At 43.5% G+C, this 50761-nt stretch carries 45 protein-coding genes (1 of these 45 running past the window's edge); 24 read left to right on the top strand and 21 right to left on the bottom strand.

The window, feature by feature from the left end; all coding sequences use genetic code 11:
* Positions 1 to 58: 58 nt before the first annotated feature.
* The 8 genes from ACVBDY_RS07200 to ACVBDY_RS07165 form a co-directional block, all read right to left on the bottom strand.
* Positions 59 to 946, bottom strand: coding sequence for an IS3 family transposase (locus ACVBDY_RS07200; RefSeq protein ID WP_447173799.1), 888 nt, complete (start codon positions 944 to 946; stop codon positions 59 to 61).
* Between the two features lie 5 nt (positions 947 to 951).
* Positions 952 to 1350, bottom strand: coding sequence for a hypothetical protein (locus tag ACVBDY_RS07195; RefSeq protein WP_447173800.1), 399 nt, complete (start codon positions 1348 to 1350; stop codon positions 952 to 954).
* 389 nt (positions 1351 to 1739) lie between these two features.
* Positions 1740 to 2477: a tyrosine-protein phosphatase gene (locus tag ACVBDY_RS07190; protein ID WP_447174787.1), complete on the bottom strand. Its 738-nt coding sequence runs from the start codon at positions 2475 to 2477 to the stop codon at positions 1740 to 1742.
* A gap of 242 nt (positions 2478 to 2719) precedes the next feature.
* Complete coding sequence (locus ACVBDY_RS07185; protein WP_447174786.1) at positions 2720 to 3520, bottom strand: TPM domain-containing protein; 801 nt, start codon at positions 3518 to 3520, stop codon at positions 2720 to 2722.
* 38 nt (positions 3521 to 3558) lie between these two features.
* Positions 3559 to 3999, bottom strand: coding sequence for a TPM domain-containing protein (locus ACVBDY_RS07180; RefSeq protein WP_447174785.1), 441 nt, complete (start codon positions 3997 to 3999; stop codon positions 3559 to 3561).
* Between the two features lie 25 nt (positions 4000 to 4024).
* Positions 4025 to 4621: a LemA family protein gene (locus ACVBDY_RS07175; protein ID WP_447174784.1), complete on the bottom strand. Its 597-nt coding sequence runs from the start codon at positions 4619 to 4621 to the stop codon at positions 4025 to 4027.
* A gap of 25 nt (positions 4622 to 4646) precedes the next feature.
* Entirely contained in the window at positions 4647 to 4976 is a 330-nt protein-coding gene (locus ACVBDY_RS07170; protein ID WP_123217897.1) for a MerR family transcriptional regulator, read from the bottom strand.
* A gap of 72 nt (positions 4977 to 5048) precedes the next feature.
* Positions 5049 to 6026 carry a M23 family metallopeptidase gene (locus ACVBDY_RS07165; RefSeq protein ID WP_447174783.1) on the bottom strand — a complete coding sequence of 326 codons (978 nt, stop codon included), beginning with the start codon at positions 6024 to 6026 and terminating at the stop codon, positions 5049 to 5051.
* A 253-nt stretch (positions 6027 to 6279) separates the two neighbouring features.
* Here ACVBDY_RS07165 and alaS point away from each other — a divergent pair, with 253 nt between their 5' ends.
* Positions 6280 to 8892 (top strand): alanine--tRNA ligase, encoded by a 2613-nt coding sequence (gene alaS, locus ACVBDY_RS07160; RefSeq protein ID WP_447174790.1) that lies wholly within the window; start codon positions 6280 to 6282, stop codon positions 8890 to 8892.
* Between the two features lie 49 nt (positions 8893 to 8941).
* Positions 8942 to 9880, top strand: coding sequence for a GSCFA domain-containing protein (locus ACVBDY_RS07155; protein WP_447174782.1), 939 nt, complete (start codon positions 8942 to 8944; stop codon positions 9878 to 9880).
* Between the two features lie 63 nt (positions 9881 to 9943).
* Here the strand turns inward: ACVBDY_RS07155 and ACVBDY_RS07150 are convergent, their stop codons facing one another.
* A complete protein-coding gene (locus tag ACVBDY_RS07150; RefSeq protein ID WP_447174781.1) occupies positions 9944 to 10492 on the bottom strand; it encodes a hypothetical protein in 549 nt (182 codons plus the stop codon).
* A 310-nt stretch (positions 10493 to 10802) separates the two neighbouring features.
* Here ACVBDY_RS07150 and asnB point away from each other — a divergent pair, with 310 nt between their 5' ends.
* Positions 10803 to 12464: an asparagine synthase B gene (asnB, locus tag ACVBDY_RS07145; protein ID WP_447174780.1), complete on the top strand. Its 1662-nt coding sequence runs from the start codon at positions 10803 to 10805 to the stop codon at positions 12462 to 12464.
* 141 nt (positions 12465 to 12605) lie between these two features.
* On the opposite strand, the gene ACVBDY_RS07140 is transcribed toward asnB, so the two are convergent.
* Complete coding sequence (locus tag ACVBDY_RS07140; protein ID WP_447174779.1) at positions 12606 to 14063, bottom strand: exo-beta-N-acetylmuramidase NamZ family protein; 1458 nt, start codon at positions 14061 to 14063, stop codon at positions 12606 to 12608.
* Between ACVBDY_RS07140 and ACVBDY_RS07135 the strand changes: the two genes are divergently transcribed.
* From ACVBDY_RS07135 to tsaB, 10 genes are all read left to right on the top strand, one after another.
* A complete protein-coding gene (locus tag ACVBDY_RS07135) occupies positions 14044 to 15279 on the top strand; it encodes an ABC transporter permease (protein ID WP_447174778.1) in 1236 nt (411 codons plus the stop codon). The genes ACVBDY_RS07140 and ACVBDY_RS07135 overlap by 20 nt on opposite strands.
* 88 nt (positions 15280 to 15367) lie before the next feature.
* Positions 15368 to 16228 carry a helix-turn-helix domain-containing protein gene (locus tag ACVBDY_RS07130; RefSeq protein WP_447174777.1) on the top strand — a complete coding sequence of 287 codons (861 nt, stop codon included), beginning with the start codon at positions 15368 to 15370 and terminating at the stop codon, positions 16226 to 16228.
* Between the two features lie 64 nt (positions 16229 to 16292).
* On the top strand, positions 16293 to 17285 hold the full coding sequence (locus ACVBDY_RS07125; protein ID WP_447174776.1) for an aldo/keto reductase: 993 nt from the start codon (positions 16293 to 16295) through the stop codon (positions 17283 to 17285).
* Between the two features lie 303 nt (positions 17286 to 17588).
* The gene (locus ACVBDY_RS07120; protein WP_447174775.1) at positions 17589 to 18893 is read left to right on the top strand and encodes a M20/M25/M40 family metallo-hydrolase; all 1305 of its coding nucleotides are present in this window, start codon (positions 17589 to 17591) and stop codon (positions 18891 to 18893) included.
* A 253-nt stretch (positions 18894 to 19146) separates the two neighbouring features.
* Positions 19147 to 19851 (top strand): ABC transporter ATP-binding protein, encoded by a 705-nt coding sequence (locus ACVBDY_RS07115; protein ID WP_447174774.1) that lies wholly within the window; start codon positions 19147 to 19149, stop codon positions 19849 to 19851.
* A complete protein-coding gene (locus ACVBDY_RS07110; RefSeq protein ID WP_447174773.1) occupies positions 19841 to 21076 on the top strand; it encodes an ABC transporter permease in 1236 nt (411 codons plus the stop codon). The genes ACVBDY_RS07115 and ACVBDY_RS07110 overlap by 11 nt, the downstream gene beginning before the upstream one ends.
* Positions 21077 to 21134: 58 nt before the next feature.
* The gene (locus tag ACVBDY_RS07105; RefSeq protein WP_447174772.1) at positions 21135 to 22400 is read left to right on the top strand and encodes an ABC transporter permease; all 1266 of its coding nucleotides are present in this window, start codon (positions 21135 to 21137) and stop codon (positions 22398 to 22400) included.
* A gap of 130 nt (positions 22401 to 22530) precedes the next feature.
* Entirely contained in the window at positions 22531 to 23670 is a 1140-nt protein-coding gene (locus tag ACVBDY_RS07100; RefSeq protein WP_447174771.1) for an efflux RND transporter periplasmic adaptor subunit, read from the top strand.
* A 246-nt stretch (positions 23671 to 23916) separates the two neighbouring features.
* A complete protein-coding gene (locus tag ACVBDY_RS07095; protein ID WP_447174770.1) occupies positions 23917 to 25341 on the top strand; it encodes a TolC family protein in 1425 nt (474 codons plus the stop codon).
* 68 nt (positions 25342 to 25409) lie between these two features.
* Positions 25410 to 26084: a tRNA (adenosine(37)-N6)-threonylcarbamoyltransferase complex dimerization subunit type 1 TsaB gene (tsaB, locus tag ACVBDY_RS07090; protein WP_447174769.1), complete on the top strand. Its 675-nt coding sequence runs from the start codon at positions 25410 to 25412 to the stop codon at positions 26082 to 26084.
* Between the two features lie 3 nt (positions 26085 to 26087).
* Here tsaB and ACVBDY_RS07085 read toward each other — a convergent pair whose 3' ends face one another.
* From ACVBDY_RS07085 to ACVBDY_RS07075, 3 genes are all read right to left on the bottom strand, one after another.
* Positions 26088 to 26912: a mechanosensitive ion channel family protein gene (locus ACVBDY_RS07085; RefSeq protein WP_447174768.1), complete on the bottom strand. Its 825-nt coding sequence runs from the start codon at positions 26910 to 26912 to the stop codon at positions 26088 to 26090.
* 82 nt (positions 26913 to 26994) lie between these two features.
* Positions 26995 to 29037: a thioredoxin domain-containing protein gene (locus tag ACVBDY_RS07080; protein ID WP_447174767.1), complete on the bottom strand. Its 2043-nt coding sequence runs from the start codon at positions 29035 to 29037 to the stop codon at positions 26995 to 26997.
* A gap of 189 nt (positions 29038 to 29226) precedes the next feature.
* A complete protein-coding gene (locus ACVBDY_RS07075; protein ID WP_447174766.1) occupies positions 29227 to 29427 on the bottom strand; it encodes a dodecin family protein in 201 nt (66 codons plus the stop codon).
* A 184-nt stretch (positions 29428 to 29611) separates the two neighbouring features.
* Between ACVBDY_RS07075 and ACVBDY_RS07070 the strand changes: the two genes are divergently transcribed.
* A complete protein-coding gene (locus tag ACVBDY_RS07070) occupies positions 29612 to 31882 on the top strand; it encodes an inorganic phosphate transporter (protein WP_447174765.1) in 2271 nt (756 codons plus the stop codon).
* Between the two features lie 96 nt (positions 31883 to 31978).
* On the opposite strand, the gene ACVBDY_RS07065 is transcribed toward ACVBDY_RS07070, so the two are convergent.
* The gene (locus ACVBDY_RS07065; RefSeq protein ID WP_447174764.1) at positions 31979 to 32884 is read right to left on the bottom strand and encodes a NifU family protein; all 906 of its coding nucleotides are present in this window, start codon (positions 32882 to 32884) and stop codon (positions 31979 to 31981) included.
* Between the two features lie 344 nt (positions 32885 to 33228).
* On the opposite strand from ACVBDY_RS07065, the gene ACVBDY_RS07060 reads away from it, so the two are divergent.
* From ACVBDY_RS07060 to tssD, 3 genes are all read left to right on the top strand, one after another.
* Entirely contained in the window at positions 33229 to 33756 is a 528-nt protein-coding gene (locus ACVBDY_RS07060; protein ID WP_447174763.1) for a gamma carbonic anhydrase family protein, read from the top strand.
* A gap of 123 nt (positions 33757 to 33879) precedes the next feature.
* A complete protein-coding gene (gene fabD, locus ACVBDY_RS07055; RefSeq protein WP_447174762.1) occupies positions 33880 to 34755 on the top strand; it encodes an ACP S-malonyltransferase in 876 nt (291 codons plus the stop codon).
* Positions 34756 to 35070: 315 nt separating this feature from the next.
* Positions 35071 to 35457 carry a type VI secretion system tube protein TssD gene (tssD, locus tag ACVBDY_RS07050; RefSeq protein ID WP_447174761.1) on the top strand — a complete coding sequence of 129 codons (387 nt, stop codon included), beginning with the start codon at positions 35071 to 35073 and terminating at the stop codon, positions 35455 to 35457.
* Between the two features lie 140 nt (positions 35458 to 35597).
* Here tssD and ACVBDY_RS07045 read toward each other — a convergent pair whose 3' ends face one another.
* Positions 35598 to 36281, bottom strand: coding sequence for a cell division ATP-binding protein FtsE (locus ACVBDY_RS07045; protein ID WP_447174760.1), 684 nt, complete (start codon positions 36279 to 36281; stop codon positions 35598 to 35600).
* A gap of 288 nt (positions 36282 to 36569) precedes the next feature.
* Between ACVBDY_RS07045 and ACVBDY_RS07040 the strand changes: the two genes are divergently transcribed.
* Positions 36570 to 39596, top strand: a complete 3027-nt coding sequence (locus ACVBDY_RS07040; RefSeq protein WP_447174759.1) for a tetratricopeptide repeat protein — start codon at positions 36570 to 36572, stop codon at positions 39594 to 39596.
* Positions 39597 to 39613: 17 nt separating this feature from the next.
* The gene (locus tag ACVBDY_RS07035) at positions 39614 to 41446 is read left to right on the top strand and encodes a TonB-dependent receptor (RefSeq protein WP_447174758.1); all 1833 of its coding nucleotides are present in this window, start codon (positions 39614 to 39616) and stop codon (positions 41444 to 41446) included.
* Positions 41447 to 41545: 99 nt separating this feature from the next.
* Here the strand turns inward: ACVBDY_RS07035 and ACVBDY_RS07030 are convergent, their stop codons facing one another.
* From ACVBDY_RS07030 to ACVBDY_RS07005, 6 genes are all read right to left on the bottom strand, one after another.
* Positions 41546 to 42571, bottom strand: a complete 1026-nt coding sequence (locus ACVBDY_RS07030; RefSeq protein ID WP_447174757.1) for an MvdC/MvdD family ATP grasp protein — start codon at positions 42569 to 42571, stop codon at positions 41546 to 41548.
* A 26-nt stretch (positions 42572 to 42597) separates the two neighbouring features.
* Positions 42598 to 43569 carry an MvdC/MvdD family ATP grasp protein gene (locus ACVBDY_RS07025; protein ID WP_447174756.1) on the bottom strand — a complete coding sequence of 324 codons (972 nt, stop codon included), beginning with the start codon at positions 43567 to 43569 and terminating at the stop codon, positions 42598 to 42600.
* 90 nt (positions 43570 to 43659) lie between these two features.
* Entirely contained in the window at positions 43660 to 43902 is a 243-nt protein-coding gene (locus tag ACVBDY_RS07020) for a microviridin/marinostatin family tricyclic proteinase inhibitor (RefSeq protein ID WP_447174755.1), read from the bottom strand.
* A gap of 150 nt (positions 43903 to 44052) precedes the next feature.
* Complete coding sequence (gene gloA2 / locus ACVBDY_RS07015) at positions 44053 to 44448, bottom strand: SMU1112c/YaeR family gloxylase I-like metalloprotein (protein WP_447174754.1); 396 nt, start codon at positions 44446 to 44448, stop codon at positions 44053 to 44055.
* A 10-nt stretch (positions 44449 to 44458) separates the two neighbouring features.
* Positions 44459 to 45034: an LOG family protein gene (locus tag ACVBDY_RS07010; protein ID WP_447174753.1), complete on the bottom strand. Its 576-nt coding sequence runs from the start codon at positions 45032 to 45034 to the stop codon at positions 44459 to 44461.
* Positions 45035 to 45097: 63 nt separating this feature from the next.
* Positions 45098 to 45613, bottom strand: a complete 516-nt coding sequence (locus ACVBDY_RS07005; protein ID WP_447174752.1) for a GNAT family N-acetyltransferase — start codon at positions 45611 to 45613, stop codon at positions 45098 to 45100.
* 149 nt (positions 45614 to 45762) lie between these two features.
* Here ACVBDY_RS07005 and ACVBDY_RS07000 point away from each other — a divergent pair, with 149 nt between their 5' ends.
* The 5 genes from ACVBDY_RS07000 to dnaG form a co-directional block, all read left to right on the top strand.
* Entirely contained in the window at positions 45763 to 46740 is a 978-nt protein-coding gene (locus tag ACVBDY_RS07000; protein ID WP_447174789.1) for a polyprenyl synthetase family protein, read from the top strand.
* 130 nt (positions 46741 to 46870) lie between these two features.
* A complete protein-coding gene (locus ACVBDY_RS06995; protein ID WP_447174751.1) occupies positions 46871 to 47452 on the top strand; it encodes an RNA polymerase sigma factor in 582 nt (193 codons plus the stop codon).
* Positions 47439 to 48182, top strand: coding sequence for a hypothetical protein (locus ACVBDY_RS06990; RefSeq protein WP_447174750.1), 744 nt, complete (start codon positions 47439 to 47441; stop codon positions 48180 to 48182). The genes ACVBDY_RS06995 and ACVBDY_RS06990 overlap by 14 nt, the downstream gene beginning before the upstream one ends.
* Positions 48183 to 48210: 28 nt before the next feature.
* Complete coding sequence (locus ACVBDY_RS06985; RefSeq protein ID WP_447174749.1) at positions 48211 to 49308, top strand: porin family protein; 1098 nt, start codon at positions 48211 to 48213, stop codon at positions 49306 to 49308.
* Between the two features lie 210 nt (positions 49309 to 49518).
* On the top strand, positions 49519 to 50761 hold the 5' portion of the coding sequence (dnaG, locus tag ACVBDY_RS06980) for a DNA primase (protein ID WP_447174748.1). Its footprint extends 740 nt past the window's final position; 1243 of the gene's 1983 nt are visible here — the first part of the coding sequence; the start codon lies at positions 49519 to 49521; its stop codon lies beyond the right edge, outside the window.

The following is a 50761-nucleotide window of genomic DNA, read 5'->3' as shown; positions in this document are numbered from 1 at the left end:
TGTAGCGTCCTAAAAAAGCGTTACAGGATTAACAGGATTAAAAATACTAAATATCCCATCAAACGATCGTTTGATGGGATATTTTCTTTTTGTACGATTTTATTTTTACTTCATTTTGTTTGTGCATGTCTTCTGGCGTGTTCATAGCACATGACAGATGTGGTCTTTTTGCGTTGTAAATAGCGATACTTTGTTTCACGATTTGTTTCACGGTATTGATATCTAACTTTTGGATATCGATCAAGAACTCCTGCTTTAAAATACCATTGATACGTTCGGCAACAGCATTTTGATAAGGGTCATAGGATTCAGTCATACTGCATTTTATGTGGTTTTTCGCCAATATTTTCTGGTACTCTTTACTGCAATATTGAAAACCTCTGTCGGAATGATGTATTAATCGCTTTTTAGGGTAACTTCTGTTTTTAATAGCAAATTTTAATGCTTTAACAGAGCTATCTGTTTCCAAGGTATTGGATAGGGAGTATCCAACAATCTTTTTGGAATATGCATCTGTGATAAGCGATAAATACATGGGGTTTTGCCTGGTTCCTATATAGGTAATATCCGCTACCCATAGTTGTTCTGGTCTATCAATAACCTTATCTTCGATCAGGTTTTTATGCTTTTTGAAGCGATGGTGCGAGTTGGTGGTTATATGGTAACTTCGCTTGTGCTTTATCAACAAATGATTAGCCTTAAGTATAGCAAATAAACGATCCCTCCCTACGGACAGATCTTGTAAGGGGTCTTGTAAGATATGGTACAGCTTCCTTGTTCCAACCTTAGGAAGTTCCATACGGACCTCTTTGACCAGTTCGAGGACTTTTTCGGCCGTGGCTTGCCGTTTTTTTCTGGATGTAATTGCTCTGTAATACACCTGCCTGCTGACCCCAAGTAACTCACAGGTCGATGAGATACTTTCATCATAATATGCCCTAAACATATCGATTACTTGGGTTTGGAGTTTTTTCTGATAGGAATGTTATATTCTTTTTCAGCAAGCTCTATCATCATATCGAACAAAATAGCCTTTTTGTCTGCTCGTTCGGCGATATGCTCTGCACGGGCTTTCTGTTTTTCTAAGAGCTTTATTTTTTGCTCTAACTCGATGATTCGTTGTTCTGGACTCTTGGGCATGGGGTTATAACTTTGATTATCCCAATCAAAATTACCATATTTTTTCAACCAATCCACTATAGTCGATTTAGCCTGAATCCCATATTTGCTTAACGCTTGTGATCGGGTAAGCTCTCCGCGCTCTATTTCGCCCACTACTCGAAGTTTAAAAGACATCGTATAGTCTTTCTGTGTGCGCTTTACATAAGTCGTCTGTGGTTCTTTTTTCATTACACTTTCATTTTAGTGTAACGCTATTTCAGGACGAGACATTAAAGTGATTATAAAACCCGGGGATGAAACTCCGGGTTTTTTGTTTTTACAGATTAAGGAATGACGGTTTCTCGGTTATATATGCATTTTGTTCGTTGCTCCTGCGTTGGGAGTTTTAGAGTCATGAAGGGCGACTTGGAAAATGAAATTCAAAATATAGACGAAAAGAACATTAGAAGATAGAGGGAAGATAATACTCGTGTAAATGTAAAAAACAGAATTTTTAAGGTATAAAACATCATGATCGCTTAGAGATGACTTTTAACTATTAATCAGGGACGGTATCCAAAATTTTGTGGAATTCTCACATCTGGAAACCCGTAGCTTTTATGTTTGATCTAAAAAAACTATGAGCCAAAGACCTTTTTATTGTTCTTCACAAGTTCCCGGAGTTTTTCCGGTTCTTCTGTCTTGATTTTTAGCAGAAGCCTTTCCAGGTGGCGGGTGTTGTGAGCATCTGTACCAATAAAATCCAGCATGCCCTGTTTTAATAATTTGGCAGCAACCTTGTGTATTTCTTTGCCGTAATAGGCAGTAAGAGAAAGGAGGTTGAGTTGTAAAAGGCACCCTGCTTTTTTGAGCTTATGGTACATTTCGAAATTTTCATGGTAGAACATATAACGTTCCGGGTGAGCCAGCACGGGAGTGTATCCTGCCACCTGTAGGTCGAATAATATATCAAACAAGGATATAGGCGGATTTATATAAGACATTTCCACAAGGACGTAATTGTCCTTCAGACAGAGGATATCTCCTTTTTTTACCAATTCCCGGAAAGATTCGTCCATCAGGTATTCCGCAGCAGCATGGAAAGAAATATTGCTGTTTTTAAATATGGGAAGTACCTCCTCCTTTTTACGCAGAATGATTTCGGATGTGTTTGGCCACACGCCCTGGATAATGTGTGGTGTGGTGATTATCCGGGTAATTCCGAGATCCGTAAATCCGCGGGCCAGCTTTTTGGTGTCTTCAAGATCCCTTGCACCATCATCAATTCCCGGGAGTAAGTGAGAGTGTATATCTACATGATCTCCCTCAAATAAATCCTTTAGGTAAACCGTTTTCTTACGAGAAAATATCAACAAAATAGTGGTATTTATATTGCTTCAACAAAGATAAGGTAAAAGCCCGAGTCTCTATCCCCGGGGTATAGGGAAAATTGAGGTTTTCAGTATTGTCCGGGATTGTTCTTTTCTTCCGCAATCAGGAGTTTAAACGCAGTGTTAAGGGTGTTTTGAAGGCCATTAAATGTTTTCATGAGAATGAAGTTTATTCTTTCTCTAAAGATAAGAAAAAAAAGCCAAAAACTTACGGTTTTCCGCAGGATTTACCAACTGCCACTGGCACCACCGCCACCGCCCATTCCACCTCCGAATCCACCTCCGAATCCACCGCCACCGCCGAACCCTCCGGAAGATCCACCTCCGAATCCGCCCCTTCCCAGACTGCTGAGTATGATCATATCCATAAGATCGGGGCCGCGAAAACGTTTACCACCGCCTCCGCCTCCGCCACGGGAGTTTTTGGACAGGATAATAACAATAACAATGAATATGAAGAAAAGGAAAAATATACCGTTAACAGGAAAACCATCACCGGAGTCCTTGCGTTGAGGATCTCCTTTGTATTCCCCCATGAGAACCTGGAATATGGCATCCGTACCTCTGTCCAGTCCGCCATAATAATCACCTTCAATAAACCTGGGCTTCATTATGGTTTCAATAATACGCTTGGATAGGGCGTCTGTGAGCAGATGCTCAATGCCATAACCCGTCTGTATACTTATTTTCCGATCGTTTTCCGCGAGTAGTATCAATATACCGTTGTCTTTTCCCTTTTGTCCGATACCCCATTGGGTAAGCCAGTTGGCTCCCAGGTAGTTGATGTTCTCCCCGTTTGTAGAGGGGATGGTGATAATTACGATCTGTGTGGACGTACTGTCGGAATACCGGATGAGTTTTTGTTCCAACATATTCTTTTGCGAATCGGAGAAGAGCCCGGTATTGTCATACAGACTCGTTTGTTTCGTCGGTTTGTCCGGAATGTCAAACTGGGCTGTGGCCCATTGGGAAAAACACAGGAAAAAGAAAAGTAAATATGTAGGGATCGCTGTTTTTGTCTTCTGCATTACGTTTGGTAGGATTGCAACGTTTGTTTTCATGTTATTCAATGCCCTTTGGATATTTCGTCCGGAAGCTCGTTAATGTCATCGGTCAGCCACGGAAAATGTTGCTTTAACTGTTTTCCGGCCATAAGAATGCCATCTACCAGCCCTTGTTTATATCTCCCTTCCTTGAAATGCCCGGTAATGATATCTTTGGTGGTGTCCCAGAAATCGTCGGGAACCAATTCATTGATCCCTTTGTCCCCGTAGATGGCAAAAGCCCTGTCTTCCACGGCCACATAGATGATTACACCGTTGTTCAGTTTGGTATTGTCCATTTTCAGTTGATGGAACACCTGTATGGCTCTTTCATAAGGAGAGATCCCGGCTGTTTTTTCGATATGTACCCGGACTTCTCCCGAAGTATTGAGTTCTGCCTCCCGGATAGCTTCTACTATTTCCTGTTCTTCTTCGGTCGATAAAAAATCTTCTACTTTGGACATGACTGTGCGCTCTCGGATTATGCTGCTAAAAGTCGAAATCGACATCAGGAGCTTTTTCTGCTCCGGGGTCTGCTTTATAACGTGCCATTTCTTCAAAACTGAACCATCCGGCAAGGATTTTGTTTGGGAAGGTCTTTATGTGCTGGTTATATATGTTCACCGCCTGGTTATAGCGGTCCCGGGCTACATTGATGCGGTTTTCCGTGCCTTCCAATTGCGATTGAAGCTCCAGGAAATTCTGGTTGGCCTTGAGTTCCGGGTAACGTTCCACTGTAACCAGTAACCTGGAAAGCGCAGAAGACAACCCCGTTTGCGTCTGTTGGAATTGCGCGAGTTTTTCCGGAGTCAGGTTATTGGCATCTATAGTGGTGGATGTTGCTTTGGCCCTTGCTTCTATAACATCGGTCAGGGTATTCCTTTCAAAATCGGCAGCTCCTTGTACTGTTTTTACAAGATTACCTATGAGATCATTCCTTCGCTGATAGGCACTTTCCACATTAGACCAGGTGGTTTTGGCATCTTCCTGATGTCTCACCGCGTTGTTGTTGAAACCTACTGCCCAGCGGTACAGACCAAAAGCTATAACTACCAGTACGATAACCGGGATTAACCATTTTTTCATAGTGAGTGACGTTTGAAGTTGAAGATTATAATTGATCCTTGATTTTTAAAAGGACTGTTTTTATGTTCTCTAATTTACGAATAATCTCAAAATTAGAAAGTGTTTTGTGTTTTTCTTCCTTTAAATGGATTTTTGCACCCTCGAGCGTAAATCCGCGTTCTTTGACGAGATGGTAGATAAGCTGAAGATTTTTAATGTCTTCCGGGGTGAATTTACGGTTGCCTTTGGCGTTCTTTTTGGGTTGCAGTACGTCAAATTCCTTCTCCCAAAAGCGGATAAGGGAAGTGTTGACCTGAAAGGCACGGGCCACTTCTCCAATACTGTAATAGCGTTTTTCAGGAAGCTGTATATACATAGTACCGAAACGAGTTACATAATAAAAACCAGTCGAATTTTGGGGATCCAGGGATCCCAAAAGTGCCGACCGTTAATCGAGGGACTGGTTTTCCTGGGAAGCAACGTGCAGCAATTCTTCGTATTCTGCAGGGGTTAAACTTCCGTAATAGAAATTAAGAGGGTTTATCCTCTGTCCGTCCTTGAACACTTCATAATGCAGGTGAGGGGCTTCCGATCGTCCCGTACTGCCAACATAGCCTATAAGGTCTCCTCTTTTTACTTTTTGTCCTTTTCTTACATTGTATTTGCTAAGATGAGCATAGAGGCTCTCATAGCCAAAACCGTGCTCTACCCGGATGTGATTACCATATCCGGCCGCCCTGTTGTCCGATCTTTTTACCACGCCATCTCCCGTAGCGTACACCGGGGTGCCTCTGGGTGCCGAAAAGTCCATGCCCCAGTGCATTTTTCTGGCTTTGGTAAAAGGGTCTGTACGCCATCCGAAACCAGAAGCCATACGTTTCAGGTCCTTGTTGTTTACCGGTTGTATGGCCGGTATGGTGGCCAGAAGTTTTTCCTTACTCTCCGCAAGTTTGGTTATCTCGTCCAGGGACTTGGATTGTACCACCATTTGTTTTTGTAATATTTCAAGCCTCCTTGTGGTGTTTATAACGATCTTGGAATTGTCAAATCCTTCCAGGGCCTGGTACCTGTTGACCCCTCCGAAACCCGCTCTTCGCTGTTCTTCCGGGATGGGACTGGCTTCGAAGTAAAGGCGGTAAATATTATTATCCCTGTCCTCAATGTCTGTCAGCACTTTTTCCATTTGCTCCATCTTTTTGTTCATTATTTCAAACTGGAGCTCATATTGTTTTAGTTCTCTTGTGGTGGACAATTCTTTAGGAGTATTTACAAGGCCTGTATTCAAAAGGGTAAAAAGACCTATCGAGCCAAATAGGAATGCTGCTAGGAGGAAGACGAAAAAATTCCTGATTCTCTTCCCTTTTTTTACTTCGATTTTCCTGTACGAAAGTGTCTCCTGGTCGTAATAATATTTTACCTTCGACATAAATTAAAATATTCTATTTTTGCCCTGTGTATGCGGATCGGTATACCGGAAAATCCTTTTTGCTCAGGGTTGTATAACTACGTAACGGACAAATATAGAAATTGTTTTTGAGTTACCGCAATTTTTAGAAAAGGTTAAGATTTTGAAAAGGGGAAAACTTCCCGGAAACAGGAAAAAAATATTTTCTGTTACCTTTACGGCCCGTAAATAAAACAGTATAATCCCGATAATTATCGGGACCAAAAGGAAAATGATGACATCACAGGAAATAAGAAAACATTTTTTAGCATTTTTTGAAAAAAAACAACATACGATAGTACCGTCGGCCCCTATGGTGATTAAGGACGATCCTACCCTCATGTTTACCAATGCAGGGATGAACCAGTTCAAAGAGTATTTCCTGGGTAATAGAAAGCCTGTGGCACCGCGGGTTACGGACTCTCAAAAATGTCTTCGGGTAAGTGGTAAACACAACGACCTGGAAGAGGTCGGGAAAGATACCTACCATCATACCATGTTTGAAATGCTGGGGAACTGGAGTTTCGGGGATTATTTTAAAAAGGAAGCCATTGCCTGGGCCTGGGAATTGCTGACTGAAGAATTTAAAGTAGATAAAAACAGATTATACGTTACCTTTTTTGAAGGATCATCCGATGATGATCTGGCCGAGGACAGCGAGGCTTATAAGTTATGGGCCGATATTGTTCCCGAAGACCGGATCATACCCGGAAATAAAAAAGACAATTTCTGGGAAATGGGAGACCAGGGGCCTTGCGGGCCATGCTCGGAGATCCATATCGATATACGTACGGAAGAAGAGAGAGCTAAAGTTTCCGGGAGGGAACTTGTAAATAAAGACCATCCACAGGTCGTGGAGATATGGAACCTTGTATTTATGGAATTTAACCGTAAAGCAAATGGCTCCCTCGAAAAACTGCCTGCAAAACACGTTGATACCGGAATGGGATTCGAACGCCTGTGTATGGTACTGCAAGGGGTACAGAGCAACTACGACACCGATGTGTTTACCCCGCTCATCCGCGAGATCGAAGCCATAACCAATTCCGGGTACGGCAAAGAAGAGAAAATCGATATCGCCATCCGGGTTATTGCCGATCATGTCCGGGCAGTGGCTTTTGCCATTGCAGACGGGCAGTTGCCAAGCAATACAGGTGCGGGTTATGTAATACGCAGGATTTTAAGACGGGCCATTCGTTACGGATTTACTTTTCTGGATCAGAAAGAACCTTTCATATACAAGCTGGTAGATACATTGAGTAACCAGATGCATCAGGCATTTCCGGAGATAAAATCCCAAAAGAACCTTGTGGTCAATGTTATAAAAGAAGAAGAACAATCTTTTTTAAAGACACTCGATCAGGGGCTCGTTTTGCTGGAAACCATTATTTCCGCTTCAAAAGACAATCATGTTTCCGGGGCCAAAGCCTTTGAACTTTATGATACTTACGGTTTTCCCATAGACCTCACGGCACTTATACTCAGTGAAAAGGGCTACAGCCTGGACCAGGAGGGATTTGAAAAAGAACTGCAAAAACAAAAGGAACGTTCCAGGGCGGCAACCTCGGTGACTACGGGAGATTGGGTAGTGCTGGCTGAAGACGATGAAGAAGAGTTTGTCGGCTATGACACACTGGATGCCCGGGTAAAGATCACCCGTTACAGGGCAGTGAAAAGTAAAAAGGATGGGGAAATGTACCAGGTGGTGTTTAATCTCACCCCTTTTTATCCCGAGGGAGGTGGCCAGGTAGGCGATAAAGGATATATAGAATCTGCTGACGGTGATGTAGCTTATATTATAGATACGAAAAAGGAAAATAACCTTATCATACATTTTACCAAAAGTCTGCCACGTAATATAGAAGGTTTCTTTAAAGCGGTAGTTGATAAAAACCAGAGAAGAAGGACTTCTGCCAATCACTCGGCGACACACCTGCTTCACCAGGCATTGAGAAAAGTGCTAGGAGATCATGTAGAGCAAAAAGGATCTATGGTGCATAACGACCACCTTAGGTTTGACTTCTCCCATTTCAGTAAAGTAAGCCCGGAGGAGTTACAGGCCGTGGAAGATTTTGTAAATGCCAGAATAAGAGAGCAACTATCCCTGGAAGAAAAGAGGAATGTGCCCTATCAGCAGGCTATAGAAGAAGGAGCAACGGCGCTTTTCGGTGAAAAATACGGAGACACCGTAAGAGCCATTCGTTTCGGGGAGAGTATGGAATTGTGCGGAGGTACACATGTGCAGAACACGGCGGACATATGGCATTTTATCATTACCGGGGAAAGTGCCGTAGCGGCAGGTATACGTCGTATAGAAGCCATAACACTCGATGCCGCCAAAGAGTACTTCACCTCACAGACCGATACTTTCAGGGAAGTAAAGACAATATTGAAAAATGCTAAAGACCCGGTAAAGGCTATTGTTTCCCTCCAGGAAGAGAACAATACCCTGAAAAAACAGGTGGAATCACTTTTAAAAGCCAAAGCCAAAAACCTGAAAGGTGAACTTATAGATAAACTGGAAGAAGTAAACGGTGTCCGTTTTCTGGCTGCCCGTGTAGACCTGGACCCCAATGTAGTGAAAGATCTGGCTTTTGATATAGGGAAAGGACAAAAAGACCTTTTTGTGCTGTTTGCTGTAGAACACGAAGGTAAAGCCTTGCTGACATGCTACATATCCAAAGAACTCGCAGAAGAAAGATCTCTTAATGCCGGACAGGTGGTCCGGGAACTGGGAAAACTGATACAAGGCGGCGGCGGCGGACAAGCCTTCTTCGCGACAGCAGGAGGTAAGGACCCCGGCGGTATTCCGCAGGTACTCGAAAAGGCAAAGGAGTTTGTAAAATAGCAATAACCTGTTCCGGCCCTTTAGTGAGTATGCTTAAACCTATTAGGCAATGAAACTACAGACACAAATAACAATATTACCAGGAAACAGCCGTATAGATTACAACTCACGGCTGTTGCTACTTGGTTCGTGCTTTGTGGAGAATATAGGAGGCAAACTGGACTATTATAAATTTACTTGTTTGCAAAACCCCGTAGGAATATTGTTCCATCCTGCAGCAATCGAAAATTTCACGGAAAAGGTCAGGCACGGGGAGAGGTATACGACCGATACCATTTTCGAACATAACGGACGTTGGCATTGCTTTGATGCTCATTCGGATATGAGCGATATCTCTTCGGAAAAAGTGCTGTCCCGTATTAACGGGGCCATTAATGACACGGCGGAGTATCTTACAAATACCTCTCATGTCATCATTACTCTGGGGACGGCCTGGGGATATCGACTGAACGATACCGGAAGTCTTGTGGCCAACTGCCATAAGATGCCGCTACACAGGTTTACCAAAGAGCTCGCCCCGATAGAAGACGTAGAAAAAAATATTATCCGTATCCGGGAAAATATCCGTGCTGTCAATCCGGATATACAGTTTATTTTCACCATTTCTCCCGTACGGCATCTTAAAGATGGTTTTGTGGAAAACCAGCGTAGTAAGGCACATCTCATCACCGCCCTTCACCGTGTTGCAGAAGAAGGAACGTATTTTCCTTCCTATGAGATCATGATGGATGAACTCCGGGATTACCGGTTTTATGCCGAAGACATGTTGCATCCCAACCGGACAGCTATAGAATATATATGGGAGAAATTTGCATCCTCACACATATCTCCCGAAGCAATTCCGGTGATGAAAGAGGCAGATATTATTCAAAGAGGGCTTGCCCATAAACCCTTTGCGCCGGATTCCGATCAGCATCGAAAGTTTTTAAAAAAACTGGCCGAACGGATATCCGATGTTCAGGCAAAAATTCCGAATATTCGTTTTTAAGTAGTTCTTTCAGTCCGGAATTATAGATTATACTGTGTGTTTCTACAAACCCATTTCCATTGGTTAATCCTGTAACCCGTAGAAATCTTTTACAGCTTTATAATCCCGCAGATCGATTTGATTTTCAGTTTTTGCGGATTGTATGGATGAAGCCTCCGCAAAGATCACTTTGATTCTGGTAAAGTTTACTTCCGATCCGTAAGAACCGGAGCCATCGGGCTGCAGGGTTCTTATTGCCAGGGTATAAATACTGGGATCTGTAGAAGTCTGATAGATATAAAAACGGGTTTGATAACTGTTGTTGGAGCCCAATCCGGGGACGGAATACCATGCAGTGGAGTTCTCATTAGACGGGTTGTAATAGACCATTATAAGGCTGTTGTCTACAGTTTCCGTGGAGACGGATAGTTCCAGGGATAACAGATTTGTAAAGGTTTGTTCACCGAATTCGTAGAGAACTATATTAGCATTCCCGTCTTCTCCGCTAGGGCCTTGAGGTCCCTGTTCACCTTGTTCACCGTCTATGCCGTCAATGCCATCTTCGCCGTCAGAACATGCTGCCAGGCCAATACTCAAAAAAAATACGATACAATAAAAAAATCTCGTTTTCATGATTTTAGAGGTTTTATTCCGGTAAGTTTAATAAGGTACCGGATGGTTAATTATCAGGGTAAATGTATTTCCTTGAAAAATGAGAGGTAAGGGGAAATATCCGGTTTACATAAGGGGAATTTCCCCTTTTTCTCTTTTTAACTTACAAATTGTTTATATATGTAGTCTTTATTCCGTATTTGTATTTTAAAAATATATTAAAATATGTTTTTAAGTTTTTTAATGTAATCACTTTTGTGTATTGTGTTTTTAAATTGAAAGTTAAAACTAATATTTGCAATGTAATTAGAAACTAAAAAACATAATAGTTATGTGTGGAATATTAGCAGTGATAAACGCAACATACACCCAGGAGGGGACCGCTATAGAGAGAAAACCCGCGCTGGACACCGTATTGATAAAAGAAATGTCGAAGAGAATGGGGCATAGGGGACCGGATGAAAGTGATCTGCACCTTACGGAAAACGGACACATACTCAGCCATGAAAGACTTTCCATTATAGATCTCCATACGGGAAAACAACCTATACAGGGTACAGATAGTGCCTGGATGGTGCACAACGGGGAAATATACAACCATAAAGAACTGAGAGAAAACCAACTCAAAGGACATACTTTCAGAACGACTTCCGATTCTGAAGTGATCGTACATCTCTATGAGGAGTATGGTTACGATTTCTGTAACAAACTTGATGGTGTTTTTGCCTTTGTGGTTATCGATGGGGATGACTTTATAGCGGGAAGGGACCCGATAGGAGTAAAACCGTTGTATTATGGTACCGATGCGGAGGGGCGTATGTACTTCTCTTCGGAAATGAAAGTTATAGCCGATCAGTGTGTGGAATTTTTAGCATTTCCTCCGGGGCATTTTTACACTGCCAAAACGGGTTTTGTACGCTATTTCACACCAGAATGGTTTGATTATGAAACTGCCACTGAGGATTTGGATCTCGACAAGCTGAGAGAGAGTCTTATTGCAGCGACAAAAAAGCGTCTGATGAGTGACGTACCGCTCGGAGTATTGCTATCCGGGGGGCTGGATTCATCACTGACCTCTTCCATAGCCTGTAGGTTGCTGGAAGAAACAGGACAAAAGCTGCACTCTTTTTCCATAGGACTTGATGCTGATGCTCCCGATCTTGTTGCCGCCCGAAAAGTGGCCGATTACCTTGGTACGGAGCACCACGAAATATATTTTACCATAGAAGAGGGGATCAGGATACTGGAAAAACTGGTGTGGCACCTGGAAACTTATGATGTTACTTCCATCCGGGCATCCACCCCTATGTATTTTATGAGTAAAGCTATTACGGATATAGGCGTAAAAGTGGTATTGAGCGGGGAAGGTGCCGATGAGATATTCGGAGGTTATCTCTATTTCAGAAGCGCTCCTTCTGCCCAGGAATTCCAGAAAGAAACTATAGACCGGGTGCAAAAACTTTCTACGGCCGATTGTTTGCGTGCCGATAAGAGTACCATGGCCCACGGACTGGAGGCGAGGGTGCCGTTCCTGGACAAGTCTTTCCTGCAGACCGCTATGGAAATAATGCCCGAATTCAAACAGCCGAAAACCTATGACGGCGTGGAGAAATATATCCTGAGAAAAGCTTTTGATACGCCGGAACGGCCTTTCCTTCCGGATGAAGTGTTGTGGAGACAAAAAGAACAGTTCTCCGATGGTGTAGGATACAACTGGATCGATATGCTCATAGCACACTGCGCTTCCCGGGTTACCGATGCTGAATTGGCATCTGCCGCCGAAAAGTACCCGATCAACACGCCTGCTACTAAAGAAGCGTATTTCTACCGGGAGATTTTCCATAAGCATTTCCCTCAGGAAAGCGCGGCCCGAACGGTGAAGAAATGGATACCGAAATGGCAGGAAAACACCGATCCGAGTGGCCGGGCCAACGCTGCACACGTTAAAGCAGATGTCTCTATTGCCGTAGAGAAAGCTAAAGCCGCCTTATAAGAAGAGGAATATACCAACCAAACATATGGGAATTGCCCGGGGAGAAAGATCTTTCCGGGCAATTTATTTTAGATGGAAATAACTAAGAACTACCAACTAAAAAGCTCCATAACTTTTACGCTTTATTCCTAACCTGCAACTTCATATATCTTTATAAATCAGGTATTTTTCCCGGACTTTACGGAATGTCAGCAAATCTTTTTTCCAGCTTCTCCGGATTTCATCTTCCGTGATGCCCGTTTCAATTTGTTGTTGGAGAACTTGGCTTCCGGCCAATTTTGAAAAGAAATCAGTAAAGAATTCACCTTTATTTTCCGTATGGTTATAGGCCCGGATAAGCCATTGAAGCTCGATCCGGTCTAATCTTTTGCTTTTCGAAAGGTCTTCTCCGTAGCACATTTTTCCATTGTATTTGGGGCTTTTCGAACCGGAATTAGGTTTGGGTGTAAAACTAAACGGATAATCCTTTTGTGAAAGATAAGGAGAGCCGTAGACCTGGAACTGCTTATCCGTTCCCCGGCCTTCACTGATATTGGTACCTTCAAACAGGCAGGTACTCGGATATAAATTGATGGCCTGTACATTTGGTAAGTTCGGAGAAGGTTTTACCGGTAATTCGTATGACATATCTTTGGTATAATTAGCACAGGAAATTACCTGAACAGGACATTGTATGCCATTAGCAAGCCATTTTTCCCCGTTGATCATAAGCGCATATTCCCCGATGGTCATGCCGTGTGCAATGGGAATAGGATGCATACCCACGAAACTTTTGTATTTCGGGTCCAGAACAGGGCCATCTACAAAATGTCCGTTGGGATTCGGGCGATCCAGTACGATAACCTGTTTCCCGGTTTCTGCACATGCTTCCATTACATAATGAAGGGTGGAGATATAGGTGTAGAAGCGGACACCTACATCCTGAAGATCAAAAATAAGGATGTCAATATCCTTTAACTGCTCCTGTTTCGGCTTTTTGTTGTTACCGTAAAGGGAAATAACAGGCAGTCCCGTTTTCGGATCTTTACCGTCCTTAACCACCTCACCCGCATCCGCAGTACCCCGGAAACCATGTTCCGGAGCAAATACTTTTTGTACGTTTACATCCAGTTTCATCAGGCTATCCACCAGGTGGACGTATTCCGTTTTTTCCTCATCGCGGAAAATAATACTGGAGGGATTGGCTACAATACCTACACGTTTGTTCTCCAGGAGTGATAAATATGCTTCGGTCCGGTCGGCACCCGTTTCTATCCTCATTTTCGCAGGTGGTGTTTGTTCAGATTCATCGGTCCCTTCTGTCGGTTTGGAAGAGGCGTGGTTGCCACATGCCGTTGTCAGCAAGAAGAAAAGCAATATCCTGAGGGCGGACCATACTGGTGGATGACCAACTGTTGTAAACGGGCTAACCCGGAATCCAAGCAAATTCTTTAGTGTTTTTTTGCTGATGGGGTCCGAACCTTTCCCATAAGCTTTTTTTCTGACGTTGTAAATCAGGGTGTGTAAAGCCTTGCCTATAATTTCGTGGCAGAACCGTAATAAAAATGTATTTTTGAGGTTTGTAAACCAAAATGGCCCGTTGAATTTAGAGTTTTTCATAGCGAAACGCATTATTAAGTCCGAGGATTATAAAAGTAGTGTATCCGCACCAATTATAAAAATCGCCATTGCAGCCATAGCCATAGGAATAATCATGATGCTGGTGGCCATAGCTACCGGCGTGGGCTTACAGCATAAGATCCGGGAAAAAATTGCGGCTTTTAATGGCCATATACAAATATATAATTACGATAACAACGAGTCGGAAGTTTCCGTACATCCCGTATCTATCCACCAGGAATTTTATCCGGAGTTCCGCAATATCGACGGCATAACCCATGTTCAGGCAGTGGCCGCCAAGGCTGGGATCATCCGGCTGGAAAGCACTTTCGAAGGCATCATAGCCAAAGGAGCTGGCAAAGACTATAACTGGGAGCATTTCCGGGAATACCTGGTTAAGGGGGAATTACCGGACTACAGCGGTAAGCTGAACAACGAGGTACTCATATCCAGGTATCTTGCGGACAGGCTGCAACTGGATGTCGAGGATACGTTTTATACTTTCTTCCTGAAAGATAAGGAAAGTACCGTGCCCAATCAGCGAATATTCAAGATCACCGGTATTTACGACAGCGGTTTTCAGGAATTCGATGCTAAATACGTTGTAGTGGATATACGTCATATACAACGAATGAACGGATGGTCTGAAGATGAAATAGGGAATTTCGAAGTGTTTATAGACGATTTTGACGAGATAGAAGAAAAAGGCAACGAAGTATACGGAAAAACCCTGTCCACACTGGATTCCAAGACCGTACTGGATCAATACCCTTCCATTTTCGAGTGGTTGGGATTATTTGATTTTAATATAGCCCTGATAATAGGGATACTTATTATTGTAGGTGGTTTTAATATGATCACCGCCCTTCTCGTGCTCATACTGGAACGTACGCAGATGATCGGTATATTGAAAGCATTGGGGAGCGATGACTGGACGATCCGGAAAATATTCCTCTACAATGCAGCATACCTGATCACCATCGGGCTGTTCTGGGGGAATGTCATAGGTCTTGGCCTTTTACTGCTGCAAAAATATTTCGGTTTTGTAGTACTGGACCCGGAAACATATTATGTAACGGAAGTCCCGGTGTATATCAGTCCGGTATACATTATATTGCTCAATCTGGGCACCCTTCTTCTGTGTTTAACCATGTTACTCATACCTTCCTACATCATTACAAAGATAGTACCTGTCAGGGCCATGCGGTTCGATTGATATTTCCAATCATGCCTGGGGTCTCTCTCCTGTCTCCCTGAACAGGCGTTTTATCCATTATTCAGGCTATTTTTACTACTTTTAGGCTATGCAAAACATTGAATCCTTACTTAGTCTGTATGCACAAAACCATAAACTTCCCATCCGTCTTATTTCTCCCGTGTTCGGCCATCTTCCTCCCGAAATCGTCGGTACATACGGTCTTACCCACCGCAAGCCCCATTACTTTTTCCTGTTTATGCTGGAAGGACGCAACCGCCACGGTGTTGACCTGCAGCAGTTCGAGATAAACAACAATGAACTTCTCTTTATTCTTCCGCATCAAATACATCAGCTTCCGGCTACAAAACAGGGGACCGACTATTTCAAACTCGGTTTTGATGAAGAATGTCTTTCCTTGTTGCCGAAACAATATCCGTTTCTCATAAACCCTTTTAATAATCAAAAGATCCGATTCGCTTCGTCGGCCGCCGCGAGGTTAAAGTCCATCTTTGGAGTATTACGTGAATTATTGAAGACAAAGGACACCGACCCTGAGCTCATACTTGCTCACCTTAACAGCTTACTTACGGAAATCAATGCAGCTTACTTCTCCTCGGATAGAAACCCTGCGGACGACAAACTATCGAAATATATCAGTTTTAAGCTTTTTGTAGAAAATAACCTTACCGATCACCCGACAATTAAAGATATTGCCGAAAAGCTTGCTCTTAATACCGGAGGACTGTATGGCATCGTTAAATATTACTCCGGGCTTTCTCCGAAAGAATTCATTACTAATCGTCTCATACTGGAAGCAAAACGCCGTCTTTATTATTCTGAAAGTTCTTCGATCAAGGAACTTGCCTACGATCTCGGTTTTAACGATCCTGAATACTTCTCCCGTTTATTTAAAAAGGTAACAGGCAAGACCATATCGATGTTCGTTCAGGATTTGTCAGGGAACTAATACGTTTTGTCCGGTTCCTTTTTCAGGGATCTGAGGATCTTTGTTCTGAATAATAAAAATTCGAATGATGAACAGAAAATTAGGAACAAACGGCCCTATTGTATCCGCAATAGGTTTAGGATGCATGGGAATGTCCGGTGCCTACGGACAAAGCAATGATGCAGTATCAGTAGCCACGATCGAAAGAGCCCTTGAACTCGGGCAAAACTTTTTGGACACTGCCGATTTTTACGGCATGGGTCACAATGAAGAATTGATCTCCCGAGCCATTCAAGGTAAACGCGACAAAGCTTTTATTTCTTTAAAAACCGGTCAGTTCAGATCTCCGGGGCCTGGTGGAGCTACTGGTTTCGGACCTGTAAACGCACATCCCGATCATCTCCGCAATGCTATTCTCTATAGCCTCCAGCGCCTTAAAACGGATTATATCGATCTTTATACCCCTGCCCGGGTAGATCCTAATGTCCCTATCGAAGACACCGTTGGCGCATTATCTGACCTCGTCGAAAAAGGTGTTGTTCGCTACATTGGGCTGTCTGAAGCATCTGCAGCAACCATCCGTAAAGCGGCTGCCGTTCACCCGATAACTGCTTTGCAGATCGAATACTCCCTCTGGAGCCGGGAGATCGAAGCCGAGGTCCTTCCGACCATACGGGAACTGGGAATTGGCCTTGTAGCTTATTCACCTCTGAGTCGGGGCTTTTTAAGTGGTGTATTCAAAAAACCGGAAGACATTAAAGATCACCGGGTCCATATGCCGCGATTTCAGGGTGAGAACTTTTATAAAAATGTGGAACTTGTAAAAAAAATAGAGACACTGGCAGAAGAAAAAGATTGTACCCCTTCTCAGTTAGCCATTGCGTGGGTTCTTTCCCGGGGTGAAGATATCATAACGATACCGGGTACCAAGCGCATAAAATATCTCGAAGAGAACATTGCTTCCAAAAATGTAGAACTCACCGGGGAAGACTTGCAAAGCATCGATGATAAAATACCGACCGGAATGGTTTCGGGTACCCGTTACCCCGAGATGTTTATGAAGGATCTCAACCGATAAGCGACTACCCAGTGCAGGGTAGCCTTTGCATTATTTCTTCTGTTCCAAAGGAAATTACTATAAAACCGTTCCGGGTACGGAATGGTTTTTTCTTTATGGGAATTTGTGTTGCAGAAGGTGTTGGTGAAATATAATTGCTATCTCCGGTATATAAAACGGCCTAAGAAATGCATTTATAACGGAATTAACCGGATACGGGAGGCCGTCTTTGGTTAAATACGCATAATAACTTGTTGGGCACAAATATGTAACCTTCATTAAAATCATTAAATTTACTGGATACTAACTCAAAAAACATTTGTAATGCCAATCCGGAAAACTATCTTAAGTACGGCGGCACTGTTTGCCGTTGTCACCGTTCAGGCCCAGAATATATCCCGCCAGGAGAAAAAAATTGTGGAAACCATAACGAAAAACCTGGAAGAACAAATACGGTTCACGGAAGAAGTAGTTAATATAAACAGCGGCACGATGAACCATGCCGGGGTTCGTAAAGTAGGTGATATTTTCGGAAAAGCATTTCAGGACCTGGGTTTTAATACCAGGTGGGTCGATATGCCTGAAGAAATGGACCGGGCGGGTCATCTTTTTGCGGAAACTTCCGGAGAAAAGGGTAAAAAGGTATTGCTCATAGGACATATAGATACTGTTTTTGAAGAGGACAGTCCTTTTCAGAAAATGGAGAAGGTCAACGACAGTATATCTCATGGCCCGGGAGTGAATGATATGAAAGGAGGCGATGTTATTATCTTATACGCCCTGAAAGCACTGCGGGAAAACGGCTTATTGAAAAATAGCCAGGTGACCGTAGCCCTTATGGGAGACGAGGAATTTACCGGGAAGCCGCTTTCGGTAAGCAGAAAGGACCTGATAGAAGCAGCTAAAAAGAGCGATGTAGCCCTGGGATTTGAGCCTTCCGGAGGTTTGGACGAGGCAACAATGTCCAGGAGAGGATCTTCCGGCTGGAAAGTTGAAGTGACCGGAAAACAGGCACATTCCGCAGATATCTTTAGTGAAGATGTGGGAGCAGGGGCTATTTTTGAGATGTCACGCATTATTAATGCCTTTTATAATGAGGTGAGAGGAGACAAATACCTCACTTTTAACCCCGGCGCCATACTAGGTGGAACCGATGTAGTCTATGATGAAGCAAGGAGTAAGGGAAATGCCTTCGGAAAATCTAATGTTGTGGCCAGGAAAGCAGTTGTAGATGGAGGACTTCGTTTTATTTCCGAAGAACAAAAAGAGAACGCCCGTGCAAAAATGCGTGAAATAGTGGGGCAGAACCTGCCGCAGACCAGTGCGGGAATTACGTTTATAGACAGCTATCCCGCAATGGAGCCCACGGAAGGCAACAAAAAACTCCTGAAGAAACTCAGCCGGGTAAGTACAGACCTGGGGCTGGGGCCTGTAGAGGCGGTGGACCCCATTGAAAAGGGAGCCGCAGATGTGTCTTTTGTGGCTGCGTATGTAGATTGTCTGGACAGTCTCGGCGCCATGGGCGAAGGAGCACATTCTCCGGAGGAAACCATTAATTTCAACACACTGGAAGCATTGACCCAGCGGGCAGCTATCCTCATATATCGTTTGCTTAACGAAGGATCGTGATTTTTATCAGGAACAAAAATCCCCTGGAACTATGGTCTAATGCCTGTAACGCCATAATAGGAGAGATAGGGAATGAGGAAATCCCGCAAAAACATATGACAGGTAACATTTAACATTTTTTTTACATTTAGAACGTAACAATTCCTGTTCTAAGGAGTCTAATGAATGTATAATCTGAAAAAGATAAATACATTTTATCGGATAATGTATACCTTTATGGGTTCATTGTTATATACTAATCAGCTTACCGGATATGATAGAAATCAAAGATTTACATAAATCCTACCAGATGGGAAGCAATTCCCTACATGTTTTAAAGGGGCTTAATTTATCTATAAAAGAAGGTGAGCTCGTGGCCATAATGGGATCCTCCGGTTCCGGGAAATCCACTTTTCTTAATATTCTCGGAATGCTCGATGAAGCCGATACCGGCCAGTATGTACTGGACGGTGTACCTATTAAAGATCTCAACGAAACCAAAGCGGCCAAATACAGGAATAAGTTTCTCGGCTTTATTTTCCAGTCCTTTAACCTTATAAATTACAAGACCGCTGTTGAAAACGTATCGCTTCCGCTGTATTACCAGAAGGTCAACCGAAAGGAAAGGCAGGAAAAAGCGATGAAATATCTCGAAAAGGTAGGGCTGAAACAATGGGCAGATCATCTTCCCAGTGAACTTTCCGGGGGACAAAAACAACGTGTGGCCATTGCCAGGGCATTGGCGGCGGAACCTAAGGTATTGCTGGCGGACGAACTTACCGGTGCTTTGGACAGTAAGACTTCCTGTGAGATCATGGAGTTGGTCCAGGAGATCAACGACGAAGGGAAGACCATACTGGTAGTGACCCACGAGCCTGATATAGCCAAAATGTGTAAACGAATAGTACACCTTAAAGACGGCGTTATCGTGGAAGACACCTTTGTAGAACAAGTAAGGGCTTCAGAATATGTTCAGTAGGGATCGCTGGCAGGAAATATTCCAGACCATAAGAAAAAACAAACTCCGGACTTTTCTTTCCGGGTTTACCGTTGCGCTCGGTATTTTGATATTTACCGTGCTTTTCGGTATGGGAAATGGCCTTAAGAATACATTCAATGAGTTTTTTATGGGTGATGCGACCAATACTTTTTTTATCTATCCGGGTCGCACCGGTATGCCATACAAGGGATTTAAAAAGGGAAGGCAGATCGAGTTCCGTAATGGTGATATGGAAGATATCAAAAAGGATTTTGCTCTTTATTTGGATAAAATTACCCCGCGTTCTTCCAAAAGCCTTTTGGCTAGTTACAGAGGAGAATCCAATACCTATAATGTAAGAGCTATAGCTCCCGCTTATCACGAAGTGGAAAAGAATATCATAATGAAGGGGCGATACCTCAATGAGAACGATATCAGGGACCGGGCAAAACACGTTGTTATAGGCCGCCTTGTAGAAATCGACCTCTTTGAGAAATCTGAAAGTGCAGTAGGGAAATATCTGGATATCGGGGGAATAATGTACCGGGTAGTAGGTGTATTCCAGGATGAAGGAGGGGATAATGACGAGCGGTATATCTACATGCCATATACTACCAGGCAGCTTCTGGACAAGGGAACGGATAAAATAGATCAGATCGTTCTTACTTACAAAACAAATATCGGCTATGCCGGGGCTATGGCTTTCGATACCAGCCTGTATAAGTACCTGAAAGATAAACACAAAGTGGCACCGGAAGACCAGAACGGTATTTATCTCAGTAACACGGCAGATATTGTCAAAAGAAATATGATGTTTGCCAATGTGTTACAGATCGTGGTGGTCTTTGTAGGTATCGGTACTCTCATAGCGGGGGTAATCGGTATAAGTAATATTATGGTATTTGTGGTCAAGGAACGTACCAAAGAACTGGGAATACGTAAAGCGCTGGGGGCTACACCGGCCTCGGTGATAGGGTTGGTATTGCAGGAATCCATTTTCATTACCACCATAGCAGGATACATCGGGCTTGTACTGGGTATGGGAATTCTGAGCCTTATGGGCAACAATTTCAAGGAAGACTATTTTATAACCAATCCGGAGGTGGGACTGAATGTTGTTATTACCGCCACCTTTATCCTAATATTTTTTGGGGTAATAGCAGGATATATCCCGGCAAAAAGAGCAGCACGGGTAAAACCTATCGTCGCCCTGAGGGACGAATAGATATGCAGCCCGGATTTACCGGCACAATTAAAGTAACTCATAAAAAAACCAAAGCTGTATGCGGTTTATTTTTGATAGGGACACATGGCAGGAAATTTTCGGATCTATCCGGAAAAACAAGGTGCGTACGATAATAACGATTATCGGTGTGCTTTGGGGGATATTCGTTTATATAGTGTTGTCCGGAGCAACCAAAGGACTGGATAACGGGTTCGAAAGGGAATTTCAGGGAATAGCCAATAACAGTATGTTTGTCTGGACCCAGCGTACCAGTATGCCCTATGCCGGGTTTAAAATAGGAAGGTCGGTACAGCTGAAGCTCAGTGATGTGGAAGAACTCCGGAACAAATTACCGGATATACAGTTCATTGCCCCCAGAAACGTAATGGGTGTTTTCGGAGGGGCCCCACCACAGGTTACCAGGGGAATGAAGATGGGGACATATGCCGTATTCGGCGACTACCCTGTTATAGATAAAATATCCAAAAAGAAAATATACGAAGGCGGTCGTTTTCTGAACGAAACGGATATGGAAAAAGAAAGAAGGGTATGTGTCATAGGAGAAAGGGTCAGGAATGATCTTTTTGATAAGGATGAAGACCCCGTAGGTAATTATGTCAAACTCAATAATGTATATTTTCAGGTTGTCGGGGTCTATAAGAAATCGGAAAATGTTGATTTTGAAGGAGATAACTCCCTGATGCTTCCTTATACTACTTATCGAAAAATATTCAATACCGGCGAAAATGTAGGCTGGTTTGCCCTTGCTGCTTATGACGAAGCAGATATTGTTGCCCTGGAAAAGGATGTAAAACGGTTGCTTAAAAGAAGGCATAAAGTTCACCCGGAAGATGAAAGGGCATTCGGTTCTTTTAACCTGGGAGAGGCCTTCGCAAAACTGTTCGGCTTTGCAAAAGGACTGAACTTTTTATCCCTTTTTGTAGGGTTTGCTACCATAATAGCCGGCGTGATAGCTATAGGTAACATATTGCTTATATCAGTCAAAGAACGCACCCGTGAACTTGGCGTACGCAGGGCGCTTGGCGCGACTCCGGCCGAGGTAAGGGGGCAGATACTCCTGGAATCGGTATTCCTTACCCTGGTGGCAGGGATACTCGGTATTATTATGGGGGCTTTTGTACTGGCTATAATCAATATGATGACGCAGGGCAGCAGCGGGTTCCCTTATACCAACCCTACTGTGCCCATACCCTATATTTTTACAGCCCTGTTCATTATGGTGGTCCTGGGTACACTCATAGGATTGATACCGGCACAAAGGGCGGTAAGCATAAAACCTATCGATGCCTTGAGAGAAGAATAGGCCCCGCTTATTCCTGTAAAGACGTACAGCGGTACGTCTCCATATAAAGGACAAAAGCGATATAAAAAATTAGTAAGAATCATAACATCTCAAAAGAGAAAAACAATTAAATAACCAATAGTAAGCATAGATGAAAATTTTAAAGTACATAGGAATAGGTGTTCTGATCTTAGGAGCATTGTTTGCGGCGGCATACTTTATAAAGTCTAACAGCAAATCGCCTATAACGTTTGAAACCGAAACACCTTTTAAAACCAGTATAGAAGAGAAATCGGTGGCTACCGGTAAGGTGATACCACAGGATGAAGTTGCTATAAAACCGCAGATATCCGGTATTATCGGGGAGATATTGGTGGAAGAAGGCGATGAACTGCAGGCCGGGGACCTTATCGCAAAGATCAAGGTAGTGCCCAATGAGCAAACGCTGAACACGGCAAGAGGAAGAGTGAGTAATGCCAGGATAGCCCTCAATAATGCCAAGATAGAATATGACAGGAATAAGACTATTTTTGAAAAAGGGGTTATCTCATCTCAGGAGTTTAACAATATAGCGCTCACCTATGATCAGGCAAAACAAGAGCTGGCCAATGCCGAAAGCGATCTTCAGATCATAAAGCTCGGTTCTGCAGGAGGATCAACCAGTGCCAATACGAATGTAAAAGCCACTATTGCAGGTACCGTGCTCGAAATTCCCGTGAAAATAGGGGACCAGGTGATTGAAAGTAACAATTTTAATGATGGTACGACAATCGCTAATATAGCAGATCTTTCCAAAATGATTTTTGAAGGTTTGGTGGATGAAGCTGAAGTTGGAAAGTTAAAGGTGGGTTCACCGCTTAAAATAAGCTTTGGGGCAATACAGGACAAAGAATTTGAAGGCAAACTGAAGTTTGTGGCGCCGAAATGGAACGAGGAAGAAGAAACGACTTCCGGGGTAGTACAGTTCAAAATCGAGGCCGATGTATTTATGAAAGACGGATATTTTATCAGGGCCGGATACAGTGCCAACGCATCCCTTGTACTGGATAAGAAAGATGACGTCCTGGCCATAAAAGAAGCCTTGTTGCAATTTGACAGGGAAACGGAACAGCCTTATGTGGAAGTGGAAGTGGGTGAGCAGAAATTTGAAAGAAGGGATGTGGAAACAGGTATATCGGACGGACTTAATATAGAGGTTGTTTCCGGCCTGTCGGAAAACGATAAGATTAAAGTATGGAATAAGACCGAGCCCATAAAGAAAGAGTCGGGAAATGAAAGTGAAAATGAATAGGGAACGGTGACATCCTTTCGGAGTAAGCCGGTTTCACAGCATTAAAAGAGAAAACGAAGGAAAAGATTTCTAAAAATAATGTAAATTCGTGCCGCTTGTCATTCGGTAAAAGAAATATATCTCCGGTTTTTACATTTCGTGTCAGGTAACTATATGATCTGGCATTTCCGGAAAAGACCTGGATATAACATTTAGGCGCCGTTTGGCAGGTGCCTCGACAAAACCAAAAAACAACAATTAACCCTTATGAAAACAAGAATTGTACTGCTAACTTTTCTCTTAACCACATACTTTGCGCATTCGCAAGCTAAAAAATGGACCCTGAAAGCCTGTATAGATTATGCCCTGAAACATAACATAAGTGTCAGGCAAACAGAACTCGATGCCGAAGATGCCGGTATCGATAAGTCCGATGCGATAGGTAACTTCCTGCCTACATTAAACCTGGGAATGTCGCATTCATGGAATATCGGTTTGAACCAGAATATCACTACCGGTCTGCTGGAAAACCAGACTACGCAGTTTACCTCATTACAGGGTGCGGTACGGGTAGATCTGTTCAAGGGACTGCAAAATGTAAACACGCTACGCAGGGCAAACCTGAGTATACTTGCCAACCGTTACAAACTGGCAGATATGAAGGACGATATATCCCTCTCCGTGGCCAACGGCTACCTGCAGGTACTTTTCAGCAGGGAAAATCTGGAAGTAGCCAGGTCGCAGTATGCCGTAACTGAGCAGGACCTTAAAAAAACCAAAGAACTGGTGGAATCGGGGGTAGTGCCCAAAGGAGATCTTTTAGAAATAGAAGCCACTGCGGCCACCCAGGAACAGCAAATAGTAAATGCCGAAAACGAATTGCGATTGTCTAAAATTTCTCTGGCCCAGTTACTGCTGATCGATGATTATGAAAATTTTGATGTAGCCGATGAAGATTTTATGTTACCCGAATCGGATATACTCGACAATTCCCCCAGGAGCATTTATGATAAAGCCCTCACATTTCGCAATGATATTAAATTTTCCAAAACCAATGTAGAACTTGCTATGAAAGACCTGGATATAGCCAAAGGAGCTTTACTTCCTACATTATCCGCATTCTATGGCTACGATACCAGGATCTCTTACCAGGACAGGGCGATTTCCACGGGCGAATTTGAAGCGGTGGGTACACAATTCTTTGTTCCGTCCACCGAAGAACAGATATTTGGTCTGCAGCCCGTTACCCAGATCCGGGGACCATTACCCTTTTTCGAACAATGGACACAGAACGACGGACATTCCTATGGTCTTCAACTTAATATTCCCATTCTCAACGGGTTTTCTGCCAAGAATAGCGTTAAGAGGAGCGAAGTCAATGTAGAGCGGACCAAAAATCAACTGGAACAGGATAAACTCGACCTGGACAATGCCGTACATCAAGCGTGGAATGATACGCGTGCTGCATATAAAAGTTATGAAGCTGCCGGAAAAGCGTTGGAAGCGAGACAGGAAGCCTATAACTATGCAAGGGAACGTTTTAATGTAGGGCTGATGAACAGCTTCGATTTTGCCCAGGCACAGGCCAGGGTTGATAATGCAGAGGCTGAATTCGTAAGGACCAAGTACGACTATATCTTTAAACTGAAAGTCCTGGAATTCTATTTCGGAATCCCTCTCGACGAACTGTAGGATTTTGGATTTACGATTGCAGACTTTAGATTTGCACGTAAATCTAAAATCATAAACCGTAAATTACAGTGGCTGTTATTTTAAATATCGAAACCTCTACGACAAACTGCTCCGTTTGCCTGGCTAGGGATGGTGAACCGTTGTTCGTAAAGGAACAGGACGATGTTAACTATTCCCATTCAGAGAACCTTCACGTTTTTATCAGGGATGTAATGGAACGGGCTTCGATATCTCTTTCGGATGTCGATGCCATTGCTGTGAGTATGGGGCCGGGGTCCTATACAGGTTTACGTATAGGGGTATCTACAGCCAAAGGTCTGTGTTATTCCCTCGATAAACCTCTGATAGCGATACCTACTTTACAGGTGTTGGCCTCCGCATATGCTATAGAGAGTGGTGTTATACTGCCCTTGCTGGATGCAAGGCGTATGGAAGTTTATTCTGCCGTGTATGATAAAGAGCACAAAGCGGTCCGGGAAACAAGAGCGGAGATAATAACCGGGGAATCTTTCGGGGAATGGCTGGAAAAAGGTAAGGTTTACTTTACCGGAAACGGCGCGGAAAAATGCAAAGGGGTTATCATTCATGCCAATGCGGTATTCCCGGAAAAAACGGAAGCCCCGTCAGCTTCGGAAATGGCCTTGCTGGCAGAAAAAAAGTTCAAAACAGGCGAGTTTGAAAACGTAGCCTATTTTGAACCTTATTATTTAAAAGACTTTGTAATTACAAAAAAGAAGAAGTGATGCTTAGGCCTTTGCTTCTCCGTTGTGATTGTATATGTGAATATCTCTTTGTGGGAACGGAATACCGATACCTTCTTTATCAAATGCTTTTTTCACATTCTCCTGCATATAAAAGTGAACGTTCCAATAGTCTTCCGTTCTACACCATGGGCGTACGGTAAAATTCACGGAGCTGTCTGCCAGTTCCGAAATAAGGATATCCACCGGCTTTGCATGATCTATATAAGAACATTCGTCCGCCACTCTTTGAATAACTTCACGAGCTTTATCAATATCATCGGGATAACCGATACCAAACGTCATGGGAACTTTCCGTACCGGATTGGCCGTAAGGTTCTCAAGAGGACTGCTGGTAATGGTACCGTTGGGTATGATAATGATCCTGTTGTCCAGGGTTGTGAGTATGGTAGTGAAGATCTGTATCTCCTTTACGGTCCCGGAATATCCCTGGGTAACGATAAAGTCGCCTACCCGGAAAGGTTTGAAGAAAAGGATAAGAATACCTGCGGCCATATGGCTCAGGTTACCTTGTAAAGCCATACCAATGGCAAAAGCCAGTGCCCCGAAGATAGCCACGAACGAAGTGACCTCAAGACCGAACATACTTGCCGCACTTAGTAACACCAGTACTTTGACAAGGATAAGTACCATAGAAGTAAGAAAAGGCGTTAAGGACGGGTCGGCATTTCTTTTTTCCAGTTGTTTGCGGACGTAGTTAGCAAGCACTCCGGCGAGCCAGAAACCGATAATCAGTGTTACGACGGCGCCAAGTACCTTTGGTGCATAAGCGATGACCATAGTGAGTCCTTCGTTAAAGTATTTTTCCATAGTATAATGTATTTAAGGGTTTTGTTTCCATTTGTTATATTGGGGATTTGTATTATTCCGGAAAACGCTGTTTTTCCGTGTTTTAAGAGTTGTTTTGCAATTGGGGTAAGACATCACTAACCTTGTCGACGGGGAGTTTACAGGAAAAATCTACACAAACATAAATAAGAGTTTTGTTATCTACAAATCTGTTTTGTAGTAAGGGCAGCTCGGAATCTCCTTTAGCTCCCGTAACCAGTTTGTTAGGGAAATAGTGACGGTTTAATTCCCCGGCCTTTTTTACGGCATCTTCTCCGGATATGGCCACTTCATAGAAATTTGAGCTATGACATAACACCAATTTTAACCAGTTGGCATGAAATGAAGGGTGCTCTTCTAAACTTGCTACCATATTGCGAAGCATTTGTTCCGTTGTTTTGGCATAGTGTTTTTCGTCAAAATGACGTGACAATATAAACAGATTTCCCGCCATAATGGAATTGGAAGCGGGGATGACGTTGTCCGATTTCTCGATGCTCTTGGTGATAAGCGGAACGTCTTTGTCCGAAGTAAAGAAAAACATACCGCTCTGTTCGTCATAAAAGTGACTGAACACATAGTCTGTTAACTTTTTCGCGGTTCTGAGCCAGTATTGATCAAGCGTGGCTTCATGTAATGCCAGCAGGGCTTCTATGAGGGTTGCATAATCTTCGAGGTAGGCATTGATACTGCTTCTTCCGTTTTTGTAATTACGATTTAACCCTCCGTCCGTTCGCAATTGTTTACTGGTGAGAAAACGGGCATTGGTGAGTGCCGCTTCCAGAAACGAAGGCTCTCCGAATATTTTATAGGCATCTATATAACCTTTCAGCATTATGGCGTTCCATGAAGTCAATACCTTGTCGTCCAATTGCGGCCGGGGCCTTCGGGCTCTCGTTTTCAAAAGTAAGGACTTCCAGGAAGTGATTTTTTCGGCCAGTTCGGTTTCCGTCAATCCGTGCTTTTCGGCAATTTCACGGCTTTCTTTAGTACGGATAAGAACATGATTTCCCTTTTCCCACAAACCATGACTGTTGATGTTGTAATACTCCCTGAACAATGGAAAATCTGTGAGCAGGAGCTTTTGCAGTTCCGGTTTTGTCCAGGTGTAAAAAGCGCCTTCTTCAATTTCCCCGTTTTCATTAGCGCTGTCCGCATCGAGAGAAGAGTAGAACGTACCTTCTTCATCGGTCAGTTCCCGGCGGATAAAATCAAGGGTTTCATAGACAATATTTTTGTAAAGTTCTTTTCCGGTGACAGCATAGGCATTGGCATATACGCTCGTTAGCAGCCCGTTGTCGTACAGCATTTTTTCGAAGTGGGGGATGTGCCATTCGGCGTCTACGGAATAGCGGGAAAAACCACCGCCTATCTGGTCGTAAACCCCGCCGTAAGCCATTTTGGTAAGAGTGAGGTCGAGGTGGTCTTCAATCTCTTTATCCGGATTTTCAAAAATATAATGTTGCAAAAAGGACAGGTTTACGGGCATCATAAATTTAGGAGCACGGTCAGGCCCGCCGTTGACCTTATCAAAATTGTTTTTCCATCGGTTTACAGCATTCCGAACCTGTGAGGAAGTAAAGGGTATTTGATCTGTTCGGGGAATTACGGTTTCAAGGCTTTGGAGTCCTTCTTCCATATTATTCGCATATTCCCGGAGTTTTTCAGGTTGTTGTTCAAAGAGTTTCCTGATTTGCTGCAGTGCGGTGGTCCAGCGATCTTTCGGAAAATAAGTACCACCCCATACCGGTCTGCCGTCGGGGAGCGTTACCACATTAAGAGGCCACCCGCCCTGCCCGGTCATCAGTTGTACAGCATTCATATATACCTGATCCACATCAGGTCTTTCTTCCCGGTCCACTTTTATATTGATGTAGCCCCGGTTCATTACTTCCGCTACTTCGGGATCCTCGAAACTCTCCTTTTCCATGACATGGCACCAGTGGCATGCGGCGTAACCTATACTGATGACCAGTAACTTGTTTTCCCGGACCGCTTTTTCAAGAATCTCCGGTTTCCACGGTTTCCAGTTTACGGGATTGTGTGCGTGTTGTAATAAATAAGGGCTGGTTTCCCGGATAAGATCATTGGTATATTCGTGTGGCATTTTTTCTTTATTTTGAACTGAGGTAAAAGCAGTATACAGGTATAAATTCTCCTGTACTATGAAACTTTACCATTCAAAAATATAACAAAAAAGCGTCTCAAAGATATTGAAACGCCCATAACAACTCAAACACTTGTGATTAAGTTCATATTTGATGTGCAGTAAGGGGAAAAGCGGTATACGGGGCCTTTAGTCTACTTCAAAAGTAATTTTTACATTGACCCGGTAGTCTGTTATCTTATCACCACTCACCATGGCACTTTGATCTTGTACATATACGGATTTAATATTCTTCAGGGTCTTGGATGCTTGTTTTACTGCTTTTTGTGTCGCGTCTTCCCAACTTTCCGGAGAATTTGCCAGTAATTCGATTACTTTTAAAATTGCCATAATTTCGATTTTTTATAAATGCTTAATAGTCATAAATATACGGAATTGTATTACATTATTAAAATAAATTTGCTTAAATTGTAGATTAAGAAACCGTTATAAACATCCGCGTAATATTTTGGTAACATTAAATTAACCTTATTTTAATTAAGTTGGCAGACTTTTGCGTCTGTAAAGAATACGTATGGAACAGGTGTATATGGTAATGCTGATAGCCCTTGCGCTGTTGGCAATAACAGATTTGGTTGTCGGGGTCAGTAATGATGCGGTTAATTTTTTAAATTCGGCTATAGGCTCCAAGGCGGTTCCGCTTCGAACCATTATGATTGTTGCCAGTGCGGGGATAGCCTGTGGGGCATTGTTTTCGAGCGGTATGATGGAAATTGCCCGTAGTGGTATCTTTATCCCCGGAATGTTTACGTTTAACGAGGTCATGATTATTTTCATGGCGGTGATGATAGCAGACATCCTCTTATTGGATGTGTTTAATTCCATCGGTCTGCCTACCTCTACTACGGTATCTATTGTATTTGAACTTCTCGGTGCCGCGGTGTGCCTGGCTATCTATAAGATTATCATGCAGGGCGATGATATGGCCACATTGACCTCGTATATCAATACGGCCAAGGCCACACAGATTGTCGTTAGTATCCTGTTGTCCGTAGCTTTGTCTTTTACCGTTGGAGCCTTTGTACAGTACATCTCCAGGTTGGTTTTTACCTTTCAGTTTGAAAAAAAGGTGAAATATATAGGTGCTATTTTCGGTGGATTGGCTATTACAGCCATTACGTTTTTTATGCTGGTCAAAGGTTTGAAAGGCGTGTCTTTTATTCCTGAAGAAGTAACTTCCTGGATAAAGGATCACCAGTTAATCATTATAGGGGGCAGCCTGATTTTCTGGACGGTACTTTCCCAGGTATTGATGACTGCGCTGAAGGTAAATATACTCCGGATGATTATTATCATTGGTACATTTGCCCTGGCCATGGCTTTTGCGGGGAACGACCTGGTAAACTTTATCGGTGTGCCGATCGCCGCATATCAATCTTATGGTTTTTATGCCAATTCAGGTGTGCCTGCAGATACTTACCTGATGGGAGAACTGGCGAGCGGAGAGATCGTGGCGCCGTTCTACTTCCTGTTGTTTGCAGGGATAGTGATGGTAATTACCTTATGGACATCCAAAAAGGCCCGTGACGTAATCGCTACCGGGGTAGATCTTTCCAGACAAGGGGACGGTGCGGAGAAATTTTCTCCCAACGCGCTCTCTCGTTTTATCGTTAGGACTTCTGTATATGCCGGTATAGGGATTAATTATTTTCTGCCTAAATCCGTTCAGTTAAGGATAGATAAGCAGTTTGAGCAACCGGAAGTACGGCGTAAGAAAAAAGATGCCCCAGCCTTTGACATGGTCAGGGCCTCTGTAAACCTGATGGTGGCGAGTATACTTATTTCTATAGGAACGTCTCTTAAATTACCGCTTTCCACGACTTATGTTACTTTTATGGTGGCCATGGGTACTTCTTTTGCTGATCGTGCGTGGGACAGGGAAAGTGCCGTGTATCGCGTAGCAGGAGTGTTTAATGTTATCGGGGGATGGTTCCTCACGGCGATAGTGGCTTTTATTGCGGCAGCTATAATCGCCTATTTATTGAGTATAGGAGGGATCGTAGCCTTTGTTGGATTACTTATCACGGCGGCTCTTCTCTTGTATCGCAGTTCCAGGATACATGCGAAAAGGGCCCGGGAGGAAGAAGAAAAACGAAAGCTCCGTACCGAAGATATTATAACCATACACGAAATTGTGAACGATAGTTCGCATCATATATCCAAAGTTATAGGAAAAACCAATAAGCTCTACAGTGAAGTGGTGGACAATCTTGGGTTACAGGAATTGAAAAAGCTTAAAAAGAACAAAAAAACTCTTAAAAAACTGGAAGATGAGGTAGATGAACTCAAGGGAGAGTTGTTCTATTTTATCAAATCCCTGGATGAATCGTCTATTGAAGCCAGTAAGTTCTATATCCTGATGCTGGATAACTTGCAGGATATGGTACAGTCGATCGGTTATATTGTAAAAAACAGCCATTCCCACGTTAACAATAATCACAAGAACCTCAAATTTAACCAGATCAGGGACCTGAAAAGTATAGATAACGACCTTCAGGTACTGTTCGATAAGATCAAGTCTACGTTCGACAAGGAATCTTTTGGGGATATAGATAATATACTGGAAGAAAAGCAGGAGTTGTTTGATCGGGTGTCCAACCTGATCCAGAAGCAAATAGACCGTATACGTACTACGGAAACCAGTCCAAAGAACACGAAACTTTATTTCGGTCTGTTGCTGGAAACCAAAGATCTGATAACAGCCAGTATGAACCTGCTGGAGCTTTTCCGGGACTTTTACCAGGAATATAAGGAAGTGAAAGAAAAAGCATTCCCCGTTTTATAAACAGGAAGGCTACCTACCCAAAAAACAAATCCCGGATTTCAGGACCTTTTCAGGAAATGAAATCCGGGATTTTTTATGAAAACAGGGTAGACTAAACTATCCGTTGATGGCAACTACTTCATTGACTTTACCGTGCATCATTTCTTTCAGCATGGTTTCGATGCCGTTTTTAAGGGTGAATGTGGAAGACGGACATCCGCTGCATGCTCCCTGTAATATCAGCTTGACAATTTTATTGTTCTCGTCATAAGACTCAAAAAGAATATTACCTCCGTCACTGGCCACTGCCGGTTTTACGTATTCCTCGATAATATCTATGATCTGTTTGGAAGTTTCGTCCAGATTTTCAGTATGTTGTGTGTTGGTAACGGTATTTTTATTGGTCTTTTGTTCTTTAATACCTTCCGATACCGTTGGTTTGCCTTCTTCAAGGTAAATGCGGATATATTCCCGGAGCTCCATAATAATGTCGTTCCACTCCGCGATATCGTATTTGGTGACGGAGATGTAATTTTCATCCATAAATACCTCTTTTACGAAAGGAAAATGAAATAGGGCCTGTGCCAGGGGAGCGTCTTTTGCTTCGTCGATATTCTTGAACTCAAAAGTGGAGATTACCAATTTTTTATTGGCAACAAATTTCATGACAGAAGGGTTGGGAGTACTTTCGGCATAAACAGTATAAGGGAGCTTTTTACCGCCTTCATCTGTCTTAATTGCGGGTTGTCCGCTGTTCAGGTAACGCTCTATCTGTTCCGCAACCTCATGTTGTACTTCTTCCCATTCTACAATGTTATACCGCTCTATAGCTACGAAATTCCCGGAAATAAAAACGGTTTTTACAAACGGCAGATAAAACAACTGTTGGGCTAACGGGGAATTCTTGGCCTCATCTATATTCTTGTATTCGTAACTTTTACGTTCTGTAAGGAACCTGTCCGCTTCAAATTTTATGATAGCCGGGTTATTGGTGGGCGTTACTTTTATAGTGGTCTTTTCCATGATGCTCAAATTTTATGCAAAGTTACATATAAGATATGAGAAATATATGTTAAAGTGATTTGATAAAAGATTCCGGAGGACAGGAGCTTTAATGTCTGGTTATTTGGTATGTAGACTTGTGTGAAATATGCTTATTTATCCCATATGAGGTTCCTTCGTACAGGTGATATGGAACATTTCCATATAAGTGATATAAAACCTAATTAAAGGAAGGGTGAAGGTATCCAAAAGGATAGTTAAATCTCTTTTACCCGGTAAGGCATTTGGCAATCCTTACTTGGGGTTCCGGCACTCCCGGATTTCCCCGACTTTATTTCGTAATTTTGAGTTTTAAAACTATAAAAATGATCCTGAAAAAAGTCAATGGAAAAGAGCCTAGTATAGGGAAAGACTGTTTTATTGCGGACAATGCGGTGATTGCGGGAGATGTCCGGATGGGCGATCAGTGCAGTGTCTGGTTTAATGCGGTTATACGGGGCGACGTGCATTACATAAAAATGGGGAATAAGGTAAATGTACAGGACGGGGCGGTAATCCACGCCACATACCAGAAATCGCCAACCAATATAGGTAATAATGTGTCCATAGGGCATAATGCCATTGTACATGGATGTACGATACACGACAATGTACTCATAGGTATGGGGAGTATTGTTATGGACGACTGCGTGGTGGAAAGTAACAGCATTATTGCGGCCGGTGCGGTAGTTACACAAAATACCAGGGTGAAGGCCGGTAGTATTTATGCGGGGGTCCCCGCGAAGAAAGTAAAGGACATCAGCGAAGAGCTCATTTCAGGTGAAATAGACCGTATTGCCAATAATTATGTAAAGTATTCCGGTTGGTTTAAGGAGGAAGATCAAAAACTGTAATCGTGTAGGAGGGCCCGGTTTGTCCGTATAGATGCTTCCGTATCATTTTTACAATATCCGGTATATGCGGAAGCTGCCAATAAACATTTTACTATTTTTGCCCCAAACAAATACGATTTTTTTATGAACGCATACATATTCCCCGGTCAGGGGGCGCAATTTTCAGGAATGGGAGCCGACCTTTATGAGAAGTCAGAAACGGCCCGGCAACTTTTTGAAAGGGCCAATGAAATTCTCGACTTTTCCATTACCGATGTCATGTTTAAAGGATCGGATGAGGATCTGAAACAGACTAGCGTTACCCAGCCCGCGGTTTTCCTACACTCGGTTATCCTTAGCAAAACCCTGGGAGGATCTTTTAAACCCGATATGGTGGCAGGGCATTCGCTTGGCGAATTGTCCGCGTTGGTGGCAAACGGTACCCTGGATTTTGAGGACGGGCTAAAACTCGTATTTCAAAGAGCCATGGCCATGCAGAAAGCCTGTGAATTACAACCAAGTACCATGGCTGCTGTACTCGGACTGGAAGATGCAGTGGTAGAAAAGATATGTGAAGAGACCGAAGGGGTAGTAGTTGCTGCAAATTATAACTGTCCCGGACAATTGGTGATCTCCGGGGAAGTAGAAGCAGTTAACAAAGCCTGTGAAGCCCTCAAAGAAGCCGGCGCAAGAAGAGCTTTGGTGTTACCGGTCGGAGGAGCTTTCCATTCTCCCTTGATGGAACCCGCCCGGGAAGAACTTGCTGCTGCAATAGAACAGACGAAATTTCATAAACCGGGATGTCCCATTTATCAAAATGTGACCACTACGGCAGTAACGGATGCCGAAGAGATAAAAAAGAACCTCATGGCCCAGCTTACCGCTCCGGTAAAATGGACACAGAGTATACAAAATATGATAGCCGGTGGTGCTACGTTGTTTACGGAAGTCGGGCCCGGAAAAGTACTTCAGGGGCTGGTCAAAAAAATAGACAGGAACGCAGAAGTTACCTCGGCATAATAGTTGTAAATCCGAATAAGGAAAAATACCCGGTCACCCCGGACAGAACCGGAATCTCCTTCAGTGAGTTTATTCCCGGTTCTGTCCGGGGTGATGATTTCAATACTTTTTCCAATCGTTTCGGATACTGTTATTTTGAAAGGTTTTTCCTTTTTGAGGCTGGTGTATATGATTTGTTTACAGGAGATTTTACAGAATATTTTTTATTAATTGCCTATTGCATAATAAGAGCGTCTTTAATATCTTGCATCTGTGTATTTATTTTTTTGACTCGGTATTTTTTTGTTAAACCTTATCTTTTAAATTTTAGGTATTATGTCATTTAAAGCTATTTTAAGCGTTGGCGGTAAGAAGGTAAATATCTTAAGCGTCAATTATGACCTGGCCCAGGAAGTGGATGCAACAGGTCGCCCTTCATCGGTGACACGTGGCGGAAGGATCAACCTTATCGTAGAGTCTACCGGGGAGTCTTTCTTCTTTGAGTGGATGACCAACAACTTTGAGCGTAAAAACGGGACGATTACGTACATCAAACGCGACACGGAAGCCAAACTGAAAGAGGTTAATTTTGTCGAAGGATACCTGGTGAAATACAGGGAGAACTTTGATGCTGTAGGGTATAACCCGTTAACGGAAACTTTTACTATTTCCTGCCGTGAACTTTCCTGTGGCGGTGGAGCACACATCAATGAATGGGTGTAATTATACAGGTTCGTATCGTATGAAAATAATATATAGGAGTGCTTTTTTTGCACTCCTTTTTTGTATACGGGTAAAGGTGAAATAAGCTATATATCAGAGATCCGTAAGGTTAATTGTGAGACTCCTGGTGATTTTGATTTTCAGACGCTTTTCTGTACTACCTCAAACACTTTGCTACCATCGCATTTCAGGGTTTTAGAAGGGAATTTCAGTAACAGGGCATAGTCGTGTGTCGCCATGAGGATGGTCCGGCCGTTGCGGTTTATTTCCTGCAATACCTTCATGACTTCCACGCTGGTTTGCGGGTCCAGGTTTCCGGTGGGTTCGTCGGCAAGTATCAGTTCAGGATCATTAAGTAGTGCCCTGGCTATAGCCACGCGCTGTTGCTCTCCGCCCGACAGCTGATGTGGAAATTTGAAGCCCTTGGTCTTCATGCCCACACGGCCCAGTACTTCTTCTATTTTGGCCGCCATTTCTTCTTTGTCCTTCCACCCGGTGGCTTTCAATACAAAGAGAAGGTTGTCATTTACCGTACGGTCCGGCAACAGGTTAAAATCCTGGAATACAATACCCAGTTTGCGTCGCAGAAACGGGATGTCCTTTTCTTTGAGGGCCCTCAGGTCAAAATCCGTAACCATACCGGAACCCTGGGTAAGCGGCAGGTCTCCGTAGAGTGTTTTCATAAAGCTGCTCTTACCGCTTCCGGTCTTTCCGATCAGGTAAACGAACTCTCCCTTGTTAACGGCCAGGTTTATTTCACTGAGCACAAGATTTTCTCTCTGATAGATGGCAACATCTCTTAGTTCTACGATGGTATTCGACATACTTTGGATTTTACGGAGGTAAAAATAATAAAAGTTAAGCGTCGGGGTCCGTGATGTATCGTTAAATTCATGGGACAGGTACCAAAAGTAAAAAAATCCTTGTGTTTACCATCTTGTATTTTGAGCTTTAATACGCGTACAAATTACGTTTCCGTGATTCCGTAAAAGCAGAATTGTAAAGGAAATCATAATTTGTAATGGTTAATCTCATTGTGGATAATTATACATGAAAAGCTGCGTTATAGGTTGTATATTCGGTTATCTTTGAGTGACGAAAAAAAATCATTTATGCATTACAGAAAGGTTATCCCGCTTTTTGCGAGTTGTTGTTTTATGATGACGGCAATGGCGCAAATGTCTGAAGTATATACCTATAACGATAAGGATTATGAAAAGGCATTGGAGTTGTATAACAACAAACAGTACCGCGCTGCCCAGCTCGTATTTGAGAAAGTAAAAATACAGACAAAGGACGAGGAAGTAGAAGCGAACAGTGCTTACTATGTTGCCGGAAGCGCTATCCGCCTGGAACAACTGGGAGCGGACAAACTGATGGAAAATTTTGTAAGGGATTATCCGACCTCCACCAAACGAAACACAGCCTATATTGATGCCGGCGATTATTATTTTTCCAACGGAAAATACCCGCAGGCACTTAAATGGTACAGCAAGGCCGAAGACCAGGGAATGGGTGCCAAAGAGCGCGATGCCTTTAATTTTAAAAAAGGATATGCCCTGTTTACGGTAAGGCGCTATGGCGATGCCAAAACCTATCTGAACCGTGTGGCGACTTCAGAAGAGTACGGGCCGAGAGCCAAGTATTACCTGGGATATATGGCATATGAAGGAGATGATTATAATGAAGCCAATCAGTACTTCGAGCAGGTTTCGGGAGAGAAAGAACTCAGTAAAAACCTGTCCTACTACCAGGCCGATATGAATTTTAAAGCCGGGAAGTTCGAGGAAGCCATACGACTGGCCAAGGAGCAATTGCCCAAATCGGGTCCGAATGAAGTATCCGAACTTAACAAGATCATAGGCGAAAGCTATTTCAATCTCAAGCAATATGAAGCTGCAGTCCCTTATTTGAAGGCGTATAAGGGCAAACAGGGTAGGTGGAACAATACGGATTTCTACCAGCTTGGTTATGCGTACTACAAACAGGAAGATTATGAAAACGCCATAAACCAGTTCAATAAAATTGTGGGTGGAAATGATTTCGTAGCTCAGAATGCTTATTATCACCTCGCCGAATGCTACCTGAAAACTGATAAGAAGCAACAGGCCCTTAACGCGTTCCGAAATGCCTCTCAGATGGATTTTGACAAAAGGATCCAGGAAGATGCGCTTCTTAACTACGCCAGGCTGAGTTATGATATAGGTAACCCTTACCAAAGTGTACCGGAAGTATTACTGTCTTTTATAGAAAAATATCCCGATTCCGGATACAAACAGGAGATCGAAGGCTTGCTGGTGGATTCGTATGTCACCTCAAAAGACTACGATGCCGCTTTACAGGTACTGCAAAAAAACAATTCGTACAGTAATAAGGAAACATATCAGAAAGTGGCTTTTTACCGAGGTGTGGAATTGTTCCGCGATGGGAAATATGAAGAGGCCGGAGAGTATTTCGACAAGTCCGCCAAAGAACCGCAGGACCGGAACTACCTGGCCAGGGCAATTTACTGGCGGGGGGAGACCGCGTATTTATCCCATAAATATGATCAGGCGATAGTGGATTTTAAAGATTTTATCAATAGTCCTGCAGCATCCGTAACTCCCGAATACGACCGGGTGAACTACCAGTTAGGCTACACTTATTTTAAGCAGAAAAATTACGATCAGGCCATCACCTATATGGAAAGATACCTGGAAGATAACACGGGGCAGGACCGCGAAAGGGTCAACGATGCCTGGCTGCGTTTGGGCGATAGCTATTTTGTAACCGGAAAATACTGGCCCGCTATGGAAGCCTACAATAAAGCAATAGCCATGAAAGAAGCACATGCCGATTACGCACATTTCCAAAAGGCGATAAGCTATGGCTTTGTAGACCGTACACCGACAAAGATCGAAGAACTGGATAAGTTCATAAAAAATTATCCCGATTCAGATCTGAGGGACGATGCCATGTACGAGCTGGGCAATACGTATGTTTCGCAAAACCAGGTCTCTTCCGGCGTGGAAATATATAACCGCCTGGTAAAAGAATATTCGTTAAGTCCGTATGTGCCGAAAAGTATGCTCCGTGAGGGACTCGTCTATTACAATGCCGAAGAAAACGACAAGGCCCTGGAGAAATTCCGTAGTGTTGTTAATTATTATCCCAACACACCCGAAGCACTACAGGCCGTATCTACAGCAAAGCTTATTTATGTGGATATGGGGAGGGTAGACGAATATGCCAGTTGGGTAAAAGGACTCGATTTTGTAGAAGTAACCGATGCCGAACTGGACAATGCCACTTTTGAATCTGCGGAAAAACAATATGTACAAAACAATACAGCAGAGGCCATTAAAGGATTTGAGGCTTATCTGACTAAATTTCCAAAAGGATTACACGCCCTGGAGGCAAATTTCTATACTGCACAATCTTACTTCCTGAAAGGGGAAAAATCCAGAGCGATACCTTATTACGAAAAGGTAACGGAGCAGGGGAGGAATGAATTTACGGAACAGAGCCTGACCCGTCTCGGGCAGATTTTCCTCGATGAAGATAATTATAAAAAGGCCGTCCCGGTGTTGAAACAGTTGGAAGAAGTTTCCGGATCGTCGCAAAATCTGACTTTTGCCAGATCCAACCTGATGAAAGCCAATTACGAGCTAAAAAATTATCCCGAAGCTATCCGTTATGCGCAGGAGGTGCTCCGTAATGAAAATACGGATAACAGGATAAAAAGCGATGCCCATACCATGATAGCCCGTGCTGCTATAGAAACAGGAGACGAGGCTACGGCGAAAGAAGCTTATGCCGAGGTCGGAAAAATAGCAACCGGTTCCCTGGCCGCTGAAGCCCTTTACTATGATGCTTACTTTAAACACAAAGAGGGTGCTTATGAAGCTTCCAATAAAAGCGTACAAAAACTAGCCAGCGACTATTCCGGGTATAAGGAATTCGGAGCTAAGGGATTAGTGTTGATGGCGAAGAATTTTGATGCTATGGACGATGCCTTCCAGGCTACCTACATACTGGAAAGTGTTATCAATAATTTTGAAGATTACCCGGATGTAGTCCTCGAAGCCCGTAATGAATTGTCGCGTATCAAGGGAGAAGAGGCTAAGCGAAACTCTTCCGTAAATCCGAATAATAACTAAAATTCCATACCAGTATAATGTATCATATATATAGTAATACCGGGAAATCCGGGTATTGCGCCGAAAAGGTGAAAGACAATGCCCGAAAATCAAATTTGAAGAACCGGCAGCCGGAAATACAGGAACGTAAGCATTTGTGGTTACTGGCAGTTGTCTTTCTCTCCCTTTCGCCGGGTTTTGCCCAGGAGAAGGAGAATATAGGTACGGAGACGGTAGATGTGGTAAGGCCTTACAAGGCAAATATCTCCGAAGCGTTTAAAGTGCGTGAGGTTCCGGCCCTGGATGATTCCATTTTGTTAAAGAAAAAGGAAATAGATTACAGCATTTTTTCCGTTCCCGTAGCATCTACATTCGTTCCTGCCAAGGGAAAAGTTTCCGGGATAGAAAAGAAGAAACGGGATATGTTGTACAATACCTACGTTTCCCTGGGACTGGGAAACTACAGCACCGCTCTGCTCGATTTTTACACCAGCAGGGAGATCACCAAAGACCAGTCTTTTGACATCGGGCTCAACCACCACTCGGCACAAGGGCAACTGGATGAAACAGAACTGGATACCAAGTTTTTTGATACCAAACTGGAAGCAGCATACAGAAATGCAGGCCGTTTTTATCGTTGGGGGCTGAGCGGTAACTTCCGGCACCAGATCTATAACTGGTACGGCTTGCCGGAACAGGCCGGTTTTGATCAGGCAGTGATAGATGGTATAGATGAAAGACAAACCTATTATACAGCTTCGGTCGGGGGAAACCTGGAAGCTATAGACGAATCTGTATTTACCGGAGGAGAACTGACTTTAAGACGTTTCTGGGATGCCCATGATTCCGGAGAAAACAGGGCAATACTAAACCCCTCATTTCAATTTCCCGTGGGAGAAGAACTGATCACAACTCATGTTTTTGCCGATTATGTAGGAGGGGAATTCAAGCGTGGATATTTTACCGGTGAAAAATGGAAGTACAGCAACCTGCTTTTGGGAGTAAATCCCAATCTGGTAATAGATGGTGAAGACTTTAGCATAAGTCTGGGCGCATCTGTTTTTTACGGTATGGATATCGAGAATGATGATAATGACTTTTATATCTATCCGCAGGTAAAAGCATCTTACCGTCTTGTGGAAGAATTTGTGACCCTCTACGGAGGTGTGGTGGGTGGCCTTGACCAAAATTCTTATTATGATTTTGTTCAGGAGAACTTTTTCGTATCCCCTACGTTAGGCATCACCCCTACGGACAGGCAATACGATGCTTATGTGGGGATGAAAGGAAAACTGTCTTCCAGTATAGGATATAATATAAAAGGTTCTTACCGGGCGGAAAATAACAAACCGTTGTTCCGTGCCAACCAGGTTAATGCTGGCGGGAACGAAAATCAGGGGTATGTTTACGGGAATTCTTTCGGAGTGGTATATGACGATGTAACCACATATTCCGCTTTCGGAGAGATCCATGCGGATATAGACCGCAATCTTACACTCGGTATCAACGCCGAAATATCCGGTTATGATACGGATAATGAACAGGAGGCATGGAACCTTCCCATAGTACAGGGGTCTTTCTTCGGGGATTATCAGATCGGGGAACATTGGTTTGCCGGGGCCAACATATTTTTTGTAGGTAAGCGAAAAGACCTGTATGTGCCGGAATCTTTAGTAACAGTAGAACCCGAGGTGGTGGATCTGGACAGTTACTTTGATGTTAACGCCCGTTTGGGATACCGCTTTAATGACCAGCTATCGGTCTTTGCAAAAGCCAATAACATCGCAAATAATCAATATACCAGGTGGATGAACTACCAGGTTCAGGGTTTCCAGATACTGGGAGGAGTGACGTATAAATTCGACATGTAAGCCGATACGTAATGGAATTGAAGAGGCGCTCAAAGGCGCCTCTTTTCAGTTACGTACTTCTGTTTTTGTTGGTATTGTCGTAATCTTACCTGTACTCTTTTACGATTGTGGCTGCCCGATCGTTTGAATTACCGGGGTGTACCTGCGGTATGCTTCTCCCGTCAGTACTTGGGCCAGGTGTCCGGAGATAGCGCCATTTGCGAGGCGGTCGAGCCAGAGATATTCTCCTGCTGCATTGATTTCCAGGAAGTAATATTCGTTTTGCGGAGTAACTACGATATCTATGGCTCCGTAATTGACCTGGTAAACATCCATTAACCGAAGTAGTTTTTCCCTGATATCTTCCGGCAGTTCATAAGGTTCCCACTGGCTGAGAAGCGTATTCCCTTCCCGGCGCCAGTCGACCCTGGCATTTTCCAGTTTAGCGGAATCTATGGCATAGGTAAACACGGCATTTCCCACTATGGTCACTCGTAATTCCCTGGCTTTTTCCAGTTTTTCCTGGAATTGCATGGGGCAGTACTGCAGGGTATCTATGGCTTCCAGGTCTGTTTCGGATACTACATTGGTAAACACTACATGTTCCCTGCCTTCCTTGTATATCGCAAAGGAACTCTGCATTTTAACAATGGTTCCCTGCGGATGCGACCGTACAAAATTGCGTGCTTCTTCCGGGTTGTTGGTAATACAGGTATCCGGTATGCGGAGTCCCAGGGAAGAAGCTATTTTCATCTGTTCTTCCTTGCTGTCCAGCCGGCGGTACTTACTAAACCTGTCTATCTGGAAACAGGGCATACTTTCCAGCATCCCGAAAAGGGTCCGCCGTATTTCTTTCTGTGCGCTGGTAAGGTAGGTGCCTTCCAGTATATTTTGCAATCCGGCAGCGAGGTTATGACTTCGGCGATACCACACGGCTGTTATATCGTGAAGGGACTCACGGTTTCCGTCGATATCCAGAAAAACCTGCCAGATACCGTTTTCGAAACGGCTGCTGAGACGATATTTCAACGGATATTCGTCTACATTAAAACGAATAACCTGTGCCCCCGCCTCTTTTAAAAAACCGGAAACCGTAGCAACGGAGGTATTGTCTTTGGAATGGGTGATGATCAGTATTTTCTGCATAAGTTGTGATTTGGGATTCCGTAATTTTATATTCGTGCAATTAGTTTTTCTGCTATAGTCTCCCCTATGGGATACCCGAGGTCGCGTTGCAGCATGCCCCATTCTCCCTGGGGATTCACTTCCAGAAAGATGTAACGTCCGTCTTTGTGGCGGATCATATCCAGGGCTCCGAAGAACAGACCTGTTTCCCGCATCATTGCGGTGAGGGAATGCTGTATGTCGTCCGGTAGCGTATAAGGCTCCCATACAATATTCCGGTCTGTAGCGATCCTCCAGTCCGTTTTTCCCCTTAGCGAATCCCCCGCATCAATCTTCCCGGTAAAAAAAGTGCCGTCGACATAAATGATGCGGAGTTCATATGCTTTCGGGATCATTTCCTGGAAGATCATGGGGCAGAGCGGAAGAGCATCAAGTCGCTCCAGGTCTTTTTCGGCAATGGCCGTGGTTGGAAAGAAAGGAGTGTCTCCACGCATGCTTCTGGACAGGGAACCATGCAGTTTAGCGATCATTTTTCCCTTACAATCCTCGTGAAAAAATGACGTTGCCTTTTCCGGGTCATTCGTAAACAGGCTTTTCGGTATTTCCAGTCCACTCCGGGAAGCTGTTTGCAATTGTACCAGCTTGTTTTTACTCACCTCATGATCCGTAGTCATGGGGTTCATCCAGGGGAGATGCCGGAGCGATTCGAAAAAGATATTCAGCATAGTGCCGTACTCCTGCATGTATATTTTATGGTACTCCGGGGCGAGGTCCGGGGGTGGGGAAATAACCCAGAGTTTCCGGTACCAGACTGCTTGAACATCTTTTACGAAAAAACCGTTGTCCCCAACCGACCAAAAAAGGTCTTTCCGACTGTTGTCAATGGTATACTCAAAACGTGATTGATGGGAGAAAAGATCAGTGTTCATCCGGAAAGTCTCTTTTCCGAGAGCTTCGCATTTTTTCCGGACAACATCTATGGTATAATGGTCTTCGCTATGGGTAAGAAGTAAAATCATCGGGGCTGATGTTTGCAGTTCTGAACCGGTTATTAAAAGACAATAGCCCCGAAAGGCTATTGTCGTGTCACAGAGATAAATCCCGTTGTTCTACATGATATCTCCTTCTTCGTCGTCATCCGAAGGAAACTTCTGGGTCACATCACCTCCGCCATCCTGGTCCAGGACGGGTTTGGTAATAACAGATGCAGTACCGCTTCCATCCTCTTCCATATCGGAAGGAAATTTAAGGGTAGTACCACCCTGTACACTTTCTTGTTCCTCTCCGGATACCTGATGCTCCAGGAAATTTGCGAAAAATGGCTTTTTCAGGCCTTTGTTTTCTTTTTTCATGATAGAAAAATTAATTTGGGGTTAATACTTATTTTAATATTTAAATGATGCGCAAAATAGGGAAAGGTTGCAAAAAACGCAGTATTAATATGTTAAAAATACTGTAATGCCAGTCATGTAGTGTTAAAATTAGTGTATTGTCAATTAAGATCAAAACTGTTTTTCATATAGTTCCAGGGGAAGCCCGTCCGGATCTGTGAAAAATGTAAACTTCTTACCGGTAAGGGGATCCGTACGGATACCTTCTGTTGTAATTCCGTTTTCATGCAACGTTTCCAGTTCCCTCTCCAGGTTGTCTACCTCAAAAGCAAGATGGCGCAGTCCCGTGGCTTCCGGGCGGGAAACACGGGACGGAGGATCGGGAAACGAGAAGAGTTCGATAATATAGTTGTCGTTCAGGGCAAGATCCAGTTTATAAGACTTTCTTTCTTCTCTGTAGGTTTCTTTCAGGATAGTAAAGCCCAGTACGTCGGTATAAAAAGCTTTTGACCTTTCATAATCCGAGCAAATAATAGCTATATGGTGTATCTTGTTCAGCCGGAGCATTGGGGAGGGTTTAATTTTTTCCGATCCATTTACTTACCGTAGGAGCGGTGTAACGGTCCATTTTATCCAGGAGATCGTCTATGTGTTCACTGACCAGCAGCATGTTCCGGTTTACTTCCTTTAGTAATCCGCGTGATGTCATGGTGTCCAGTAATTGTACCAGTCCGTTATAGAAACCTTCGGTATTGAGCAGGCCCACGGGTTTTCGGTGTAATTGTAATTGTGCGTTGGTCAGGGCCTCGAAGAGCTCGTCGAGGGTTCCGTATCCTCCGGGAAGAGCAATAATGCCATCGGCCATTTCTTCTATTTTTATTTTTCGTTGCGACATGGTTTCTACCAGTAAAAGTTCTGTGAGCCTTTCATGGGCGATCTCTTTATTTCGCAGAAAATCAGGTAATACACCTGTTACTTTTCCGCCTTTGCTCAGGGCGCCGTCTGCTATGGCACCCATAAGTCCTACGTGGGCTCCACCGTAAACGAGTTCGATATTCCGTTGTGCCAGAGTTTTTCCCAATAAAAAGGCCTGTTCTTTATAAACCGGGTCATTTCCGTTGTTGGAACCGCAGTAAACCGTAATTCTTTTCATTTTTCCGTAGAATATAAGAGTTAATAGTGTTTTTATTATTGCTTGTGTGAGATTGGGAAACTTTTAAAAGGTTATTTTCATCAGCCAGTCCGTTTGTTTGTCCTTTCCTATGACAAACGGGTGTTCGCCGAATTTTACAAAACCGTTTTTCTCGTAAAATGCGATAGCCCTGGTATTTTTATCCCATACCCCCAGCCACATATGAGAGACATTTTGTTCCCTGCTGACTTCTATGGCTTTCCGGATAAGGTCGTTTCCCAGTTTTTTGCCCTGGGAAGACCGGAGCAGGTAAATGCGTTCCAGTTCCATAGACCCGGGGTCATTTATATCGGTTTGTGCTCCTGCAAGGTTGAGTTTAAAATACCCTACCGGTTCCCCGTTATCATAGGCCAGGTAAAAATAGGAAAGGCCGCTTTGCAGTTCTTTTTGTACCTGCTTGCGGGCAAAAGCCTTGTCTATGTATGATTTAAAATCTTCCGGATCGTTTTGCGAGGCATAGGTCTCCGTAAAAGTGACTTTAGACAATTCGAGCAGAACATCCAGGTGGTCCGTAGTACATCGTTTGAATAAAAGAGACATGAGGAATTGTTTTTTATGGTTTTTAAAATACGTAATTCTTATGAAAAGAAACAAACTTTTCACGGCAATTATTTATTCCGGAAATCCGGAGATTCGGTGATGGGGATACTTCCTTTTAATTGCAGCTTTTTTATATCTTTGGTGCCGTGATGAAACCTGTGGTAAGAATTAAGCAACCGATTTACACCGAGATGGAACTTTTCGAGAAAAAGTTCTACGAAGCTATGTCTTCCAAGGTTTCCCTTCTCAATCGCATTACCTACTATATCGTAAACCGCAAAGGGAAGCAGATGCGCCCCATGTTTGTCTTTCTCGTAGCCAAAATGGTTTCAGGAGGGAAGGTCAACGAGCGAACGTACCGGGGGGCTTCCGTTATAGAACTGATTCACACGGCCACCCTTGTGCACGATGATGTGGTGGATGACAGTAACCGTCGCCGTGGTTTTTTTTCCCTCAATGCCTTGTGGAAAAACAAAATTGCCGTCCTGGTGGGAGATTATCTTCTTTCCAAAGGATTGCTCCTGTCCATAGATAACGATGATTTTGATCTGCTTAAGATTATTTCAGTGGCGGTGAGGGAGATGAGCGAAGGGGAGTTATTGCAGATTGAAAAGGCGAGACGGCTGGATATTACCGAAGAAATATATTACGAGATCATCCGGCAAAAAACCGCTACCCTGATAGCCGCTTGCTGTGCACTCGGGGCCTGTTCTGTAAAGCCCGCTTCGGAAGAAATAGAGAAAATGCGGAAGTTCGGGGAACTGATCGGCATGGCATTCCAGATCAAGGACGACCTTTTCGATTACGGGGAAGACCGCATCGGCAAACCTACCGGAATAGATATCAAAGAACAAAAAATGACCCTTCCCCTTATTTATACCCTCAATAATTGTTCGGAAAAGGATAAGCGGTGGTTGATAAACTCGGTAAAGAACCACAACAAAAATGCCGCCCGGGTAAAAGAGGTCATTGCCTTTGTAAAGCAGAACAGAGGCCTTGAATACGCGGAGCAAAAGATGAAGGAATTTCAGCAGGAGGCCTTACAATTGCTGGATACCTATCCGGAGTCCGAATACAAGAGTTCCCTGGAACTTATGGTAAACTACGTTATAGACCGGAAAAAATAAAATCCGGAACAATATAAGTACGCATTATTTCCCGGTAGGAAGAATATACTTCCCTGAAAAAAATCTAAAAAAACAACATGCCCGGGCAACCATTTAAATGCTTTTTTCGTCTATGTAAATAGAAACACCAATGAAAAAGCAACTCTTGAAGATCATACCCCTTTATAAGGATGAAGCCAAACTGGTGAAAAAAGCTTCCGAAAATAACCGGGAAGCCCAGCACGAGCTTTATAAGAAGTATGCTTCGAAGATGCTAAGTGTTTGCAGGTACTACATCAAGGACGAACAGTTTGCCGAAGATGTGATGATAACCGGTTTTTTCAAGGTTTTCTCATATATCGACACATTCCGGAAGGAAGGGAGTTTTGAAGGCTGGATGCGTCGGATCATGGTCCGCGAGTGCATATCCTTCCTGCGAAAGGAACAGTCCCTTTCTTTCCTGGAAGAAGAGGATGCCCCCGCGATTAAAGGATATGGGGCCCCGGATTACTTGGAAATGGACACGGAAGATATCCAGTTACTCATAGATGGTTTGCCGGACGGATATAAAACCGTGTTCCTGATGTATGCCGTGGAGGGATATTCTCATAAGGAAATAGCTGCAACACTGCATATATCGGAGAGCACTTCCAAATCGCAGTTATTCAAGGCACGAAAAGTACTACAGGAAAAGATTAAAGAGTTAAAAAAACAGGAGAATGGGACACGATAATACACATAAATATATAAGGCAGAAACTCGAAGAAAGGCGCATGGAACCTTCGGCAGATGCCTGGAATAAATTAGAAGAAAAACTGGAAAAAGCTTCTTCCCCCCGCCGGGCAGGGAGCAGTACACCTTACTGGATTGCCGCATCTGTTATAATGATGCTGTCCCTGGGAATTTGGATATCAAGAGAGGACAGTAATAGTGTACAACCGGATGTTCCGGTGATTACGGATGCACCTATAGAAAAAGAAAGCCCGAAAGAGGAGAAGGAAATTGGTGTGGCAGTTACGGAAGAAAAAGATGCAATACCTTTGGAAGAACCAGAACCGATTGAAAGTCCGGATAAAAAAGAAAACCACCGGTTGAATTCCCCGGAGAGAAAAGCCATTCCTTTTCCGGAAGATAAAGGGAGAGAAGACGCATTGGTATCTCACAAAGAAGAACAGGGAGCCGACTTTGAGGATAAGAAAGTAGAAGAAGTGGTTTCCAGAATTATGGAAATACACGAAAAAAGGCAGGTTACCGATGAAGAAATAGAGCTTTTGCTCACCGAAGCCCAGAGAGAAATTGATTCGCAACGTATTATTATAAAACAGACCGGTACCGTAGATGCCATGGCCCTTTTGGAAGAGGTGGAAACGGAACTGGACCAATCGTTCCGGAACAAGGTTTTTGAGGCCCTTAAGGAAGGATTTGTAAAAGTAAAAACAGCGGTTGCCAACCGTAACCAGTAGTTCATTCATCAATCAAAATCCATTTATCATGTTACGTATTATCAGCTACATCACTTATGTGATCCTGTTATCTATTGCCCAGAATTTATGCGCCCAGACGGGGCAGGAGAAAGACAGTTCGGATATCCGCACGCAAGAAAGAGTATTGCAAGCTATTGACACAGAAAAAGAAAGAGTGGTGAAACAGGAAAAAACCAGGTTGAAAAGAGAAGTGGAACTGATCCGGGAACTGGAGAGCGAAGGAGAGATTACAAAGGAAGAAGCGCAGGACAGAAAAGAGAAAGAAGCGAGAAGAACAGCCCTGAATATAGAAAATAAACTCGCTGTTCTTGAAAACAAGAGGGCATTGGTAGAACGCGGCGAAGAAAAGGGCTGGGAATACCTTCGGGCGGCTACCTTGGGCATTGGCATAGGAAATGACTATGACGGAAACGGAAGCAGGCTTATCGGGCTACAGTTTGAAAACCTCAGAAAAGAGAAAAAGTATGACCGGAGGACGTATTCTGACATTATCGTGGCTTTCGGGTTCAACAATGCGTTGATTGAGGGTGAATCCCTTAACGACAGCCCTTATAAAATAGGTGGAAGTCGCTTTTTTGAACTTGGCTGGCAGTGGAAAACACGGGTCCTGAAAAACAGCAATGCCGTTAGGATAAGTTACGGTTTGTCTTTTCAGTCCAACGGACTAAAGCCGAAAGATAACCAGTATTTTGAAAAGGAAGGCGAGATGACTACCCTGAAAACCTATCCTTACGATCTTAAAAAGTCCAAATTCCGCCAGGACAACCTTGTGGTCCCCGTTTTTTTTGAATTCGGTCCCTCCAGGCGGATAGATCACGAGGATTATTTCCGCTATTCCACCCGAAGAAAATTTAAGGTGGGTATCGGTGGATATGCCGGGGTAAACCTCACGTCCAGGCAAAAATTAAAATACACAAGGGAGGGTAGCACCAGCAGGGAAAAGATCAAAGACAATTACAACACGAACAATTTTGTATACGGACTTGCGGCATATGCAGGTATCGGAGGCTCTTCGCTGTATCTCAAATACGACCTGAATCCTGTTTTTAAGAATCCGAACGTCAAACAGAACAATATATCACTGGGGCTCCGTTTTGAATTATAGAAGGAGAAGGTGTACGTTAGCAAGGCAAATGTATCTTGAAAAATTCAAACTGTTTTTTAGTTTGAGAGTTAGGAGTTGATGGGAAATCAAAGAGAATATCTTCAAAACTCAAAAACTCCGAACTCATCAACACCCCAAATCTTTAATATTCCTTATTTTTGATTCCCGTTTCGCACGGGAATCTTTAATTTTATAAAAAAGGCTCTAAGATTGATTTCCAAGGAAACCATAGACAAAGTTTTTGAGACCGCCCGGGTAGAGGAGGTTATCGGTGATTTCGTGCAGTTAAAAAAATCGGGTTCCAACTTTAAGGGATTAAGTCCCTTTTCTGATGAACGGACGCCCAGCTTCATGGTGTCCCCGGTAAAGCAGATCTGGAAAGACTTCTCATCGGGCAAAGGAGGGAATGTTGTTGCTTTCCTGATGGAGCACGAGCATTTTACCTATCCGGAAGCCATAAAATACCTCGCAAAGAAGTACAATATAGAGATAGAGGAGACCGAACAGACCGACGAACAAAAGCAACAGGCAGATGAGCGGGAAAGTATGTACCTGGTCAGTGAATTTGCCAGGGATTATTTTGAAAATATCCTCTGGAAGACCGAGCCCGGGAAAGCCATAGGACTTACGTACTTTAAGGAGCGCGGCTTTACGGACGAGACGATAAAAAAATTCGGACTCGGATACTCTCCCGATGAATGGGAAGTGTTCACCAAAGAAGCCCTGGTAAAAGGATATCAACTGGAATTCCTTGAAAAAACGGGATTGACTATAGTCAAGGAAAATGAGGGCGGTACGGGCCGGAAGCAGTTCGACCGCTTTAAAGGGCGGGTAATGTTTCCTATTCAGTCCATGAGTGGCAGGGTGCTTGGTTTCGGAGGAAGGATACTTGCCAACGATAAGAAAGCGGCCAAGTACCTGAATTCCCCGGAAAGTACCATCTATCACAAGAGTAAGGTACTTTACGGTATATACCATGCTAAACAGTCCATAGCGAAAGAAGACAATTGTTACCTGGTGGAAGGGTATACCGATGTTATTCAGTTTCATCAGAGAGGTATAGAAAATGTGGTGGCCTCCAGCGGAACTGCACTGACACCGGAACAGATAAGACTGATCCACCGGTTAACTAACAATATAACGGTCCTTTTTGACGGGGATGCGGCCGGACTGCGGGCATCGGTCCGTGGAGTGGACCTTATCCTCGAACAGGGGATGAATGTAAAAGTCTGTGCATTTCCCGAAGGCGAAGATCCGGACAGTTTTGCCAGGGCAAATTCCCTGGAAGAAATAAAACAGTATCTCGAAGACAATGCCAAAGACTTTATCCGTTTCAAAGCTTCCATGCTTATGGAAGAGGCAAAGGACGATCCCGTACGAAAGGCAGAGACCATAAGAGATATTGTAAACAGTATTTCCCGGATACCGGATAGGATACAACGTGAGATCTACG

This window comes from Sinomicrobium halophytocola (assembly GCF_052983395.1).
The sequence above is the reverse complement of the archived record's forward strand: the minus strand, read 5'-3'. Positions and strand labels throughout refer to the sequence as shown.

Bases quoted from the DNA above. Each gene is read 5' to 3' on its own strand.
- ACVBDY_RS07200 (WP_447173799.1), bottom strand. From the start codon at position 946: ATGTTTAGGGCATATTATGATGAAAGTATCTCATCGACCTGTGAGTTA.
- ACVBDY_RS07195 (WP_447173800.1), bottom strand. From the start codon at position 1,350: ATGAAAAAAGAACCACAGACGACTTATGTAAAGCGCACACAGAAAGAC.
- ACVBDY_RS07185 (WP_447174786.1), bottom strand. From the start codon at position 3,520: ATGCAGAAGACAAAAACAGCGATCCCTACATATTTACTTTTCTTTTTC.
- ACVBDY_RS07180 (WP_447174785.1), bottom strand. From the start codon at position 3,999: ATGTCCAAAGTAGAAGATTTTTTATCGACCGAAGAAGAACAGGAAATA.
- ACVBDY_RS07175 (WP_447174784.1), bottom strand. From the start codon at position 4,621: ATGAAAAAATGGTTAATCCCGGTTATCGTACTGGTAGTTATAGCTTTT.
- ACVBDY_RS07170 (WP_123217897.1), bottom strand. From the start codon at position 4,976: ATGTATATACAGCTTCCTGAAAAACGCTATTACAGTATTGGAGAAGTG.
- ACVBDY_RS07165 (WP_447174783.1), bottom strand. From the start codon at position 6,026: ATGTCGAAGGTAAAATATTATTACGACCAGGAGACACTTTCGTACAGG.
- alaS (WP_447174790.1), top strand. From the start codon at position 6,280: ATGACATCACAGGAAATAAGAAAACATTTTTTAGCATTTTTTGAAAAA.
- ACVBDY_RS07155 (WP_447174782.1), top strand. From the start codon at position 8,942: ATGAAACTACAGACACAAATAACAATATTACCAGGAAACAGCCGTATA.
- ACVBDY_RS07150 (WP_447174781.1), bottom strand. From the start codon at position 10,492: ATGAAAACGAGATTTTTTTATTGTATCGTATTTTTTTTGAGTATTGGC.
- asnB (WP_447174780.1), top strand. From the start codon at position 10,803: ATGTGTGGAATATTAGCAGTGATAAACGCAACATACACCCAGGAGGGG.
- ACVBDY_RS07140 (WP_447174779.1), bottom strand. From the start codon at position 14,063: ATGAAAAACTCTAAATTCAACGGGCCATTTTGGTTTACAAACCTCAAA.
- ACVBDY_RS07130 (WP_447174777.1), top strand. From the start codon at position 15,368: ATGCAAAACATTGAATCCTTACTTAGTCTGTATGCACAAAACCATAAA.
- ACVBDY_RS07125 (WP_447174776.1), top strand. From the start codon at position 16,293: ATGATGAACAGAAAATTAGGAACAAACGGCCCTATTGTATCCGCAATA.
- ACVBDY_RS07120 (WP_447174775.1), top strand. From the start codon at position 17,589: ATGCCAATCCGGAAAACTATCTTAAGTACGGCGGCACTGTTTGCCGTT.
- ACVBDY_RS07115 (WP_447174774.1), top strand. From the start codon at position 19,147: ATGATAGAAATCAAAGATTTACATAAATCCTACCAGATGGGAAGCAAT.
- ACVBDY_RS07110 (WP_447174773.1), top strand. From the start codon at position 19,841: ATGTTCAGTAGGGATCGCTGGCAGGAAATATTCCAGACCATAAGAAAA.
- ACVBDY_RS07105 (WP_447174772.1), top strand. From the start codon at position 21,135: ATGCGGTTTATTTTTGATAGGGACACATGGCAGGAAATTTTCGGATCT.
- ACVBDY_RS07100 (WP_447174771.1), top strand. From the start codon at position 22,531: ATGAAAATTTTAAAGTACATAGGAATAGGTGTTCTGATCTTAGGAGCA.
- ACVBDY_RS07095 (WP_447174770.1), top strand. From the start codon at position 23,917: ATGAAAACAAGAATTGTACTGCTAACTTTTCTCTTAACCACATACTTT.
- ACVBDY_RS07085 (WP_447174768.1), bottom strand. From the start codon at position 26,912: ATGGAAAAATACTTTAACGAAGGACTCACTATGGTCATCGCTTATGCA.
- ACVBDY_RS07080 (WP_447174767.1), bottom strand. From the start codon at position 29,037: ATGCCACACGAATATACCAATGATCTTATCCGGGAAACCAGCCCTTAT.
- ACVBDY_RS07075 (WP_447174766.1), bottom strand. From the start codon at position 29,427: ATGGCAATTTTAAAAGTAATCGAATTACTGGCAAATTCTCCGGAAAGT.
- ACVBDY_RS07070 (WP_447174765.1), top strand. From the start codon at position 29,612: ATGGAACAGGTGTATATGGTAATGCTGATAGCCCTTGCGCTGTTGGCA.
- ACVBDY_RS07065 (WP_447174764.1), bottom strand. From the start codon at position 32,884: ATGGAAAAGACCACTATAAAAGTAACGCCCACCAATAACCCGGCTATC.
- ACVBDY_RS07060 (WP_447174763.1), top strand. From the start codon at position 33,229: ATGATCCTGAAAAAAGTCAATGGAAAAGAGCCTAGTATAGGGAAAGAC.
- fabD (WP_447174762.1), top strand. From the start codon at position 33,880: ATGAACGCATACATATTCCCCGGTCAGGGGGCGCAATTTTCAGGAATG.
- tssD (WP_447174761.1), top strand. From the start codon at position 35,071: ATGTCATTTAAAGCTATTTTAAGCGTTGGCGGTAAGAAGGTAAATATC.
- ACVBDY_RS07045 (WP_447174760.1), bottom strand. From the start codon at position 36,281: ATGTCGAATACCATCGTAGAACTAAGAGATGTTGCCATCTATCAGAGA.
- ACVBDY_RS07040 (WP_447174759.1), top strand. From the start codon at position 36,570: ATGCATTACAGAAAGGTTATCCCGCTTTTTGCGAGTTGTTGTTTTATG.
- ACVBDY_RS07035 (WP_447174758.1), top strand. From the start codon at position 39,614: ATGTATCATATATATAGTAATACCGGGAAATCCGGGTATTGCGCCGAA.
- ACVBDY_RS07030 (WP_447174757.1), bottom strand. From the start codon at position 42,571: ATGCAGAAAATACTGATCATCACCCATTCCAAAGACAATACCTCCGTT.
- ACVBDY_RS07025 (WP_447174756.1), bottom strand. From the start codon at position 43,569: ATGATTTTACTTCTTACCCATAGCGAAGACCATTATACCATAGATGTT.
- ACVBDY_RS07020 (WP_447174755.1), bottom strand. From the start codon at position 43,902: ATGAAAAAAGAAAACAAAGGCCTGAAAAAGCCATTTTTCGCAAATTTC.
- gloA2 (WP_447174754.1), bottom strand. From the start codon at position 44,448: ATGCTCCGGCTGAACAAGATACACCATATAGCTATTATTTGCTCGGAT.
- ACVBDY_RS07010 (WP_447174753.1), bottom strand. From the start codon at position 45,034: ATGAAAAGAATTACGGTTTACTGCGGTTCCAACAACGGAAATGACCCG.
- ACVBDY_RS07005 (WP_447174752.1), bottom strand. From the start codon at position 45,613: ATGTCTCTTTTATTCAAACGATGTACTACGGACCACCTGGATGTTCTG.
- ACVBDY_RS07000 (WP_447174789.1), top strand. From the start codon at position 45,763: ATGAAACCTGTGGTAAGAATTAAGCAACCGATTTACACCGAGATGGAA.
- ACVBDY_RS06995 (WP_447174751.1), top strand. From the start codon at position 46,871: ATGAAAAAGCAACTCTTGAAGATCATACCCCTTTATAAGGATGAAGCC.
- ACVBDY_RS06990 (WP_447174750.1), top strand. From the start codon at position 47,439: ATGGGACACGATAATACACATAAATATATAAGGCAGAAACTCGAAGAA.
- ACVBDY_RS06985 (WP_447174749.1), top strand. From the start codon at position 48,211: ATGTTACGTATTATCAGCTACATCACTTATGTGATCCTGTTATCTATT.